Source organism: Quatrionicoccus australiensis (assembly GCF_020510525.1).
Lineage (GTDB): Bacteria > Pseudomonadota > Gammaproteobacteria > Burkholderiales > Rhodocyclaceae > Azonexus > Azonexus australiensis_B.
In genome coordinates, this window is sequence record NZ_CP075188.1 from 1968706 (window position 1) to 2021547 (window position 52842).

Genomic DNA, 52842 nt, shown 5'->3' on the forward strand with positions numbered 1-52842 from the left:
TTTCATGCACGTCATTCTCGGCCTGCTCATCCTCGTCTTCGTCTGGCACAAGACCAGGCAGGGCGGCTATTCGGCGGCCGACTGCCATGGCATGGAAAGCGGTGCCAGCTACTGGCACATGGTCGACCTCGTCTGGATCGTGCTTTTCCCGCTGGTCTACGTGCTGCGATGAACACAAGTTTGCGCACGGATGCGGTATGGCTGGTGCTTTTACTAGGTACGGCCGTGACTTGGTGGCTGGGCGAAAACGGCCTGGCCGGCACGTCGACCGTACAGGCCATTCTCGCCATCGCCGGTGTCAAGGGCGTATTGGTGATTCGCGAATTCATGGCCCTGCGGGGCGTCAGGCCGGCTTGGCAGGGGACGGTCATTGGCTGGCTTTGCCTCGTCTTGCTGGTCAATATGGCTGCTTACTGGAAGGGAATCTGATGGACATGCGCACGCCAGGAACGGAAGCGCCGTACTACGAAGCCGAGGGCGCCGAGGTGGCGCTGTTCGAACATGCCTGGCGCAACAAGCTGCCGGTGCTGATCAAGGGGCCGACCGGCGTCGGCAAGACGCGCTTCGTCGCCCACATGGCGGCCCGGCTCGGCCTGCCGCTGCATACCGTGGCCTGTCACGACGATTTGACCGCAGCCGACCTGGTCGGTCGCCACCTGATCGAGGACGGTCGCACGGTCTGGAACGACGGGCCGCTGACCCGCGCCGTGCGCCATGGCGGCATCTGCTATCTCGACGAGGTGGTCGAGGCGCGCAAGGACACGACGGTGGTCATCCATCCGCTGGCCGATCATCGGCGAACCCTGCCGATCGACCGTACCGGCGAGGTGTTGCAGGCGCCGGACAACTTCATGCTGGTCGTTTCCTACAACCCCGGCTACCAGAACTTCCTCAAGGGCATGAAACCGTCGACGCGGCAGCGCTTCGTTTCGTTGCGTTTCGGTTTCCCGGCGCCGGCCCGCGAGGAGGCCATCCTGATCGGCGAAACCGGTTGCGACGCGCTGCTCGCCAAACGCCTGGTCGCGCTCGGCAACAGCATCCGCACTCTGAAGGATGTCGATCTCGAGGAAGTGGCGAGTACGCGTCTGCTGGTCTACGCCGCCATCCTGATCGGCGACGGCCTCGACCCGGTCGCCGCCTGCCGCGCCGCGCTGGCCGAAAGCCTGTCCGACGACGAGGAAGTCACGGCCGGCCTGATGGAGATCATCCTTGCCAGCTTCGGCCGCTGACCCAGGTGTCGTGTTGCACGCTATTCGGCACATAAAACTGCGCCTTTGTCCCCGTGGCGGCGTTACAAATCCTCGCGATACCACTGCGTATCGCTGTGGTTTGCGCCTTGCCACAAGGCCAAATGCATCAGTTTTATCAAGTGCTGCATAGCATGCAACACGACACCAGTCGCCAGCGCCGGCGTTTCGTCTGGCAGGCCGCCTTTTTCCTGCTCTTCGCGCTGGCGCCGGTTTTCAATGTCTTCCGTTACGACCTCGAAGCCGGGCACGCCTGGCTGCTCGGCATGCCCTGGCGGCTTGGCCTGGACGCCTTCATGGCGGGGCGGATCAGCGGCCTGGAGGCTGGCGGCAATCTTCTGCTGCGGCTGTTCCTGCCGCTGCTGCTCGCCGCCGGCGGCCTGATGCTGATCGCCTGGCGCTGGGGCCGCATCTACTGTGGCTGGCTGTGCCCGCATTTTTCCGCCGTGGAAACCATCAACCAGCTGATGCGGCGCGCCTCGGGCAAGTTGAGTATCTGGGACAGGCAGGCGCTGCCGCCGCGTCTGGCCGACGGCTCGCCGCGCCCGTCGCACCCGGTCTGGTGGATACCGACGGTCCTTTTCGCGATCGGTTTCGCGGCCCTGTGGGCAGTCGTGCTGCTCACCTATCTGCTGCCGCCGGCCGAGGTTTACGGCCGCCTGTGGGCGCTCGATCCGACACGCAACCAGGGCATTTTCCTGCTCGTCGCGACCAGCGTGCTGACCCTGGAGTTTCTCTTCGCCCGCCATCTGTTCTGCCGCTTCGGCTGTGCCGTCGGGCTGTTCCAGAGCCTGGCCTGGATGAGCAACCGCGGCGCGATGGTGGTCGGCTTCGACAAGCCGCGCGCCGCCGATTGCGCCGCCTGCTACGACAACGGCGGACCGGGTTACGCCGCCTGCGAGGGCGTCTGCCCGATGCGCCTGCGGCCGCGTACGGCCAAGCACAAGATGTTCGCCTGCACGCAATGCGCCCAGTGCGTGAGTGCCTGCGGCACGGTGCAGGAGCAGCGCGGCAAGGAAAGCCTGCTGCGCTGGGTTGACCAGGACGCTGCACGGCGCAACGAAGCACAGGTCAGCCTGACCGGAAATCGAGACTGAAATGGAAGAATGGGTTGGCGGCCTCTGGCACAAGTTCATCAGCGGTGCGGCGGCGAAGGATTATCCCGGCGCAGCGGTCCACCTCCCGGAAATGGAGAAAACGCTGGGCATGGTCTTTCGCGCCTTCGGTGGCGATGCCGGCCTGCGCGTGCAGGGCGCCACCGCTGAGCGGCATGGTGCGCGGCGCTCATTGCTGCAAAGGGTGGCTGGTAGCGGCGAGAAAATGCAGGCGGCCGGGCTCGATGGCGTCAGCCTGCGCCTGCCGGCGCACATCGCCGTTTTTCCGGAAAGCGGCCTGAATCGCGATCTCTATGTCTGGCTGGCGGCACTCGCCGCGCATGATGTGCCGAGTGACGAAGCCTGGATCATCCGCAACCAGCGGGCGACGGTGGTGACGCTGGCGCGCTGTCCGGGCCTGCTGCCACGTTATCGCAAGCTGGTCGCGGCGCTCCTCGCCCGGCGCCCGGACCCGCAGTCCCTGCCGGCTGACGAGGCAGCGCAGGAAACGGCGGTGTGCCAGGCCTTGCAGGTGCCCGGTTCAGTCTCTTGCTGGCCGGGGCTGAGCCGGCGCGGTGCCCGGGAGATTGCACCGGTGCCCCTGTGGCTTTATCCGCTGGCCGGCGCCGTCGGCGCGCCGCGTCGCCTGCAGCATCAGGAATCCGCCGCAGATGTCGAGGCCGAGGACGCCGAGGGGCGGCAAAAGGCGCGACAGACGGAAATGCCGGCCGAGAAGGACGGCATCCTGCTGCTGTTTCGCGCTGAAAGCATTTTTTCCTGGGCCGAGTACGTCAAGGTCAATCGCTCGCAGGATGACGAAGCCGACGGCAAGGCCGCCAAGGCGGCCGAAAGCATGGATCAGCTCGACGTCGCCCAGGATGGCGAGCGCGTCGCCTCACGCGTGCGTTTCGACCTCGACCTGCCGGCCGCGGCCGAGGATGATCTGCCGCTCGGAGCGGGCATTCCGCTGCCCGAGTGGGATTTTCGCAAGCAGCTCCTGCAGCCCGATTATTGCCGGCTGCAGGCCATGGAATCGCGCCATGTCGAGCCGATCCCGCTGCCTGAGCGCCTGCGTCCGCATGCCCGGCGCCTGCGTAACCAGTTTGCCGCGCTGGCGCCGACCCGGCGCTGGCTGAAAGCGCAGCCGGAAGGCATCGAGCCGGATATCGACGCCTGGGTACGTTTGCAGGCAGATCGTCAGGCCGGCCATCCGGACGCAGCAGCCGGTCTTTACCTGGCCCAGGTGCAGCAGGAGCGCGATCTGGCGTGCCTGGTTCTGGCCGATTTGTCCTTGTCGACCGATGCCTGGGCTTCCAACGAACAAAAGGTGATCGACGTGATCCGCGACAGCCTGATGCTGTTTGCCGAGGCGCTTGGCGCGACCGGCGACCGCTTTGCGCTGTGCGGCTTTTCCTCGCTCAAGCGCGGCCACGTCCGCTTCCACGAACTGAAAGCTTTCGAGCGGCCATGGGACGACCTGGCGCGTGGGCGCGTGCAGGCGATCAAGCCCGGCTATTACACCCGGCTCGGTGCCGCCATCCGCCACAGTTGTACCTTGCTCGGCCGGCAAGCCAACCGGCAGCGCCTGCTGCTCATCCTGTCCGATGGCAAGCCGCATGATCTCGATCTCTACGAGGGCCGTTACGGCATCGAAGACACCCGGGCGAGCATCACTGCGGCGCGGGAGCAGGGCATCCGCCCGTTTTGCGTGACCATCGACAAGGAGGCAGCAAGCTACCTGCCGCATGTCTTTGGTGCGCATGGCTTCACCTTGCTGCGCCGGCCGGAGGAGCTGGCCACCCGTTTGCCGCTGCTTTACGCGCAACTGACGCGGGATTGACGCGGGATTGATGCGGGTTTGACGCGGGTTTGACGCCGAGCCCGCTGCCGCTAAGCGGTTGACCTACATTTTCGGGTGTTTTTGCCTGTACCCGGAAATTCTTGACTTCCATCAATGAGCCGCAATGGTCTTCTCCCGTACCTTCCGTCCAGCTGTCGGCAGCCGCCGGCAGGGACTTTAGCTCAAGGGGGAAACAATGAGTGCGTCATTCTCAACCTCGGCAGCCCGGAATATGTTTTACGGTGGAAGTACGTTTTTCTTCCTGATATTCCTGGCGCTGACCTACAACACGGAGCAGCAGCTGCCGAAGCGGGACCAGCGCGCCCAGCTCGACAATCCGGCCGTCGTCGCCGGCAAGCGCTTGTGGGAACACAACAACTGCATCGGCTGCCATACGCTGCTCGGCGAAGGAGCCTACTTTGCGCCGGAACTGGGCAACGTGTACAAGCGGCGCGGCCCGGATTTCATCAAGGCCTGGATCAAGGCGCAGCCGACCGGTACGCCGGGTCGCCGGCAGATGCCCGACTTTCACTTCAGCGACAAGGAGCTCGACGATATCGTCGCCTTCCTGAAGTACGCCTCCGAGATCAACACCGCCAATTGGCCGCCCAACATCGAAGGCTAAGGAGTCAAGCATGCAATACAAATCTCAGATAGTGGCCAAACACTATTTCGTCGGTGCCCTGGTGCTCTTCGTCGCGCAGATCCTGTTCGGCCTGGTCATGGGCCTGCAGTACGTGGTTGGCGACTTCCTGTTCCCGGCCATTCCGTTCAACGTCGCCCGCATGGTGCATACCAACACGCTGATCGTCTGGCTGCTGATGGGTTTCATGGGCTCGGCCTATTACCTGGTGCCGGAAGAGTCGGAGCGCGAGCTGTACAGCCCGAAACTGGCGATCGCGATGTTCTGGATCTTCCTCGTCGCCGCCGGCCTGACCGTGATCGGCTACCTCTCGGTGCCGTATGCGACACTGGCCCGCGTTACCGGCAACGACCTGCTGCCCACCATGGGCCGTGAGTTCCTCGAACAGCCGGGGATTACCAAGATCGGCATCGTCGTCGTCGCGCTCGCCTTCCTGTTCAATCTGTCGATGACCTTCCTCAAGGGGCGCAAGACAGCGATCACCTCGGTGATGCTGATCGGCCTGTGGGGGCTGGCGATCTTCTTCCTGTTCTCCTTCGTCAATCCCGACAACCTGGTGCGTGACAAGTTCTACTGGTGGTGGGTCGTGCATCTCTGGGTCGAAGGCGTCTGGGAACTGATCCTCGGCTCCATCCTCGCCTTCGTGCTGATCAAGATCACCGGTGTCGACCGCGAAGTGATCGAGAAGTGGCTGTACGTGATCATCACGCTGACGCTGATTACCGGCATTCTCGGTACCGGCCACCATTATTTCTGGATCGGAGCACCGGAGTACTGGCAGTGGTTCGGCTCGGTGTTCTCGGCGCTCGAACCGATTCCCTTCTTCGCGATGACCCTGTTCGCCTTCAACATGGTGAATCGCCGTCGCCGCGAGCATCCGAATCGCGCAGCCACGCTGTGGGCGCTCGGTACCGGCGTGATGGCCTTCCTCGGTGCTGGTGTCTGGGGCTTCCTGCATACGCTGGCGCCGGTCAATTACTACACGCACGGCACGCAGATCACCGCGGCGCATGGTCACATGGCGTTCTACGGTGCCTACGTGATGGTCGTGCTGACCATGATTTCCTACACCATGCCACTGATGCGCGGTCGCGCTGCCAACAGCAATGCGGCCCAGGTCATGGAAATGTGGGGCTTCTGGCTGATGACCATCGCCATGGTCTTCATCACGCTGTTCCTGACCGCTGCCGGCATCCTGCAGGTCTGGCTGCAACGGGTCAGCGAAACGCCGCTCGGCTTCATGGCGACGCAGGACCAGGTGGCGCTGTTCTACTGGCTGCGCGAAGGCGCGGGCCTGATCTTCCTGATTGGCCTGCTGGTCTATCTGGCGAGCTTCTTCAAGGGAGAAAAGGCCGCCGGCTGATTGATTGCTGCTGTGACTTTGGGGCCCTCTTCATGCGAGGGCCCATTTTTTCTGGTGTAAGGAGCCATGCCGTACGCCAAATGCACGTCCTTTCTGCTGCTTCTCCTGGCTTGCCTGCTGCCGGCCATCGCCATTGCCGTCCAGCCGCTGCAACCCTGGCTCGACTCGGCTTCGCCGGGTAGTCGCATCCGTTTGCCGCCCGGTATCTACAGCGGTCCGGCGGTGATCAGCAAGGCGCTGACGCTGGAAGGTGACGGGCAGGTGATCATTGATGCCGGCGGCAGCGGCACAGTGCTGACGGTCAAGGCCAACGACGTCAGCTTGCGCGGGCTGCATCTGCGCGCGAGCGGCGATTCGCACGACGCCATCGATAGCGGCCTGCATGTCGAAGGGCAGCGCATCCTGATCGAGAACAACCGCATCGATGACACGCTGTTCGGGATCGTCCTGCACAGCACCGGCGACAGCATCGTGCGCAACAACCGCATCCGTTCGAAGGCCTTTGCCGCGGCCGATCGGGGCGACGGCCTGCGCTTGTGGAACAGCAGCGGCAACCTGATCGTCGGCAACGACATCGCGGAGATCCGCGACATCACGGTCAGCAATTCACCGCGCAACCGCTTCGTCGGCAATCGCGTCTACGACAGCCGGCGCGCCTTCAATCTGCTCTTCGCCAATCGCAGCCTGATTGAGGGCAACACCCTGGAACGCAACTCGACGGGCATCATCGCCCTCAATTCCGACGGCGTGATCATCCGCAACAACCGCGTCATGCATGCCATGGACGCCTCCGGCGCCGGCATCGCGGTCAAGGAAACCTCGGCCGCGCTGATCATCGGCAACGACATCGTGCATTGCGCCTACGGCATCATGGCCGATTCGCCGATGCACCCGATCAACCGTATCGTCCTCATCGACAACCGGGTCGCCCACAACGTGACCGGCATCTATTTCTATGGCGAGAAGGGCGGTCACATCGCGCTTCGCAATCGCTTCGAAAGCAATATCTGGCAGGTCGCGATGGCGAGTACCGGCGATCCGCTGAACGACACTTGGTCGGGCAACTACTGGGACGATTACCAGGGCTTCGACCGCAATGGCGACGGGGTCGGCGATACGCCGCACGAGATCTACACCTACGCCGACCGCATCTGGCTGGAGACGCCACCGGCCAAGTTCTTCCGCAATTCGCCGCTGCTCGAATTGCTCGATTTTCTCGAGCGCCTGGCGCCGTTTTCGCAACCCGATCTGGTGCTGCGCGATCCGGCGCCGCTGATCAACCGGCCGCGCTGAAAACTTGAGGCGCTGCAGGGCGCCTTTTTCCTGGTGAAAAATATTTCACCGGCCATGTAAGAAAAGCGTTCTCCGTTCGACTAATCCCCTGAGCGACGATCAAGCCGCTCGCTGGATCCCAACCCTTACGGAGAAAAATCATGAAAAAGCAAAACCTCGTTTCCCTGGCCGTCGGTTCCGTCATTGCCGCCGCTTCCTTTGCCGGCCACGCCGCCGACAATCCTTTCGCCGCCAAGCAGTTGAGTGCCGGCTACCAGTTGGCCCAGGCCGACAAGAAGGCTGACGGCAAATGCGGCGAAGCCAAGTGTGGCGCCGACAAGAAAGCCGCCGAGAAAAAGGCGGATAAAAAGGCTGACGGCAGCTGCGGTGCCGGCAAGGGCGACAAAAAGGCCGACGGCAGCTGCGGCGGCAACAAGAAGTAAGAAGCGGCAAGGAATTTGCGGCGGCGCGGGGTTTTCCCCGTTGCCCGCTGCCCAAGGAGAAATGCGATGAGCTTTGCCACTTCTGCCGGCCGCATGCCGCACGGTGCCGGTCTCGGCCTGCGCCGCGAACTGCTGGGCGAGCTTGCCGACGGCGTCCCCGACGCGATCGGCTTTTTCGAGATTGCCCCGGAAAACTGGGCCGGCATGGGCGGGCGCTCGGCGCGCCAGTTGCGCCAGCTGACCGAGCGGCATGCCTTCGTCTGCCACGGCCTGTCGTTGTCGCTGGGCGGACCGGACCCGCTCGATACGGCGCTCCTGCAACGCATCAAGGCTTTCATGGCGGAACACGACATCGGCCTCTATACCGAGCATCTGTCCTGGTGCGCCGCCGGCAGTCATCTCTACGAACTGCTGCCGCTACCGCTGACGGAAAAAGCCGTCAAATGGACGGTCGACCGTATCGCCCGGACGCAGGACCTGCTCGGGCGCCGGATCGGCATCGAGAACGCCTCGTACTACATCGCGCTGCCGGGCGCCGAGATGCGCGAGACGGATTTCATCGCGGCCGTCCTTAATCAGGCCGACTGCCTGCTGCATCTCGACGTGAACAACATCTACGTGAACAGCCGCAATTTCGGCTTCGATCCTGAAGCCTTCCTGCGTGCCTTGCCGCTCGAACGCACCTGCTACATCCATGTCGCCGGGCATTATGTCGAGCCGGACGGGCTGCTCATCGACACGCATGGCGCGGAGGTCATTGATCCGGTGTGGGCGCTGCTCGCCGAGGCTTACGCGCAGATTGGCCATATCCCGCCGACCTGTCTCGAGCGTGATTTCAATTTGCCATCCCTGGACCGGTTGACCGCTGAAATCGGGCAGATTTCACGTTTGCAGGCGGCGGCTGGGCAAATCCGGCGGGCGGCATGATGAACGGCGATTTCCAGACCTTTCAGTACGAGCTGGCCGCGCATCTGCGCGCGCCGCGCCAGACGTCGCGGCCGCCTGGCGTGCCGGCGCGGCGCGCCGGTGTCTATCGCGAACTGGTGTTCAACAACCTGTGCAGTTTTCTCGATCCCTGTTTCCCGCTCTGCCGCGAACTGCTCGGCGAAAAACGCTGGCGGCGCTTGTGCCGCAGCTTCCAGCGTGACTGGCCTTTGCATACGCCGTGGTTTCGCGAGATTCCCGGCGAGTTCGTGCGCTATCTGGCCGAGGCGACCATCCGCCAGCCGCTGCCGGCCTGGCTGGCGGAGCTGGCGCATTACGAGTGGGCCGAGCTGGCGGTCGACGTCATGGAAACAGGCAAAACCGGGAGCAAAACCACGGCCAATCCGGCGGGCGATCTGATGGACGCGGTCATCGTCCTCAATCCGGCACTGATGAATCTCGCCTATCGCTGGCCGGTGCAGCATATCGGCCCGGATTACCGGCCGCGCCGGATGCAGGCGACACACCTGGTCGTCTATCGGGACGCCGACGATACGGTCCGTTTCAGCGAAATCAGTCCGCTCACGGCGCGCCTGCTTGAACTGCTCGCCGCCGACACCGCCTCCGGTCGCCAGGTGCTGAGCCGCCTGGCCGCCGAAATCAGTCATCCGCAACCCGCGCAACTGCTTGCCTACGGCCGCGAACTGCTGGCCGAGCTGTGTGCGCAAGGCATCCTGCTCGGGAGTCGTGCATGAAAAACCGCATTTTTCGTATGTTGAGCGCTGTCGATGTGCTCGGTCTCTATCTCGGCCTGCTCAGCCTGCGCCTGCTGCTCGGCTGGGATTTTTTCGAGTCCGGGCTGGAGAAATTCCGTGGCGAAAACTGGTTCGCCGACATCGTCGACCGCTTTCCCTTTCCGTTCAATGTCGTGCCGCCGGAGATCAGCTGGCAGATGGCGACCTGGTTCGAATTGCTGGGCGGCGTTGCGCTGGTGCTGGGGCTGGCGACGCGCTTCTTTTCCGTGTCGCTGATCGTGTTGACCGTGGTCGCCATCGCCGCCGTGCATTGGCCGGAAAGCTGGTCCGGCCTGGCCGAACTGATGCAGGGTTACGGCTTCACCGACCACGGTCAGGGCAATTTCAAGCTGCCCGTGCTGTTCATTGGTATGCTGTGGCCGCTCGTGCTGCTCGGGCCGGGAAAGCTGTCGGTCGACGCTGTTTTTCGCCGTCTTTTCGAGCGCACCTCATCAACAGCCGCCTGCAGGACGCCGCCTTGCCCGACACCGCACTGATCGACGACGATTTTGTCACCGCCATCCGGCGCGACCTGTTGAAGTTCGCGCAACTGCAGTTGCGCGATGCGGCATTGGCCGAAGATGCGGTGCAGGAGGCGCTCGCTGCAGCCTGCTCGGGGTCACGCCAGTTTGCCGGGCGGGCGGCGCTGAAGACCTGGGTGTTTTCCATCCTGCGCCACAAGATCGTCGATCTGATCCGGCAGCAAAGCCGCACCACCAACATCTCGGCACTCGGCGACGACGAGGCCGGGCTGGATGAAGCCTTCGACACCTTGTTCAAGCAGAACGCCCACTGGCGGCCGGAGGCGCGCCCGGGCGACTGGGGCAACCCGGAGGAAGCGCTGCGCGAAAGCCGCTTCTGGGAGGTTTTCGAAATCTGCCTGAATCACCTGCCGGAAAACACGGCGCGCGTCTTCATGATGCGCGAGTTTCTTGAATTCGAGACCGCCGAGGTCTGCAGCGAGCTGGCGATCAGCGTCAGCAACTGCAACGTGATCCTGCATCGCGCCCGCAACGGCCTGCGCCGCTGCCTGGAGACGAGCTGGTTCGCACCGGGAGAAAAGCCATGCTGAGCTGCAAGGAAGCCACCCACCTGATGTCCGAAGGACTGGATCGCAAACTGGGCACTGGCGAGCAATTGCAGTTGCGCCTGCATCTGGCGATGTGCAGCGGCTGTCGCAACTTCCGCGAACAGATGGATTTCCTGCGCGCTGCCTGCCGCAACTTCCCCGGTCGGGACAAGGCGGACGAAAGCCAGCCGCCCAAATGAAAAACGGGGCCGTAGCCCCGTTGACCGTTCAGCCCGCCGTTCAGCGGCGCAGCAACAGCGCCTTGCGTTGCAGCTCCAGCTCTTCCGGATCGGAGAAGGGCAGGTTGGCGGCTTCGGCAAAGTCGGACTTGCGGCGGCCGCTGTAGGCCCAGAAAACGATCACGAGGAAGCAGACCAGGCCTGCAACGGTGATCAGGGAACGCATTTCGTTGATATCCATGGTGATGGCCTTTATCGCAAAGATCATGCGTGGTGTTCGGCCGGTGCCAGAACCGGGACGGGGGCGACCTTGCCGTTGGCAATGGTCTTGAACATGTTATACGCCATCAGCAGCATGCCGGACAGGAAGAAGATCCCGCCCAGCCAGCGGATCGCCCAGAACGGGTAGGAACCCTTGACGCCCTCGACGAAGCTGTAGGCCAGCGTGCCATCCATATTGACGGCGCGCCACATCAGACCTTGCATGACGCCGGCGATCCACATCGAGGCGATGTAGAGCACGGTGCCGATGGTCGCCATCCAGAAATGCACGGTGACCAGTTGCTGGTTGTACATTTCCTTGCGCCCGAACAGTTTCGGGATCAGGAAGTAGATCGAGCCGATCGACACCATGGCGACCCAGCCAAGGGCGCCGGAGTGCACGTGGCCGACCGTCCAGTCGGTGTAGTGCGACAGCGCATTGACCGACTTGATGGCCATCATCGGGCCTTCGAAGGTGGACATGCCGTAGAAGGACAGCGAGGTGACCAGGAACTTGAGGATGGGGTCGGTACGCAGTTTGTCCCAGGCACCGGACAGGGTCATGATGCCGTTGATCATGCCGCCCCAGGACGGCGCCAGAAGGATCAGCGAGAAGACCATGCCGACCGATTGCGTCCAGTCGGGCAGGGCGGTGTAGTGCAGATGGTGCGGGCCGGCCCACATGTAGGTAAAGATCAGCGCCCAGAAGTGCACGATGGACAGGCGGTAGGAATACACCGGACGCCCGGCCTGCTTCGGCACGAAGTAATACATCATGCCGAGGAAGCCGGCGGTCAGGAAGAAGCCGACCGCGTTATGGCCGTACCACCACTGGATCATCGCATCCTGCGCGCCGGAATAGACCGAGTAGGACTTGGTCAGCGCAACCGGCACGGCCGCGCTATTGACGATGTGGAGCAGGGCGACGGCGATGATGAAGGCGCCGTAGAACCAGTTGGCGACGTAGATGTGCGATACCGTGCGGCGGGCAATCGTGCCGAAGAAAACGGCGGCGTAGGCAATCCAGACGACGGCGATCAGCAGGTCGATCGGCCATTCCAGTTCGGCGTATTCCTTGCCCTGCGTCATGCCGAGCGGCAAGGTGATGGCGGCCAGCACGATGACCAGCTGCCAGCCCCAGAAGGTCAGCGGAATCAGCGCGCCGCCCCACAGGCGGGCGTGGCAGGTGCGCTGCACGACGTAATAGGAGGTCGCGAACAGTGCGCAGCCGCCGAAGGCGAAGATCACGGCATTGGTATGCAGCGGGCGCAGGCGGCCGAAGTGGAAGTACGGTCCGACGTTGAGTTCCGGCCAGACCAGCTGCGCCGCGATGACAACGCCGACCAGCATGCCGACGATGCCCCAGATGACCGTCATCACGGCAAATTGCCGGACGACCTTGTCGTTGTAAGTGTGTTCCATTGCTGACATTGAACGAGCCCTGTTGTTGAATGAAAGCGATCGTCGCTATGGTGCGGCGTATCGGGCCTTTTTTGTGGCCGGCTGTTGGTCAGGGACAGGGGGAAATAGTTCCGTTTTGTTACAAATAAATTTCGCCGGGAAGCCGCATAGGACAAGGGAATGCGGCGATCGGGCAAAGCCGGGGGCAGGGGAGTTTCAACTGGCGACTTCCCCCATGCTGTGAATCACTTGATGCCTGTGGATTAAATTTTTGTCCGGGACAGGCGCAGGCGAGCCGGGAATTTATAATGTTTCTCCCTGTTGACCGTCCGGAAGCGGCTGGAGGCTTCCGCCACTGTCCATTCATTTGTCAGAAACTGTCCTCCTTGCTCCTTCGTCCCGCCAACCTCCTGAATGCCATGCGCAACTGCTGCCTGGTCCTTGCCGTGCTGATGCTGCCGGTCGTCCACGCTGCCGACAGCGCGCCGCTTGCCATCGGGCTGACGGCGGACGAGCAGGCCTATGTCGAGCGGGTTGGCAGCATCCGGATGTGCGTCGATCCCGACTGGACTCCCTTCGAGCACATCAACCCGCAAGGCCGGCATGAAGGCATCGCGGCCGATCTGGTGCAACTGGTGGCGAGCCGGGTCGGCCTGGATATCGAGCTCTACCCGGTCAAGACCTGGGAAGAAAGTCTGGCGGCGTCGCAGGGCAAGCATTGCCAGATCATGAGCTTTCTCAACCAGACGCCGGCGCGCGACCAATGGCTGATCTTTACGCAGCCGATATTCAGCGACGCCAACATCATCGTGACACGCGAAGAGCACCCCTTCATTGGCGATCTGGCCGGCATCAAGGGCGAAAGCGTTGCCCTGCCGCGCGGCACGATGGTCGAAGAGCGGGTGCGGCGTGACTATCCCGGCTTGCGCGTCATCCTGACCAACAGTGAAGACGAGTCGGTTTCCCTGGTCTCGGCGCACCAGGCCGACATGACCATACGCTCGCTGATGGTTGCCGCCTATTCGATCAAGAAGGAAGGCCTGTTCAACCTGAAAATTGCCGGCCAGATTCCGGAATACACCAATCGTCTGCGGGTCGGCGTGCTCAAGGACGAGCCCGTTCTGCGCAACATTCTCGACAAGGCGGTCGGCAGCATTTCACCGCAGGAGCGCGAGGAGATTTCGAATCGGCATGTGGCCATCCATGTCCAGCCCAAGCCGGACTACCTGACGATATGGAAAATCGTGGCGGGTGCCACCTTGCTGCTGCTCATCGCGATTTACTGGAATCGCAAGCTGAGCACCCTGAACCGCGAGCTGGTCCGTCTTTCGGTAACCGATCGCCTGACCGGCCTGTTCAATCGCAGCAAGCTCGATGAAACCTTCGACATTGAAATCCAGCGTGCCTTGCGTTTCGGCCATACCTTCAGCGTCATCATGCTGGATATCGACTACTTCAAGCTGGTCAACGACCAGTTCGGGCATCAGGTCGGCGATCAGGTACTGGTTGAGGTGGCCCGGCTGCTTGCGGCGCGCCGCCGCGAAACCGACATTCTCGGCCGCTGGGGCGGCGAGGAATTCATGCTGATCTGTCCGCACACCGATGCGGACGGTGCCGCCATCCTGGCCGAAACCCTGCGCCAGGCTTTCGTGGCCGGCTCGTTCGTACAGGGCCTGCAGTTGACCGCAAGCTTCGGCGTGTCGGCCTTCCAGTCCGGGGACAAGGCCACCGATATCGTTGCCCGGGCCGATGCGGCGCTCTATCGCGCCAAGCACCTCGGGCGCAATCGCGTCGAAGTGCAATAAGCCGCAGCATGCGCAAGTGCAGCGGTTTGTCCTCGCGGATGCGGCTGGTGCTGGCGGTTTCGGCCACTTGCGGCGCCTTGCCGGTGCAGGCCGGTGAAGACCTGCTCTCGGCCCTGGCCGAGAGCACTGTCTCCGGCTATTTCAAGGCCATGTACATCGCCGATGACAAGAAAGGCGGCCGCCTGGACCAGAGCACGGCCGGCTTCGGCGGCAAGCTTGGCGGCGAGACCGGGACTTTCTACGGTTTCAGCCTGAAAGCCGCGTGGTACACCACCGGCGATCTCGGTACGCGGCGCGACGATGCGCGGCGCACCGATGCCTACATGTTCGATGTCGACAAGAAGCCGTATTCGCTGATCGGTGAAGCGCAAATCCGCTTCGCAGCTGGCCGGACCCGGCTGCTTGCCGGGCGGCAGGAATTTTTCTCGCCGCTGATCAACACCTACGACTACCGGATCATTCCCAACCTGTTCGAGGCCGTGACGCTGACCAATCGCGACCTGCCCGACACCACGCTGACCCTGGCCTATGTCAGCCGGATGTCCGGTCTGGACGGCGTGGTCAGCTTTGCCGAGTTCCGCAGCATGTCGCAGCAGGCCTACACCTCGCTGCGCGTCGCAGCCAACGGCGCGATCGACGGCCCGCATGGCACGACGCTCGATCCGTCCAGCGTGGTCGGCAACAAGGGCGTCTGGGTCACCGGCCTGGTCTATGACAAGGCATTCCGCGTCCAGGCCTGGAATTATTACGGCGTCGATACCCTGAACTCGCTGTATCTCGACGGCCGGGTGAAACGGGATTTCGGCAATGATATTTCGCTCGTCGCCGAGGCGCAGACCTACCATGTCGCGGAAGTCGGTCAGTTCAAGGACTATCTGGCCCGCCAGGGGCTCAACGCGAGCTACTCGCTGTACGGCCTCAAGGGCACCCTGGCGCATCAGGCGAGCGGCCTGAGCCTGGCACTGGCCGGCAACCGGTTCACCGGCCAGCGCAACACGGTCAGCGCCTATGGCAACTGGGGCGGCTACCCGGAGTTTGTTTTGATGCCCTATGTCAACGCCGAAAACAACGGTGTTTCGGCCATTGCCGGCAGCCGGACGGCCAAGCTCACCGTGCTGTGGGATCTACGCTCGATTGGCCTGGCCGAGCAGAGCCTGCTGTTCGGGCATGCCCGCATTGATATCGACGACGCCATCCAGCCGGCCAGCGATATCGTCGTCAACAGCCTGATCTACCGTGCCCGCCTGAGTCCGAAAGTCTCGGCCCGCCTCGCTGCGGAGGCGAGAAGCTCGGCCAACAGCCGCTACGACAACAAGTTCGTCGCGCTGGCGCTGCGCTACGATTTTTGATGCGGCGGACCTTCGTCACGGTGCCGGCCGCCTGCGGCATAATCCGCGGCTTTCCCTGCCGCTTTTACTTCTCCCGCCTTGTCGATGACCCACCCGGAACAGCCTGAAGCATCCCGCCTCTCCATCCTGGCGCTGACCGCGCCGGTGGCGATGGGCTACGTACCGCTCGGCTCGGTATTCGGCTTTCTCTTCGTCCAGGCCGGCGCCGAGTGGTGGCTGGCCGTGCTTGCCAGCCTCTGCGTCTATGCCGGCGCGGCGCAATTCATGATGATCCCGATGCTCGCTGCCGGCCTGCCGGTCGGCGCCATTGCGCTGGCAACGCTGATCGTCAATCTGCGCCATATTTTCTACGGCCTGTCGCTGCTCGAAAGAATGCCGAACCAGCGTCTGCTGCGCTGGTATCTGGTTTTTGCGCTGACCGACGAGACCTATTCGCTACTGACCTCACTGCCCAAAACCGTCGGCCACCGCCAGATGGCGGGGATTGCGCTACTCAATCAGGGCTGGTGGTTGCTCGGTACGCTGCTCGGCGCCCTGATCGGCGCCAGCGCCAAGCTGCCGCTGGCCGGCCTCGACTTTGCCCTGGCTGCGCTGTTTGCCGTGCTGACGGTGGAGCAGTGGCGGGCGCGCCGGGATGCCTTCCCGATCTGGGTGGCGTTGTTTGCCTACGGCATTGCCCAGTGGCTGGCGCCGCAACAGGCGCTGCTGATCGCCATCGTGCTGAGCATCCTGGTTGGCCTGTGGCGCAAGCCGGCGAGCGCGGAATTGTCCGGCGAGGCAAAGCAATGAGCGACAGTCCCTACATCATCACGGTGCTGCTGGCGATGGCGCTGGTCACCTTTGCCTTGCGCGCCTTGCCTTTCCTGGCGGCGCAATGGCTGGGCAGGCACCCCTGGGTTGCCCAACTCGGGCGCTTCCTGCCGCTCGCCATCATGACCCTGTTGCTGCTGCATGCCATGCATGGCGCCAGCAGCGAACACGCCGCCGGCCCCTGGCCGGAACTGGTGGCAGTCGCGGTGGTTGTGCTGCTGCAATTGAAGAGTCGCAATCCCTTGTTGAGCATCGTCGCAGGCACCGGGTTATATGTCCTTCTCAGGAATTTTGGCCTGGTTTGAGGCGTCGACCGGTGTGTGGTCAGTCTTTACAGTAGGCATGGCGAAAACTCCTGTAACGGCGGGGGCAACTTCTCCTTGTCGAGCAAACCGACAACGCTGCCGATAACCAGCAGGGTCGGCGGTTTCACGGCGAATTTTCTTGCCGTTTCCGGCAGAAGGTTGAGCCGGCTCGGGTAGATGCGCTGTTGCGGCCAGGTCGCCTTGTAGATCAACGCGGCCGGTGTGTCGCCGGGCAGGCCGGCGGCCTGCAACTGCTCGCTGATGATTTCCAGGCCCTTGACGCCCATGTAGATGACGACCGTCTGCTTGGGCTGGGCGAGGGCGGCCCAGTTCAGGTCTATCGTGTGATCCTTGAGATGGCCGGTAACGAAGACGCAGCTTTGCGCGTGCTCGCGGTGCGTCAGCGGAAAGCCGAAGGCGGCCGCGGCGCCGAGCGCTGCCGTGATGCCGGGGACGATGTCGACCGGGATGCCGTTTTCAAGGAGCAATTCCATTTCCTCGCCGCCACGTCCGAAGACGAAGGGATCGCCGCCCTTTAGGCGAACGACGCGGCGCCCGGCGAGAGCCAGTTCGAGCAGCAGTTGCGAAATCTCTTCCTGCGGCAGGGTGTGGTTGCCGGCTGCCTTGCCGACGTAGATGCGCTCGGCGGTCGACGGCGCAAAAGCAAGGATTTCCGGCGCTACGAGGTTGTCGTAGACGATCACCTCGGCCTGCTGCAGGCGATGCAGCGCCTTCAGCGTCAGCAGCTCCGGATCGCCGGGGCCGGCGCCGACCAGTGCCACGCAGCCCGGAGGAAAGGGCGAGGGCGTCAGCATGCGCCGGGCTCCGCCTGATGGAAGACGAGATCGGCGACGACTTCGCCGTTTTTCAGGTGCTGCTCGACGATGCGTTCCAGGTTGTTCTCGGTGACGTTGTAATACCAGGTGCCGTCCGGCTGCACGCACATCACCGGGCCACCCTTGCAGGCGGCGAAGCAGCCGACCTTGGTGCGCTTGACGCGCAGCTCGCCCTGGTCCAGCCCGGCCGCTTTCAAGGTTTCGCCGAGGCGGCCGAAAAGTGCCTCGGATTCGCCGTTGACCGTACAGCGCGGGCCGGTGCACACCAGCAGGTGGCGCTTGTAGGCGCCAATCTTGGGCTTGACGACTTCGCTCATGCTTCGACCTCGTTGGCTTCGCCTTCTTCCGGTATTTCCGTCGCCAGCACGGCGGCGATGTAGTCCGCGGGCAGGCGGTAATCGACGGCCAGTTCGGCGGCCGTCCGGCCGCTTGCCTGGATTTCCGCCATCCAGCCGTTGAGGCCGGTGGACAGCGAGCGGCCGGCCTGTTCGCCGGCGTGCGTGTTGCGCTCGCCGTCGGCCACCACGTACTTGTTGGCATAGCCGCGCGGCGTCACCATCAGGCCGTGCCGCATGAAGGTGTTGGAATTGCCGATCAGCACCGTGGTCAGCATGCCGATGTCGGCCTCGGCCATTTTTTCCAGGGTGGTGAATTCGATGCGCTGCTTCGGCCGGTAGGCCGACTTGACGATCGCCACCGGCGTCTGCGGATCGCGATGGCGCAGGAAGAGGCGCTGCGCCTCGACGATCTGCTGTGTACGCCGGCCGCTCTTCGGGTTGTAGAGCGCGACGACGAAATCGGCATAGGCCACGGCATCGAGCCTGCGCGCGATGGTCGGCCACGGCGTCAGCAGGTCGGACAGCGAAATGGCGCAGAAATCGTGGGTCAGCGGTGCGCCGACCAGCGCCGCGCAGGTGTTGAGCGCCGAGGCGCCGGGCACGATCTCGACCTCGATGTCCGAATCCGGCGTCCAGCCGGCCTGGAACAGCACCTCGAAAGTCGGTCCGGCCATGCCGTACACGCCGGCATCGCCCGACGACACGAGCGCTACCTTCTTGCCCTGGCGGGCGCGGTCGAGCGCCTCAATGGCGCGGTCGAGTTCTTCGGTCATCGACTTCTTGATGACTTCCTTGCCTTCGACCAGGTCAGCGACCAGGCGGATGTAGGTGACGTAGCCGATCACCGTGTCGGCCTCGGCAATCGCGGCGCGGGCGCGCGCCGTCAGGTGGTCGTTGCTGCCCGGGCCGAGGCCGACGAGCATGATCTTGCCGGTTTTTGCGGTGGGTTCTGGTGCGTTCATGCGGGGATCCTTGCAATGGAGACGGTGGCATTGCGGCCGTCCAGGCCGCGCAGCTTGTGTTTTTCGATGAGTAGATGGCTTTTGTTGGCGCCGGCCGCGAGCAGCGCTGCCGCTTCCGAGACGGAAGGCGTGCCGGTGTACTTGCGGACGGTTTCCGACGGATTCGGCACGTCGACCGCTGCCAGTTCGGCTGCCGTATGGAAGCGGCACGGCCAGCCATGGCTGGCGATGACTTCGAGCAGGCCGGGCTCGTCGGCCTTCAGGTCGATGCTCGCCGCCGCCCAGACGTCCACCAGCGAAGCGCCGCAAGCGGCGAGCGCCTGGGCGATGCAGCGTTCGATGGTGATGGCGGGTGTGTTGCGGTCGCAACCGAGGCCGAGGGCGATTTTCAAAAGAGAAACTCCCGAACCCCAAAAAACTGACTCAGCAGAGAACGGAGGACAGCCTCTTCCCCCTTCGAGAGCGCCGAGCAGCGCGAGCCGGGCGGGAATTGGCTGGTCTCTTGTTTGACTGCTGCTTTCCGCCGTGGCGCGGCGTCTTCCTTTCTTTGCTTCGCCAAAGAAAGGAAGCAAAGAAAGGCGACCCCCGCGTTCGCGCCGGACCTGCGGTCCGGTCCCCTGTGCTGCTCGACCGGGCGGGCAGCTCGCAAAACTCGCCTGCGGCTCAAACATTGCTCGCTGACTTCCCCCGCCCGGCCTGTGCTGCTCGGCGCTCTCGAGGGGGATGAAAGACGGGCGTTTGCCTTGGTTTCGACTAAAGACATTTGTTTTCTATTTCAGTTTTCTTTGCTTGGCCGATACGTCACCTGCCGCCCCGCCAGCCGCGCCGCGTACTCCGCCGGCATCGCCCTCTCGCTGATCCACAGCACTGCCGCGTAGCGGTCGACGTCGATTTCCTCGAGTTTTTCAAACAGCGTGACGTTTGCCGGCAAGGGCCCGGTTCGGCCGTTGGCGTGGTTGAACCACCAGTTGGGCGAGCCGGCTTCCTGGACCAGGGCGACCGCTTCGTCATTGACCATCGCGGCGCTGACCCTCACCAGTTCTTCGTGCGTCGCCTCGAAGGTCCAGCCCAGTTCGCGGCCGAGGAGGTCCACGCCTATGGTCTGGCGGGCGTCCGAGGCGGTGGTCAGTACCGCCTGGGCGCCGAGCGCGGTGGCGAGGTGGCCGGCCAGCGCGTTGGCGCCGCCGAGGTGGCCGGAGAGGACGGGAATCGAGAAGCGGCTGGCTTCGTCGATGACAACGATAGCCGGGTCGCTTTCCTTGTTTTTCAGGTGCGGCGCGATCAGGCGCACGACGGCGCCGAGCGAGACGATGGCGACGATGCCGTCGAAGGCGGCGAACAGCGCCGGAATCTGGTCGCCGACCTTGCCCTCATAGCAATGGGTGGCGCCCGGCGCGGCGGCCGCGGCTTCGGCGCGGAATTTCTCCGGCGCGAACAGTTGCGCGCCGGGCAGTGCGGCAACGACTTTCGCAGCCAGCGCGATGCCATGTTTGGTGATGGAGACGACGGCGTATTTCATCGGTGGACGGTCCGTTTTCACGGTTTTTCAGGCGTCGACCGTCTCGGCTTGCTCGAGAACGATCTCCTTGCGCTTCCTGCAGCCCCGGCGCAGCTCGCCGCGCACGCGCTTGGGGTTCTGGACGAGCAGCAGCGACAGGTAATTGACCTTCTCGCCGCGCAGGCTGGCGATGTCGCGGACGATGCGCTCCGCGGGTGAGCCGACTTTCTCGATGAAGACCGAGCTGGCGAGCAGGTCGCGGCGTTCGAGCAGGTCGAGGATCTCGTCGAGCAGTGGTTTGACCTTGAGCAGGGCTAGCGTGTCGAACTCGTCGAGCAGGTGGTCGATGACGCCGACGCCGTAGGCGGCCGGGATGATGGCGAAGGTTTCGTCTTCTTCGGCCAGCGTCACGCCGGTGCTGGCCGCGGCGGCGGCAAACGAGGAGACGCCGGGAATGGTCTCGACCTCGACTTCCGGCGCCAGTTCGCGCACGACGCGGGCGAGGTGGCCGAAAGTGGCGAAGGTCGAGGCGTCGCCTTCGACCAGGAAGACGAGGTCGCGCCCTTCGGCGAGCAGTTCGACGGTCTGCGTCGCGGCGCGCGCCCAGGCCTTGGCCAGGATGTCGGCGTCGCGCGTCATCGGGAAGACCAGTTCGACCGCGTCGGCCGGCACGGCGATGCCGCCGCGCTCGACGATGGCCAGCGCGTAGGATGATTCCTCGGCCTTCTTGACCGGGTACAGCCAGCGCGCGCCGGATTGCAGCGCTGCCCAGGCGCGGCGGGTGATCAGTTCGGGGTCGCCGGGGCCGAGCGAAGCGCCGATGAGTCGGCCGTAGCGTTGGGGTTCAGTCATGCGTTTTCCTTGTTCTGTGCCCAGGCGGTGACGATCCACACCGGGTTCTGCGCCGCCATGCGGTGCATGTCGAGAATCGGCTGGCTGCGGCTGGCTTGCAGTTGCACCACGTCCCAGCCGGCGCCCGCGGCCTTGAGCGCGCTCGTCGCCGTCGCCAGGTTTTCCAGCGTGACGAAATTCATCACCAGCCGGCCAACGGGTTTCAGGCGGGCGAGGATCAGCTGGATCAGCTCGTCCAGCTCGCCGCCGGAGCCACCGATGAAGACCGCGTCCGGGTCTGGCCAGGTGTCGAGCAGCGTCGGCGCCTTGCCTTCGCACAGCGTGTAGTTGCCGACGCGGAAGCGCTCGGCGTTGGCGCGCGCGTTGGCGGCGTCGGCGGTATTTTTTTCGATCGCCCAGACATGGCCCTGCGGCGCCAGCCCGGCGGCTTCGAGGCCGACCGAACCGGAACCGGCGCCGATGTCCCAGACCACGGCATCGGGCTTCAGGCGCAATTTGGCCAGCGACAGGGCGCGCGCTTCCTGCTTGGTGATCAGGCCCTTCTCGGGCGAACGCTGGAGGTAGGCGAGATCGTCGCGCCCGAAGGCCGGCGCGCTTTCCGGCGGGCGTTCGACGAGCACGACATTGGGGCCGGAAAAGGCCATTTTTGCGGCGTCGACCGCTGGCAGGCCGCGATGGATTGCCTCGTCGGGCAGCAGCAGCCGGCAGGCCACCGACAGGCGCGCCTCCGGAAAGCCGGCGATCAACAGCGCCCGCGCCAGCCGTGCCGGATCGTTCTGCGGGCTGGTGAACAGCGCGACGCGCGGATGCAGTGCGATGGCGCGCATCAGCGGGTAAAGGCCGTGCGTCGGCGGCGCACCGACCAGCCATTCGCCCGCATCGGCGCTGTGGCAGGAGGCGATTTTGATGTCCGCCCAGGGCGTCTGGAAGCGCGCAAAGGCGAGTTGCAAGGTCGAGACGGCGGGAATGACGGTCAGCGCCTCCGCCCCGAGCTTGCTTCCCAGCCAGCCGGCGATGCCGTGGCAGAGCGGATCGCCGGTGGCGAGCACGACGACGCGGCGGCCGGCGGACGTGGCTGCGGTAATCCAGCCCGGTACGGCGGTAAGTTGGCCGTCCATGTCCTGCACTTCGCTGCCAGCGGCGAGATGAGGACGCACCAGATCCAGCGTGCGGCCGGCGCCGATCACCAGGTCGGCTGCGCGCAGATGCTGGCGGGCGGCGTCACCCAGCCCGGCCCAGCCGTCGTCGAGGATGCCGAGCAGGATGCAGTTCGTAGTGTTTGTCATGCTTCTTCTTCCTCGACGCGGCAGATGAAATTGCCGTCGAAATCGCAGACCAGCACGGTCAGGCGGTAGGGGCCGGGGTGCATGGCCTTGAGGCTGCGGATCGCCTTGATCGCCAGCCGACGGTGGAATTCGACGGCGAGGCCGAGGCCGGCCAGGCGTTCGGCGGCAAAGCGGGCGGTTTCGGCGGCGCGGATTTCCTCGACGAGGTCGGGTGGGGCGCCGACTTCCTGCGCCGATTCGGCGAGGATGTCGCGGTCGACCTCGGCTTTCCAGGCATGCGTCACGGCCAGGCCCTGACACATTTTGGTCAGCTTGCCGACCATCGCGCCGACATAGACATGCGGCAATTTGCGCTTGATGGCGCTGGCGAAGGCCGCCTTGACGAAGTCGCCCATCTGTACGAAGCAGGACTCGTCGAGTTCCGGCAACTGGGCCATGGCGAATTTTTCGGTACGGCCGCCGGTGGTGAACACGGCACTGGTCTGGCCCTGTTTGGCCGCCACATCGACCGCCTGCACGACGCTGGCACGGAAGGCGGCGGTCGAGTAGGGGCGCACGATGCCGGTGGTGCCGAGGATGGAAATGCCGCCGAGGATGCCGAGGCGGGCATTCAGCGTCTTTTTCGCCATTTCTTCGCCGCCGGGCACCGAAATCCGGACTTCCAGACCGTCGTGATCGAGCAGCTCGCCGGCCACGGCGCGCACGTTGTCGCGGATGTTGCGTTGCGGCACCGGGTTGATCGCCGGGCCGCCGACTTCGAGGCCCAGCCCGTCCTTGGTCACGATGCCGACGCCGGGGCCGCCGGCGAGCAGGATTTCGCCGGCGCGGTGCGGCAGCAGGCGGACGTCGGCGGTCAGATGCGCGCCGTTGGTCGCATCCGGATCGTCGCCGGCATCCTTGATGACCACGGCGTGCGCCGTGCCGGACGATTCCTCGACGCAGCCGTCGGTCACCGCAAAGGCGACGTCGCTGCCGTTGGGCAGGTGGCAAACAATCGTCTCCGGCACTTCGCTGAGCACCAGGCCGAGCGTGGCGGCGCGCGCTGCGGCGGCCGCGCAGGCGCCGGTCGTGAAGCCGCTGCGGTTGCCGCGCTGGCGCTTGCCGTCGCCCTTGCGGACCTTGTCCGGTTTCGCGTTGTCAGTCATCTAGTTCGGGCTGCCGTGTTGCTCGGCCTCTGCCAGCGAGAGCATGGCGTGGATCGCCGCGACGACCAGGGTCGAGCCGCCCTTGCGGCCCTTGATCGCGACCCAGGGCACTTCATCGACCGTCATCAGCAGGTCTTTCGACTCGGCCGCCGAGACGAAGCCGACCGGCATGCCGACAACCAGCGCCGGGCGCACGCCTTCCTCGCGGATCAGGCGGACCAGTTCGATCAGTGCGGTCGGCGCATTGCCGATGCCGACGATGGCGCCGTCGAGCTTGCCCAGGCGCTGCGCCTTGCGCATGGCCTGCACGGCGCGCGTCGTGTCGGCGGCCTGGGCGGCGGCGATCACGTCGGGGTCGGAAATGTAGTGGTGGGTGCTCAGACCGAAATGCTGTAAACGCGGCTTCGACAGGCCGACGCAGATCATCTCCACGTCGGCGACGATGGGCGTGCCGCCGCGCAGTACGGCCTGGAAACCGGCGCGCATCGCGTCCGGGTGAAAGGCAGTCAGGCCGTTGAATTCGAAATCGGCGTTGGCGTGGATCATGCGGCGCACCAGCGGCCATTGTTCGGCGCTGTAATTGTGCGGGCCGGCCTCGGCGTCGATGACGGCGAAGGAGTCGTGCTCGATGGCACGCCCGGCAGCGGTCAACTGCTCGGTAACGGTGTTTTTGCTCATGTCTTTTTCTCAGGCGTGCACGCAGGCATGGCCATGCTCGTGCGCGTGCTCATGCGGGTGATCGTGGCCATGCGCGCAGCCGTGTCCGCCGCCGAGCGCGGTGTGACTGTGGTCGTGCAGGTGTTCTTCCTCGGCCAGTTCGCGGTATTTGCAGCCGTCGCATTCAAGCATCGGGCCGGCGGCATGCTCGCCACTGACCTTGGTGTCGAGCAGTTCGAAAATGCCCGGATCGAAGCCGAAGTGCGTACCGAGCGCGAAGCTGATCTGCGGGTACTGCAGCTGCAGGCGTTGCAGCTGCAACTGGATGCGTTCGATCAGCACGCCGGTGAACAGATAGACCGGCACGATGGCGATCTGCATCATGCCGAGCCGGACCTGGCGCTGCACGACGCTTTCCAGGCGCGGCCAGGTGACGCCGGTGAAGGCGAGATCGACCAGCTCATGCTCGTTTTCCTCGAACAGCCAGCGCGCCATCTTGGCCAGTTCGCCATTGGCGCCGGCGTCGGACGAGCCGCGGCCGAGCAGGATGACGCCGGTGGTCATCGGATCGGGCATCGCCAGCTGCTTCATCAGGCGCTCGAGCTGGTTCTGCAGCACGGCAAAGATCTCGCGCCCCATGCCGAGATGGCGGGTGACGCTGAAACTGACGCCCGGGTGGCGTTGGCGGGCATTGTCCAGCGCGGCCGGCAGCTCCATCTTGACGTGGCCGGCGGCGTTCAGGATGAAGGGAATGACCAGCACCTTTTCGGCGTTGCGGGCCGCCCGGTCGAGACCTTCGTCGAGCAGCACGTCAGCGTGTTCGATGAAGCAGGTTTCGATGCGCCACTCAGGATGGCGTTCCCGCCACTGCGCGGCGAAGTTGATGGTTTCGGTATTGCCCTCGCGGCCGCGCGAGCCGTGGCCGACGAGCAGGATGGTGGTGGCATTAGTCATGCGGGATCTCCGTAGCCTTGCGGAAGCGGTGGGTGAAAGTCGGGTCGTAAAGTTTCGAGCGGATCAGCTCCGGCCAGTCGGCGGCGCCCAGCGTCGGGCTGGCGACGATCATCGCCTGGCTGGCGATCTTGGCGTCCTGGCAGCGGCGCTTGATGTCGGCCAGGGTGCCGCGCACGATCTTTTCCTCGCCCGGCCAGCTCGCCTTCTGGACGACCAGAATCGGCGCATCCTCGGCCCAGCCGGCGGCGCGCAACGCGTCCTGCACCTTGTGCAGCAGCGTGATCGACAGGTAGATGCACAGCGTCGTCTGGTGCGCGGCCAGGGCTGCGAGTTCTTCGCCGGGCGGCATCGGCGTGCGGCCGGCGACGCGGGTGAGGATCACCGTCTGCGTCACCTCCGGCAGGGTCAGCGTCTCGCCGGCCGCCGCCATAGCCGCCATCGCCGACGAGACGCCGGGCACCACGGCCCATTCGATGCCGGCGGCGGTCAGCGGCCGGGTCATCTCGATCAGCGCGCCATAGAGGCCGGGGTCGCCGGTTTGCAGGCGGACCACGGTTGCATGGCGAGCGGCGCGTTCGATCAGCCAGGCGCTCATTTCTTCCAGAGTCATGTCCTTGGAGTCGCGGATTTCGCAACCGGGCGGGCTGAACAGCGTCGCCGCCTGGTCGACCAGCGAACCGGCGAAGAGCACGGCACCGGCGGCTTCGAGCAGCTTGCGGCCCTTGACGGTGAGCAGGTCGGGATCGCCCGGGCCGGCGCCGACAAACCAGATCTTGCCCGGCATTTATCGGCTTCCCAGGCGGTCGACCGCCAGAATCAGGCAAATTTGCATGTGTTTTCCTCTTGTTTGAGCAGGCTGGCGAGTTCGCCCAGGCTGCGCGGTACCGGTGATGCCGCGAGGCGACCAAGGCGGCACAGCGACAGGTGCAGGTCCACGACGGCGGGCAGCGGCTGGCCGGCGGCGTGCAGGGCGTTTGCTTGCTGCGGCAGTTCGCCGGCGGCGAAGGATGCAATGCAACGCCCGGCGGCCAGCAGGTGGATCTGTTCGGCCCAGCGATAGGCGAAATCGACGTCGTGCGTGGATAGCAGGATGGTGATGCCGCGCGCCGACAGCTCGTTGAGCACGGCGAGCAGTTCGTTCTGCATGCCGGCATCGAGCCCGGCCATCGGTTCGTCGAGCAGCAGGACTTCGGGCTGCATGGCGAGTACGCCGGCGATGCAGACGCGCTTCTTCTGGCCGAAACTCAGGTGATGCACCGGCTTGTCGGCGAGTTCGGCGAGGCCGACGGCGGCCAGCGCTTCCGCCACGCGCCTTCGCACCGTGGCTTCATCGAGGCCGAGGTTGAGCGGCCCGAACGAGACATCCTCGACAACGCTGGCCGAGAACAGCTGCCGGTCGGGATTCTGGAAGACGAGGCCGACCCGGCGGCGCAGCGCGTTGAGTCCATCGCGCCCCGCGGCGAGCGGCTGGCCGGCGAAGTCGATGCGCCCGGCGCTGGCTTGGAGCAGGCCGTTGAGATGCAGCAGCAGCGTGGTCTTGCCCGAACCGTTGGCGCCGAGCAGGGCATTGCGGCTGCCCGGCGCGATGCGCAGCGAACAGCCGGCCAGGCCGGCACTGCCGTCCGGGTAGCGGTAGTCGACGGCGTGCAGTTCGATCAACGGGCTCATCGGGCGCCGGCTCCAATCGCCAGCAGCAGGCCGCCGGCCAGCCCGGCCAGCACCGTGTCGCGGCAGGCATGCTGGAATTGCGGCGTCAGGAAACGCAGCGCGCCGCTGCCGCAACGCGCTTCGGCGGCGAGATGCAGGGCGCGGGCGCGTTGCCAGACCTGGACGCTCAAACCGGCAGCGAGCAGGCCGAGCGAATTCAGGCTGCGCCGCGGCGTGCTGTAGCCGAGGCGGGCCGCCTGGGCGGTGCGCGTTTCTTCGATGGCAGTCGAAAAGACGAAAAGCATGCGGTAACAGAGCACCATCAGGTCGAGCAGCACATCGGGGACGAGCAGGCGACGGAGCAGGGCGATCAGGTCGGGCAGCGGCGTGGTCAGGACGAGGCCGAGCAGGGCAGCGAGCGCGGCCAGCGAGCGGCCGCCGACGGCGGTGATGTTGGCTGCGGCATCCGGTGCAATCTGCCAGGACAGATGTCCGGTCGCATCGACACTTAGCGAGAAGAGCAGCGACAGGCTGGATAGCGCGAGAAAGCCGAAGGCCGGCGTCGCGACGCGCAGGTAGAGCGCAAGCGGCACCGCGGCGCCGAGCACGCTCGCCAGCATGAGCAGGCCGGCGATCATTGCGGCAGCAGTCGGCGAGCCGGCAAGCAGCGCGGCAAGCAGGCCGGCCAGCGCGAACAGGCCCTTGGCGGCAGGGCTTACAGTGCGCCAGCGATTGCCGTAGGCGGCGCGTTCAATCAGCATGCGCTGTGTTTTTCCCGGATAGGTTGCTTGCCGGCGGCGCGGCCTCTTGCCCGGCCGCTTTCTCGTTCATTTCCCGGCGCAGGCGTTCGCGCGTCACCGAAGCGCCCAGCCAATAGCCGATGAAGCCGGCGCCAAGTGCTGCCTGCAAGGCGAAGAGCAGCGAGGCGATTTCGCCGCTCGCCGGTTCGAGCAGCGGCGAAAACCACGGCCGGTAACCCGGCGCAATCTCGCTGATCGCTTCTTGCGCCTTGTTGTCGGCGCCGCCGAAAGCTTCGCCGGGGACGCCGTCCGGACCGATTGCCGGCGGCGCGGCGAGCCACAGCGGCAGCACGGTCAACAGCACGACGGCAGCCAGAATCAGCAAGTTGCGCAGTTTCATGCCTTGACCTCGCGTTGACCGAACAGCGGTAGTTTTTGCAGCTCTTCGGCATTGAATCGGCGCAGCGCATTGACCACGAGCACGGTGAGCAGGCCCTCGCTGATCGCCAGCGGGATCTGGGTGATCGCGAAAATGGCGCCGAACTTGGCAAACGAGCCGGCAAAGCCGCCGGCCGGATCGGGAAAGGCCCAGGCGAGCTGGATCGCTGTCGTTACGTAGGTCGCCAGGTCGCCGAGCGCGGCGGCGGTAAAGACGCAGGCGGAAAGCGGCAGGGCGAGGGCGCGGCCGGCGCGGAACAGGCCGGCGGCGACGAAAGGCCCGACGATGGCCATCGAGAACAGATTGGCGCCGAGCGTGGTCAGCCCGCCGTGTGCCAGCAGCAGGGCCTGAAAGAGCAGAACAACGAGGCCGACCGGCACCATCGCCGCCGGCCCGAACAACAGCGCGCCGAGGCCGACGCCGGTCGGGTGCGAGCAACTGCCGGTCACCGACGGCAGTTTCAGCGCCGACAGCGTGAAGGAAAAGGCGGCGGCGACGCCGAGCAGCATGCGCTGTTCCGGCTGCGCCTGCAGTTGCCGGCGCAGCGAACGCACGCCGAGTGCCACGAAGGGCAGGGCAGCCAGACTCCAGCCGAGGGCGTGCGCCGGCGGCAGGAAACCTTCCATGATGTGCATGACTTCATCCCCGAAGCTAAATTAAAACGCCGGGGTATGACAGGTGAGATCGGAGGACAGGCCGGATTGGGACCATGGGTGCACGGGCACGCAGGACGCAGCAACGGCGAATCTTCAGACCCTTCCCAGAACCCCGGAGAATGGTGCGACACAAGCATCGGGCCGGTCTTCTGACTCGCCTTCATCCTTCTCCACCAACCTTCCCATGCAATGCACAGTGGCGTGGGGTGGAGTCGTCTGGCTTACAGCAGCGGGGGCTGTGCCGGAATGGAGGAACGTTGCTGGGCAACGTCTTCTTCACCGGCTTCCCGTTTCATCCCGGCCTGCGCTTGCAAACCGGGATACCCGAATGGCGCGGATTATAGTCACGAAAACCGGATGCCGGACAACTTTTTGTTTTTGCCGCCATCCGGACCGGCGTCAGGCGATAAGGATATTTTCCGGCTTGCCTCTTACAATCGAGCATTCGATTTTTCTTATGGAGTTAGCCATGCGTCGCCTGCTGATCAGCCTGATCTGCCTTCTCAACACCGCACTGGTACAGGCCGACGACTGGGTCAGCCGGCAGCAGGTGACGGGCAGTTTTGCCGACGTCAAGGAGACCGTGGTGATGGCCATCGAGAACCGTGGCCTGGTCATCAACTACACCTCGCACATCGCCGACATGCTGGCGCGTACCGGTGCCGATATCGGTGCCGGCCGCAAGATATTCGACGAGGCCGAGATCATCGAATTCTGCTCGGCCGGCCTGTCGCGGAAGATGATGGAACTCGATCCGCACAACATCGTGATGTGTCCGTTCGCGCTTTCCATCTACACGCTGCCGGGCGAAGCCGGCAAGGTCTGGCTGAGCTACCGCCGGCCACAGGGCAAGGCGGCGCCGCTGGTCAATGAACTGCTCACAGGGGTTGTCGCCGAGGCGGTGCGCTAGTCTCGTTTTACCCCCGCAGCGCCGGCGTATGTGTGCCGGCACACGGAGCCGCTGCTGATCGCCGGAGAGAATGGCGCATGCCGTTTTGACCGGCGCTCTCAGCAGGCAGGCCAATGAAATTCAGGGATTACTACCAGGCCATGGGCCTTGAACGTACGGCGAGCGCCGAGGCGATCAAGAAGGCTTATCGCAAGCTTGCCCACCAGTATCACCTCGATGTGTCGAAGGACCCGGCGGGTGAGGAAAAATTCAAGGCACTGGCCGAGGTCTACGCGACGCTGAAAGACCCGGAAAAGCGGCAGGCTTATGACAACCTGGGTAGCCGCCCGAGCGGCGAGCAATTCACGCCGCCGGACTGGCAGCAGCGTAACAAGACCGATGCCGCCGGCTTTGACGATGTCGATCTGGCCGACATCTTTGCCGCCTTCAGCCGTTCCGGGCGGCAGCGCCAGCCGGCACCGGTTGCCGGTCAGGATTACGAAGTGGCGGCGCATGTTTCGCTCGAACAGCTCTTTCGCGGCGGTGAAATCGAGGTGCGCGCCGAATTGCCGGAGTACGACAAGAATGGCCTGGCCCACCGTGTCGACCGGACGTTTCGCATCAGCATTCCGCTCGGCGCTGCCGACGGCCAGCGCCTGCGTCTGGCCGGCAAGGGCCTGCGTCTGGCCGGTAAGGGCGGCAGCGGCTTCAATGGCGGTCGGGCCGGCGATCTTTACGTGGCGCTGGCGGTACAGGCGCATCCGCTCTACCGGGTCAGCGGCCGCGATCTTTACCTCGACCTGCCGCTGACGCCATGGGAGGCCGTGCTCGGGGCGACCGTCCAGGTTCCGACGCGGGCGGGGTGGTTGAACTCAAGATCAAGGCCGGCACGCAGGCCGGGCAAAAGCTGCGCCTCGCCGGGCGCGGCCTGCGTGCGGCGGATGGCAGCGCCGGTGCGCTTGGCCCGCGCGAGCAGGTGTTGTTCGAACAGCTGGCGGCGAATTCCGATTTCAATCCAAGACGGCATTTCCTGACGGGAGCAGCGGCATGAGCAGGCAATTGAGCGAAGCGGTCTGGCTGAACGATACGGCGGTCTGCGATATCGAACATCTGGCCGAAGTCTCCGGATTGTCGATCGGCGAGGTGAACGACCTGGTCGACATCGGTGTCATCGTGCCCAGCGGTCGACCGGCCGGAACGTTGGTTTTTCAGCTTTGCCAGGTGTTGACCGTCAAGCGCGCCAGGCGCCTGCGCGACGATTTTCAGCTCGATCATCACGGCGTGGCGCTCGCCCTGACGCTGATCCGGCGCATCGGCGAGTTGCAGGCCGAACTCGATGTCCTGCGTCATCCCGGCGTGCGCTGATCTGCATTTGACCTGGCGATATGTACGCCAGCCAACAGACCCCGCGCGCCAGAGGCATCACTCTGCAGCATGCGGTTCTTCCGGCCGCCGACAACTGAAAAAGGAATTGCCATGAACTATTCACTGGCAAGCATTCTGCTGATCGCCGCCCTTGCTCTGGGCGCCTGTGCCGGTCCGGCCGGTCCGCAGGGCGAACGCGGCAACACGGGGAATACCGGTAACCGGCAATACGGGCGCAACCGCGTGGAAGTCGCGGTGATGGAAGTGGAAGGCATCCTGCCCGCCGCCTCTTGAAGGCAAAAGCGGGTGATCCGGCGGCCTATGCGGTCTGGCGCATCCAGCGATAGAACAGTCGTTTCGCCAGTTCGACGACCAGCAGATAGGCGACGACCATGCCGCCGAGGATCGCATAGAAGCGGGTGGGTGGCGGCACGAAGCCGAAATGTCCGCCCAGCCAGGTAAACGGCAGGATTGCCGCAATCGCGACGATAGCCAGCGAGCTGGCAAAAAGTACCGGATGCGGCCGGCTGTGCAGCAGGCTGCCGCGCGTCCGGATGACGAAAATGACCAGCACCTGGGTGCATAGCGACTCGACGAACCAGCCGGTCTGGAACAGTTTCTCGTCGGCCTGCAGCACATGCAGCAGGATGTAGAAGGTCAGGAAATCGAACAGCGAACTGATCGGCCCGATCACCAGCATGAAATTGCGCACGAACTGCATGTCCATGATGCGCGGCGTACGGGTGTCGACGGCATCGACCTTGTCGAGCGGAATCGGGATTTCGGAGAGGTCGTAGAGGATGTTGTTGAGCAGGATCTGTGTCGGCAACATCGGCAGGAAAGGCAGGAAGAGGGCGGCGCCGGCCATGCTGAACATGTTGCCGAAATTGGAACTGGTGCCCATCAGAATGTATTTCATGATGTTGCCGAAGGTGCGCCGGCCTTCCTGGACGCCGGCCTGGATGACATGCAGGTCGTGCCGGAGCAGGATCATGTCGGCCGCCTCCTTGGCGACATCGACGGCCGTATCGACCGACAGCCCGACATCGGCCGCATGCAGCGAGGGTGCATCGTTGATGCCGTCGCCAAGATAGCCGACGACGTGGCCGCGTGCCCGCAGCGCGTGGATGACCCGCTCCTTCTGGCCGGGATTGACGCGGCAGAACAGGTTGGCCTCCTCGACGCGGGCCTGAAGCGCGTAATCGTCCATGGCGGCGATATCGCTGCCGAGCAGGATGCCGCTCACCGGAATTTTCAGTTCGCCGCAGACGTGGCGGGTAACCAGCTCGCTGTCGCCGGTCACCACCTTGATCGCCACGCCCTGGCGGTGCAGGGCAGCGAGCGCCGAACCGGCACTTTCCTTGGGTGGGTCGAGAAAGGCGGCAAAGCCGGCCAGCACCAGCTCGCTCTCGTCGCTGATCACGGCATGCGGGTGATCCGGCGCGACTTCGCGCCAGGCGATGCCGAGGGCGCGAAAGCCCTCGCTTTCTAGCGCCTGATATTGGGTACTGATTTTTGCCCGTGCGGCGGCGTCGACCGCCTGGGGCTGTTCGGCGCCGGAACTTTCGTAATGTGTGCACAGACCGACGATTTCATCGGGCGCGCCCTTGACCACCAGCCAGCGCGTCCGGCCGTTGTCGATCAGCACCGAGACGCGGCGGCGTTCGAAATCGAAGGGGACTTCGTCGATTTTTTTCCAGGCGGCGGTGTCGATCTGGCCGTGCGCCAGAATCGCTTCGTCGAGCGGGCTTTTCAGGCCGGTTTCAAAAAAGCTGTTGTAGAAGGCCAGCTCAAGCACCCGTTCGCTGGGCCGGCCCTCGGCATCGACATGTTTTTCCAGGCGGATCTTCGCCTCGGTCAGCGTGCCGGTCTTGTCGGTGCACAACACATCCATCGAACCGAGATCCTGGATCGCCGACAGGCGTTTGACGATCATGTGGCGTTTGGCCATGCGCATGGCGCCGCGTGACAGTGTCACCGAAACGACCATCGGCAGCAGTTCCGGCGTCAGGCCGACGGCCAGCGCCACGGCAAACAGAAAGGACTCGAGCCAGGGCTTGTGGAAGAAGGCATTGACCAGCAGTACGAACATCACCATCAGGATGGTGAGGCGCATGATCAGCATGCCGAAGCGCTTGGTGCCGATCTCGAAGGAGGTTGGCTCGGCCTGGCGGGAAACGCTGTCGGCAATTTCGCCGATGGCGGTGGCTGTGCCGGTCCTGACGACCAGGATGCGGGCGCTGCCGCTGATCACCGACGTACCCATGAAAACCGCGTTGCTTGCTTCCTGGATATCGTTACCCGTCTTGGCCGGCCGGCCCGGGCGCTTTTCGACCGGGTAGGTTTCACCGGTCAACAGCGATTGTTTGACGAAAAGGTCGCGTGCTTCCAGAACCAGACTGTCGGCCGGAATCAGGTCGCCGGCCGAGAGCAGCGCGACATCGCCGGGCACCAGTTCGCTGACCGGGATATCGCGGCTGACGCCATCGCGCACTACCGTGGCGCGCACCGATACCGACTGGCGCAGCTTGTCGGCAGCGGCATTCGCCCGGTATTCCTGGACGAAGTCGAGCGTCACGCTGAGCAGGATGATCGTGCTGATGATGACGAAATTGGTCGCCTCGCCGGTCAGTGCCGAGACCGCGCTGGCCACCAGCAGGATCAGGACCAGCGGATTCTTGAAGCGGCTGATGTATTGCCGCAACAGCGACTTCTGCTGCCGCTCGCGGAAAACGTTCGGGCCGTGCTGCACCAGCAGGGCCTGGGCCTCGCTGCTCGACAAGCCGGAAGCGGCGAGCGTTGCTGCGTCGGGTGCCAGCCACCAGGGCGGGCTATTGGCGTCGGTCGGCATTGGCGGCCTTTGCATTGGCGAGTTCTCAGAATTTCCGGGCAAAGCGTATTCCCAGCATTTCGGCCCCGGGATTATGCTGCTGCAGGCCACCATTCGAGAAGTGGGTCAGGTTCAGGCTCAATTCGAAGTTGCCGAAATCATGCCCGACACCAAGGCGGTTTTCGAATTGCCAATGGCCGCCCATATCGTGTCCCGGCGCCCACAGCGCATTGGAAGTATACGCCAGGCCGACGCCCTGGTGGCACGACGGTCAAGACGCTGTTCTATCCGGCCGTGCTCTTTCCGGTCAGGGAGGGCATGAAGCTCTACCGCGAGGAACAGTTCGGGCCGATCATCCCGGTCGCCACCTTCGAGGACATCGAAACGCCGCTCGACTATGTGATCACCTCCGACCACGGCCAGCAGGTCAGCATCTTCGGTAGTGATCCCGAACAGATTGCCTCGCTGGTCGATACGCTGGTCAACCAGGTGTGCCGGGTCAATATCAACTGCCAGTGCCAGCGCGGGCCGGACGTCTTTCCCTTCGTCGGGCGCAAGGATTCGGCCGAGGGCACGCTGTCCGTGCATGACGCCCTGCGCGCCTTCTCGATCCGCACCATGGTTGCCGCCAAGCAGACCGAGGCCTCGAAAAAGTTGCTTGATGCCATCGTGCTCGGCAACAAATCCAGCTTCATCAACACCCACTTCATTCTGTGAAGCGCCGGCGATGTGTTAGCCAGCGCACATTGTCGACGGGCAAGACGGCGTAGTCTGCGGTGAACCCCGGTCATGGACACGGCTCTGTTGCAGGGCCGCTCCGGATCGTCACCGCGAAGGAAACATCATGCTCTATACCATTGCCGTCGTTCTGCTCATTCTCTGGCTGCTCGGCCTGGTCACCTCGTACACCGTCGGCGGCTTCATCCACGTCCTGCTGGTGATTGCGATTGTCGTCATCCTGCTGCGCATCATCAGCGGTCGACGCGCGCTTTGAGGCATTTTTCCTGCGGCAGGATCAGCCTCGGCTGAAAGATCACGGCTGGCTGTTGTCAGCCGTTTTGTTGGTCAGGGCGACCAGGTCGCCGTCCTTCAGTCCTTTCAGGTTGCGCGCCACGATAGACGTCTGATCGTCGAGGCCGCTCAGGATCTCGACCCAGTCATCGCGCGTGCGCCCGGTCGTGACCTCGAGCATTTCTATCTTTCCCTCGGCGTTGACCGCCAGGACCTGGCTGCTCTTGCCCTGGCGCAGCAGCGCTGCCGCCGGAATGACCAGCGCCTTGCTCTTGCCGAGATTGAAACTGCCGCTGACGTTGAGACCGGACTTCATGTCGGTGCCCTGCGGCAGGTCGACATAGACGAAGCCGTTGCGCGTCGCGATGTCTATGGTCGGCGAAATGCGCCGCACGCGCCCCTTGATGTCATTGCCGAGCGGGCTGTGGATGACGACTTCCTGGCCGGCGGCGAGCTTGAGCAGCACGTCGCCGCGCACTTCCGCACGCCATTCGAGGCGGCCCTGGCGGATCAGCCGGAACAGTTCGCTGCCGCCCTGGACGATGCTGCCTTCGAGCGCGGTGGCCGAGGAAATCAGCCCGTCGTCAGGGGCATTGACGGTGGCCAGCTCCATCTTGATCTGCTGCCGCTTGACCTGGGCGCGTGCCGCGTTGAGGCGGGCTTCGGCGGTGTGCTTCTGCGTTTCGTAGAGGGTCAGTTCCTGGCGGCTGACACCGCCCGACGGCGCCAGGCGGTTGGCCCGTTCCAGCGTTGCGGTGGCCTGGGCGAGCACGGCTTCGGCTTCGACGCGCTGGGCGTTGGCGACATCGAGATCGGTTTCGACGCTGGCCGTGTCGAAGCGGGCCAGCACCTGACCCTTCTTGACCAGATCGCCCTCGTTGACCAGCACGCTGGCCAGACGCAAACCACTGACTTCGGTGCCGATCCGGCTTTCGTGCCAAGGCATGACATTGCCGCTCGCCTCCAGGCGCTCCGGCCAGTTCTCGGTCTTCGCACGCAGTACGGCGACCTGGCGCAGTGGCGCGGCCGGTTCGGCTTTGGCAGGAGGGGCCAGCGGCTTGGTGACGATGGGAATCTGGGCGCTGCCGGGCGGCGGAGTGAAGGGCGTGGCGCCGATCACCAGCGTGATCGGCAAGGCGAGGGCAGCGAGCAGCGCGGCGGCCTTGATGCGATTGCGGGGCGTGTTGGCGGGGAACATGGGCAACTCAATTCACGGGTGTGGTCCGGGCGCCGGCGGTCTCGAGCGGCCGGGCCGGGGTGGGATCGTACAGGGCAGCGCCGCCGGTGGCGCGATTGAGCGCGACCCAGGCCTGCAGGCGTTCCTGCTGCACGCTGAGCAGGGTTTGCTGGGCGCCCAGCATGGCGCGGCGGGCATCTTCGAGTTCAAGCAGATTGCTGGCGCCTTCGCGGTAGCGGATCTCGACCGAATCGAAAAAGCGTTGGTACTGGTTGGCCGAGGTGCGGGCGTTTTCGGCCCGCTCATGGGCAGCGGCGTAACGGGTCAGGCCGTCTTCGACTTCCTGGATGGCGGCGCGCGTTTTTGCCCGGTAGTCGGCGAGGGCCTCGTCATATTTCGATTTGGCCTGCTCGACGGCCGCCTGGCGCCGGCCGCCATCGAAGATCGGCAGGCTGAACGACGGTCCGAAGGACCAGCTGCCGAGCGAGACGCCGCTGCCGGCCGAGTAGCCGAGGGCGCCGTTGAGGGTCAGGCGCGGATAGCGGTCGGCTTCGGCAACGCCGATTGCGGCCGATTCGGCGGCCAGCCGACGCTCGGCGGCGCGGATGTCGGGGCGCTGGGTGAGCGCCTGGCTGGGGATGGCGATGTCGAAATGGCGAGGCACGGGCAGGCGGTCGAGGCCGGTCGGCTTGTCGGCGAGCGCCGTCATCAGCTCGGGCCGGGGAATGCCGGTCAGGCGGGTGAGCAGGTTTTCCTGGCGTTCGCAAAAGGCATGCGTCGCCGCGAGCTGGGTCTTCGCCTCGGCCACCGAGGCGCGGCTGCGGATGGCCAGGTAGGGCGCGGTGAAGCCTTCGCGGACGCTGGCTGCGGTGAGCTTTTCGGTGGCCAGGCGCGAGGCGACGTCTTCCGCGCTGAGCGCTTCATATGACTGGCAGGCGCGGTAGCTCAGGTAGGCGTCGGTGACGTCGGCCGCGAGACTGACCCGGACGTCGGCCAGCGTCGCCTGCTGCGACTCGGTGCGGGCTTTGGCCGCTTCCTTGCCGCGCTGGACGGCGCCGAACAGGTCGATTTCCCAGGCGGCACCGAGCGACAGCCAGCTCTGGTTAAAAATGCCGCCGGTGTTGTCGCTCTGGCTGGTGTCGTTGCCGGCGCCGCCCTGCGCCGAGGGCAGGGCCGAGGCATTGCTTTGGGCATAGAGGGCGCGCGACTGGCTGACCCGTGCCAGCGCGGCTTCCAGGGTCGGGCTGGTAGCGAAGGCGGCGCCGACCAGACGGTCGAGCACCGGGTCGGCGAGCTCGCTCCACCAGTTGCCGGGCGCGGCCTGCTTGTTGTCCGGCGTGACGTTTTCGCCGGTGGCATTGGTTTTCGAGGTCCATTGCTCGGGCACCTCGGTGCTGCTCAGGGTCGGCGCCACGTAATTCGGGCCTAGCAGGGTGCAGCCGGAGAGCAGGGCGAGGACACCGGCGCCCAGGCCGCTCCGGAGGCGACGGGCGCAGCACGGCGTCCGGACGGTCGACGCCGGAATTTGAGCAAAAAGCGGGAAGAGGTCGATGGCCATGGCTTGCTGTTCTGTGACGGCCCATGAAGTGTTCATTACGCGCTTAACGCGCCAGAGCGGGAAGCGCCGACCATGGTGCCGGATTTTTGTTGCCGCAAGGTTGCCGCCTGACGCGGCATATTTCAACAGGAGTTTTGCAACAGCGTGTATCCGTGCCGACGCTTACTCGCCGTTACATGCCGTCACCCGCCTGGCGTGGCCTTCTCGGCTATATTGGCGCCGACCGGAAAGACGGAATGCAAAGTGCATCCGGTCGCGCAATGCGGCAGGGAATGACTCGCCTTGCCACCGGTTTTTCTTCGAATTGACGCGCTTGTGGAGCCCGCGATGGAACATCGACTCAAACGTGCCCTGACCACGCCCTTCATCATCCTGGCCGCCTTCGTGCTGTGGTTCTGGGAATGGCTGTGGGATCCGCTGGAACGCCTGATGGCGCGCCTCGGGCGCCTGCCGCTGCTGCGCCGGATCGAGGCGCGGCTGATGCGGGCGTCGCCCTATCTGGCGCTCGCCTGCTTTCTGATTCCCGGCGCCGTGTTGCTGCCATTCAAGCTGGTCGGCCTGTATTTTCTCGGGCATGGCGCGCCGTTCTTCGGCATTGCCACCTTTTTCGCCGCCAAGGTGCTGGGCACGGCGCTGGTGGCGCGGATTTTTGCGCTGACCCGCGCGCAGCTGCTGCAAATCGGCTGGTTTGCGCGCAGCCATGCCTGGTTGCTGCGTTTCCGCGCGCGGGTGTTTGCGGCGCTGCGCGAGCATCCGGCCTGGCGGCAAGCCTGTGCTGCCGTCGCTGCACTGCGCGCCCGCCTGCGCCAGATGCGGCGCGGCGTTTTCTATCATCTGCGCTGCCGCTGGTGGGCGATCTATCGCCTGTCGCGCCGGCGTGGCCGGCTGACCTGCTGCTGACGTTTAGGCGTTCGATTGCGCGGCCGGCATCGTTGCCGGGATGCTGCGTTTGCCGGGTATTCCGGCTCCGGCCCGAGCGTTGAAAAATGGTGTTTTCCAGCGGTCGACCGCTAAAAAACCGCCATTTTCAATCAGTCAGCCTGCGCCACCGGGAAAAGCCGGTCGTAGCCGAGATTGAAGCCGTAGGCATAGACCACGTAAGCCGCGGCCAGGCCGATGTCGGCGATCAGGGCCTGCAGCCAGTCCATGCCGGTCCACATCATGACCATGGGCAGGCTGATCAGCAACAGGCCGCCTTCGAAACCCAGCGCATGCACGATGCGCCAGGCCGTCGGGCGCTGGTCGGCGCTGCGCCCGGAAAGCCGGGCATCCGCCCAGTCGAAGCCGATGTTGTAGAGCGTGTTCCAGACCCCGGCGATGATCGCCATGGCGACCATCAGGCCCAGCGAATCGTGCAGCGGCACGCCGGAAAGCCAGATGAAGGGCGGCGTGATCAGCAGCAGCCCGCCCACTTCGAACAGGAAGACCTGGCGCAGGCGGTCGAACGTCGTACGCAATTTCGGTGGGGATGACATGGCAGCAGAAACCATAGGGCAGATGAGCGGGGAGGCGATTCTACCAAGCGCCTCCGCCTGCACCTTTGCTTATCTGCCTGTTTTGCGGCGGCAGTCGGGGGTTGGCAACAGAAATTGCCCTTCCCGGACGGTCGACCGCTAAAAAAGGCCGATTTTCAGGCGGCCTTCCAGGCGCCGGCCCCGGCCAGCGTGGCGCGGGCCTTGGCAACTTCTTCGGTATCGCCATGGATCATCAGAACGTATTTGTCGACCTTGAGGGCCGTTTCGTACTTGATGATTTCGTCCGCAGGCACGCCCACCTGGCTCAGCGCCGCGCCCAGTGCCGACAAGCCGCCAACCACGACGGCGCCTTCCAGGCCGCTGACCAGGGCAGCGACAAAGGGGCCGGCCATCGCCACCAGGCCGAGACCGGGCAGGAAGAAAACGGCCGGCGCAAAAAGCAGGCCCCAGATGCCACCCCAAAAGGCGCCGGTGCCGCCCCAGGACTTGATGCGGTCACCCGCCGTGTAGAAGCCAACCGGATGTTCCTCACTGTGATATCCCTTGCCGACCAGCGACAGTTTCTGCACGTCGAAACCGGACTTGCCCAGCAGGCGGATGGCGTCCTCCGCCTCGACGTGGGTGTTGAAGACATAAAACGGCAGATTTGCCTTTTCCATGATTGTTCCTGATCGGTGCTGCTGCATTGGCTTTCGGGCCGGAGCGGACGGCCGGACCGTCCGTCCGGCGTGCAATCAGTGGAGGATGGTGATGTTGTTCACGACGTTGCGCACGCCCGCTGCGCTCCACGCCGAATTCGCAGCCAGATCGCGCTCCGACCAGCTGAAGACGGTTCCGTTGAGCGTGACACGATCTCCGTCCACTTCGACCGTGATGTTTTCCGCATTGGCCAGCGAGCGGCGCATCAAGGCCGACTCGATGCTCGCCTTGACGTTGTCCTGCGAGGCCTTGGGCTTGATGGTGATCTGGTTGCTCAGGCCGGTGACGCCCATCAGATGGCGGACGCCCTTGACCGCGGCGCGCCGCTGGTATTCCCAGTCGACTTCGCCGGACAAGGTGACCCAGCCGCCCTCGACCATCACCTTGATGCATTCGCTGGGCGCATAGGTCGTCCATGCCAGAACGTTTTCGGCCGCTTCGGCGATATCGCCATCGTTGCGCTGGCTGATGCCGGGCAGGACGACCTCGATCTCGACCGCCAGCGCCTTGACGCCGGCGACCCGTTGCGTGGCGCGCTCGGCATCCCATTTTTCGCTGAAACTGGCGACATGGCCGCTCAGGGTGACAACCCCGTCCTTGACCTCGACACCGATCCGGGCCGCGGTAACTGAAGGCTCCCAGGCGAGTTCTGCGCTGACATCCTGCTTGATCTGGGTATCCGTTTTCATGGTCGATTGCTCATTGCGTTGCGGGATGACCAGTCTCCGGCGAACGGTGGCAGACATCCGTTCGGCACCGCACAAAGCAATCAGGTGGGCGTTTGCCGCCGCGCCAGGGTATGCCGCTTCAACCAGAAAATGACTTCATCGACATCATCCATGTCGCCACAGGCCGCCGTGCAGGCCGCGGCATCCTCGGCCTCGGGCAGGGCGCGCTCGGCGGTCTGCAGGAAGACGGCGAGTTCATCCGGGTCGTGCAACTGGCGGACGGCAATCCGGAAGACCGGGCGGCAGCAGTAAAAAATGTCGTAATACAGGTCGATCAGCCCGGCGCAAGGCACGACGGGCAGCAACTCGGCCAGCGTCCGGATGAACTCTTCCTCCGGCCGGTAGGCGAGCAGATTGTCCAGCTCGGCGCGGACGGCGGGGCTTTGCGCCGCCAGCCAGGCTTCGGCTGCCATCATGCGGCGCTCCCGCTGCCATAACGCCGCGCCGCATCGACCGCCAGCCCGGCGCCGATGCTGCCGAACAGGTCGCCCTCGACAACGCGCGCCTGCGGCAGCAGCGCGGCGATGCGCCGGCGCAATTGCGGAATGCCGCTCGAACCGCCGGTGAAGAACACCGTGTCGATGCGGTTCGCCGCCAGCCCGGCGGCAGGCAGCAGGCTGCCGACGGCGGCCTCGACCTTGTCGACGAGAATGGCGGTGGTCAGGTCGAACTCGCTGCGCGTCAGCAACTGTTGTTCGCCCGGCGCAAAACGTTCGAGCGAAAGCAGGGCGGTGTCGCCATCGGAGAGCGCGATCTTGGCCTGTTCGACCTGGTGCGCCAGCCAGTGCCCGGCGCGCTCGCGGATCAGCGCCAGCAGGCGCTGGATGCCTTCCGGTTCCAGGGCGTCGAGCAGCAGACGCTGCTGTTCGGCCCAGACCGGGCGGGCGTAGGCAAAGTTGATGCTGTGCCAGGTTGCGAGATTGAAATAGATGCTGGCCGGAATCGCCCGCCCGTTCTTCAGCTTGCCGCGGTGGCCGAGCAGCGGCATGACCGAGGCGAGGCTGAGTTGCCGGTCGAAATCGGTACCGCCGATATGCACGCCGCCATTGGCCAGCACATCGCTGCCGCGCTCGCTGGCTTTGGCGCGCTGCGGCGACAGGCGGACGATGGAAAAGTCGGAGGTGCCGCCGCCGATGTCGGCGACCAGCACCACTTCTTCGCGGCTCAGCGTCGTTTCGTAATGGAAGGCGGCGGCAATCGGCTCGAACTGGAAACTGATGTCCTTGAAGCCGACGGCGCGCGCGATCTCGCCCAGGGTTTCTTCGGCAACGCGGTCAGCCGCCGCATCGTCATCGACGAAAAACACCGGCCGGCCCAGCACGACCTGCTCGAAAGCGCGCTGGCCCTGAATTTCGGCGCGTTCCTTGAGTGAACCGATGAAGCGCGTCAGCAGATCGCGGAAGGCAATCACCGTGCCCTGCACGTCGGTGCGCCCGTCGATCAGGCTGCTGCCGAGCAGGCTTTTCAGCGAACGCATCAGCCGCCCTTCGTGCCCGTCGAGATACTCGCCCAGCCCGGCGCGGCCGAAACTGACCGTGTTTTCCTCGGCATTGAAGAAGACCACCGAAGGCAGCGTCGCCTTGCCATCTTCCAGCGCCAGCAAGGTCGGCGACCCCGGCCGCAACCAGCCCACGGTGGAGTTGGATGTACCGAAATCGATACCGCAGGCGCGGGCAGGGGAGGTGAGAGGCATGGGACGGCTTGGGCAAAGGGGCGGCGATGCTACGCGCGCCGGGGCGGGCTGTCCAGCGGGAAATGGGGTTGGTCGGGGTGTGGAGCGATGCTATGCGGGTGGGTGCCTCTCTTCCCTACCCAATCGGGATCGGTGATCGCTGGCAGGGGCTGGCGCTTGCCTGTCAGCTGCCTTTCAGCATCCACGCCCGAGGATTGTGCTCAAAGCCGAGCTTTGGGTAGTACTAGGTAGCTTTTGCGATCATTGTTTTGTAGCCAGCAAAACAGAGGAGTAGGCCAATGCTCGACCAAAAGCTGAAAGCAAAAAATCTTGCCGCTGCTTCACTGAACCATTGCGATGCAATGAGAATAAGTCCGCATATTGCACGGCATCTACCACTTCCATTTGGTAGCGGTTCTGTACCTAAGAGGTAGCTCGCCCCGTAGAAGACGCCAAACAACCCCAGTAACAGCATGGCAACCCCGATGGGTTTGATACTAGGCTTGTGATTAAGAGCCAAGCGCGCAGTGGTTTCCTCCTTGAGCGCCAGTGTTAGGGCAAAGAGAAACGCTAATAGCCCTAGAAAAACAATTACCCCAATGTCTGGGGTTGGGCTGGAAATAAGGGCTGCAAGCGTAACTCCTCCTACAGTGAGAATTAGGAGTTGTAACAGGATGCGGACAGTCTTCATGGTGGCGACCTTATGAGAAGAACAGGGGGCAGACCAGGGTTTATGGGGGGCTGGTGCGGAAAACAGTGGTCTGTCTCCTATTGTTGCGATTCCCCCTTCGGCTCGCTGGTGAAAAACTTGTAGGTGAGACAGCCCGGAACGCCCAGCAATACAACCAACGAATAACGACCAAATGGTCCTTGCAAGCCGAACAAATAAAACAAAAGGCCGGCAATTAGCCATGCGCCAATAGCGAGACCAAGCCATTCGTTTCGAGAGAAAGGGGATGTGTTTGTCTTTGTCATTATTGGTGCCGCCTGGTAGCAGATGAAAAAACTGTCACCCAACCTGATCACCTGTTCAATAAGCAGGCCATCAAGGCAGTCAGAAGCCCTTGGACTGCAATCGTTTCACGCATCAGGTTGCATTTTCTTTGAGGTTTTTCGGCAACAAACCGGACAGTATTGATTTTCCTCTGGGATTGCAAATGGCATGCGGATTCATGCCAAACGGAGGTGAGGCAACGGAATATTGCGCCAGCCAGCGGTCGACCGCTAAAAATGGCTGTTTTTGCCTGTTCCCAGCCCACGCCCCCCGTTTTGCTCAGACTTTCCCCGCCTTGCCTAGTCTGTTTCTTTGCCGCCAAAGCGCCGACAATCCGCCTTTCTTCCCAGTTAACGGCCGTAGCCAACATGACCATCGAAATCTCCACCGACGCCAGCAAGGCGGCAATCGCTTCCATCCAGCGCTATTTCAAGGAAAACATGGATGAGCCGATTGGCGGGCTGGAGGCGGGGGCCTTGCTTTCCTTCTTTCTCAAGGAAGTCGGGCCGGCGATTTACAACAAGGGCGTGGCCGATGCGCAAACCCGTTTGCAGGCTTGGGTTGGCGAGCTGGATGTCGAGGTGTACGAGGAGGAGTTCTCCTACTGGACAACGCAGGGGCGCAAGGGCGCGCGCTCCTGATCTGCCGGTCTGTGTGCCTCCGGCATTGCCATTTCCCCGAAAAGGCTTGAACATGCCGCCCCTCGAAAGCCTGAGTCAGGCTTGTTGATCGCCTTGCGGGCAAGGTGATGTTGCGGCTCCGGCACGCCTGGCGCGGGGTCGGTAGCCATTTTCAGGAAGGATCACCCAACCATGCTTTGGGAAAATTTCAAGCGCGATTATCTGGTGCGCTTCTGGGCGCCGGTTCCGGCGGTCATCGCGGCCGGTGTGTTGTCGGCCTACTATTTCGGGATCACCGGCACGTTCTGGGCGGTGACCGGCGAATTCACCCGCTGGGGCGGGCATCTGCTGCAGTTTCTCGGTTACCACCCGGAGACCTGGGGCTATTTCAAGGTGCTGCATCTGGAGGGCACGCCGCTCGACCGGATCGACGGGCTGATGATCATCGGCATGTTTGCCGGCTGCCTGTCGGCGGCGCTGTGGGCCAACAACGTCAAGCTGCGCGTGCCGCAACATCGCATCCGCATCGTGCAGGCGGTGGCCGGCGGCATCATTGCCGGTTTTGGCGCACGGCTGGCGATGGGCTGCAACCTGGCGGCCTTTTTCACCGGAATTCCGCAGTTTTCGCTGCATGCCTGGTTCTTTGCGCTGACAACGGCGGCCGGTTCGTGGTTTGGCGCACGCTTCACGATGCTTCCCGTGTTCCGCACGCCGGTCAAGTTGCAGAAGGTATCGGCGGCAAAAACGATCGTGCAGGACGTCGACCGTGCGACGCGCCGTTTCCGCCTCGGCATGCTGGTCTTTGCCGCTTTCTTCCTGTGGGCGGTAGCCAAGACGCTGGATGCGCCCAAGCTCGGCCTGGCTGCCTTGTTCGGTCTTGCCTTCGGCCTGATCATCGAGCGTGCGCAGGTGTGCTTCACCTCGGCCTTCCGCGACCTGTGGCTGACCGGCCGCACGCAGATGGCCAAGGCGATCATCATCGGCATGGCGGTCAGCACCATCGGCGTGTTCAGCTATGTCCAGCTCGGCGTGTCGCCGAAGATCATGTGGGCCGGCCCGAATTCGGTGATCGGCGGGCTGCTCTTCGGCTTCGGCATCGTGCTCGCCGGCGGCTGCGAAACCGGCTGGATGTACCGCGCGGTCGAAGGTCAGGTGCATTACTGGTGGGTCGGTCTCGGCAACATCATCGGCGCCACCGTGCTTGCCGCGTGGTGGGACGATATCGCGCCGGCGCTGGCGACCAACTACGAGAAGGTCAATCTGCTCGCCGTGTTCGGCCCACAGGGCGGCCTGATCGCCACCTACCTGATGCTCTTGCTGTCCTTGCTCGCCGTGCTGTGGTGGGAAAAACGTTTCTTTGCCGGCAAGGCCGGCCAACCTCAACTGGCCAGGGAGGCCGCATGAGCAAGCCGGTCTATGTACCCAACTATCGCCTCGACATGATGGGCGAACCCTGTCCGTATCCGGCCGTGGCCACGCTGGAGGCAATGCCGCAACTGCAGCCGGGCGAAATCCTCGAAGTGATTTCGGATTGCCCGCAGTCGATCAACAACATCCCGCTCGATGCGCGCAATCACGGCTACGAAGTCCTCGACGTCATCCAGGACGGGCCGACCATCCGCTACCTGATTCGCCGCTGAAAAAAGCCCCTGGCCCGCAGCGCCGGGCCGGGGCAGGCCGGCGTTCGCTCTAGCCGGCTACGGCTTCGGCGTAGGCCTGATCCAGCTCGTCGCGGCGGGCGGCGCTCATGTTCAGGTCGACCAGGCGGCCGTCCTGCAGGCCGTAGATCCAGCCATGCAGCATCAGTTCCTGGCCTGATTTCCATGCCTCACTGACCGGCGTCGTCCGGGCCAGGTTACGCACCTGTTCGATCACGTTCAGTTCGCACAGCCTTGCCCATCTGGCGTCGTAGTCGGCCATGCCGTCGAGCAGCCCGGCATGCCGTTCGCGCACATCCTCGATGTGGCGCAGCCAGTTGTCGATCATGCCGTTGGCCTGGCCGTCGAGCGCCGCGCGCACGCCGCCGCAGCCGTAGTGGCCGCAGACGATGACATGCTGCACCTTGAGGACCTGGATGGCGTAATGCACGACCGAGAGGCAGTTGAGGTCGGTGTGCACGATCACATTGGCGATGTTGCGATGGACGAATACCTCGCCCGGATTCAGGCCGGTGATCTGGTTGGCCGGCACGCGGCTGTCGGAGCAGCCGATCCAGAGGTATTTCGGGGCCTGCTGCTTGACCAGGCGCTGGAAGTAATCGGGGTCTTCCTGCAGTTGTTGCAGCGACCACACCCGGTTCTTTTCGAAAAGTTCAGATAAGTACTTCATCGCTCGTCCTGTTTGAAAGTTGTCTTGGGCTGCGGGGCGGGCTTACTCGCGGCGGGCGCTGATGCCGATCGCCGCGCGCGCCGCCATCGCGATGCGGTAAGGCTGCTCCAGTGTTTCGCCGAGTACCGTGAAATGGCCCATCTTGCGCCCCGGTCTGGCCTCGTGCTTGCCGTACAGGTGGAGTTTCAGGTCCGGATAGGCGAGCAGCTTTTCCCATTCGGGTTCGCTTGCCTGTTCCGGGTTGCCGGCAAACCACAGGTCGCCGAGCAGATTGACCATGACCGCTGCCGAATGCGCCGAGACATCGCCCAGCGGCAAACCGCACAGGGCACGCACCTGCTGCTCGAACTGGTTGGTCAGGCAGGCATCCAGCGTGTAGTGGCCGGAGTTGTGGGGCCGGGGCGCGAGTTCATTGACGCAGAGCCGGCCATCGACGACGAAGAACTCGACGCTCAGCGTGCCGACGTAGTCCAGGCTGGCGGCAATCTTTTCGGCCAGGGCGCTTGCCTCGGCGGCCAGTGCGTCGCTGGCGCGCTCGGCGGTCACGATGGAGTGGTCGAGTATGCCCTGCTGGTGATGGTTTTCGGCGACCGGGAAGCACTTTGTCTGGCCGGCTGCGCTGCGCGTCAGGACCAGTGACAGTTCGTGTTCGAGCTGCATCTGCTTTTCCAGCACGCAAGGCTCGTGGTTGAACTGGCGAAAGGCGGCGCGGCAGGCAGCCTTGTCCTTGACGCGGATCTGGCCCTTGCCGTCATAGCCGAAGCGGGCGACCTTGAGAATGCCGGGGAACAGGCTGTCGGGAACATCCTGCAAATCGCCTTCGCTGCGGATGTCGGCGTAGGGCGCGTGCGGCAAGCCGTGCTTCTTGAGAAAGCCTTTTTCCGCCGAGCGTTCCTGGCAGATGGCGAGGGCTTCGGCGCTGGGCTGGACCGGGATGAAGCGGGCGAGATAGGCCAGGGTTTCGGCCGGGACGCTTTCGAATTCGGTGGTGATCGCCGAACAGCTGACCGCCATGTGGGTCAGGGCTTCACTGTCGGCGTAGGCAGCGACCAGGTGATGATCGGCAATGCGCCCGGCCGGACTGTTCTCGTCCGGATCAAGGACCATCACCTTGTAACCCAGTTGCTGGGCGGCGATGACAAAGTAGCGGCCGAGCTGGCCGCCGCCGAGCATGCCCAGTGTCGCGGGCGGCAGGATCATTGCGGCCTCGCCAGTTGCATGGCCAGCACTTTCTCTTCCTGGCGCTGCCGGAAGTCGTCCAGTTTGCCGGCGAGTTCGCGGCCCAGGCTGTCGTTGCCGGTGCTCAGCATGGCGACGGCGAGGAGGGCGGCATTGGCGGCACCGGCTTCGCCGATGGCGAAAGTGGCGACCGGCACGCCGCGCGGCATCTGCACGATGGAGAGCAGCGAATCCATGCCCTTGAGGTGCTTCGAGGGGATCGGCACGCCCATGATGGGCACGGTCGTTTTGGCGGCCAGCATGCCGGGCAGATGCGCGGCGCCGCCGGCACCGGCGATGATCGCCCGGAGGCCGCGTTCGCGTGCGGTCGTGGCGTATTCGAAGAGCAGATCAGGCGTGCGGTGGGCTGAAACCACTTTGGCCTCGTAAGGAACGCCAAGTTCTTCCAGCAGGTTGGCGGCGGCCTGCATCACCGGCCAGTCGGAATCCGATCCCATGACGACTCCGATCAAGGGGTGATTCTTGCTCGATTTGCTCATTGTTTCTCCGGGTTGGGCTACAGGCGGCGGAGAATAGTGATAAACAATACAACGATCCAGTCGAATATAATTTATCCAAACATCCAGATTTTCGATGTATCAAAGCCCCTGCGGACGCCATGACGACACTCAATTTCAAACACTTGCGCTATTTCTGGATGGTTGCCAAAACCGGCAGCATTGCCCGTGCCGGCGAACAACTGCACCTGACGCCGCAGTCGATCAGCGGTCAGCTCGGGGAGTTCGAGGACAGCCTCGGCACCAAGCTTTTCCGGCGCGCCGGACGCGGGTTGGAACTGACCGAAGCGGGGCGGCGCATCCTCGGCCATGCCGAAGAGATTTTCGCCATCGGCGACGAGTTGCTCGATGCGGTACACGAGCAAAAAACGACGAAAACGCTGCCCTTCAACATCGGGATCGCCGATTCGGTGTCGAAGTCGGTCGCCTGTCGCCTGCTCGAGCCGGCGCTGCATGTCGAGGAACCAGTGCGGCTGATCTGTCGGGAAGGGCGTTTGTCGTCCTTGCTGGCCGATCTGGCGGTGCATCGTCTGGACATGCTGATTGCCGATCGCGCCATGCCGACCAAGCTGAATGTGCGTGGCTACAGCCATCTGCTCGGTGAATGCGGCCTGACCGTGTTTGCCGCGCCGGCGCTGGCCGCCCGCTTGACTGGCGAGTTTCCGGCCTTGCTCAACAACGCACCTTTCCTGCTGCCCGGCGAGGATGTCGCGGTGCGGCCGCGGCTGCTGCAATGGCTGGACAAGCACAATCTGCGGCCGCTCATCGTCGGCGAGTTTGACGACAGCGCGCTGATCAAGGCCTTTGGCCAGGCCGGCGCCGGCCTGTTTGTCGCACCGACGGCGATTGCCGAACAGGTGTGCCGGCAATACAACGTGGTCGAGGTCGGGCGCATCGATGCAGTGGTCGAGCAGCTCTATGCGATCACCACCGAACGCCGGCTGACGCATCCGGCCATCGTCGCGGTCAGCGAAGCGGCCAAGCGGCAGGTGTTCGGCAAGCCGGCCTGATCTGCGGCTGAAAAAGGTCCCTGAACCGGCGTCGACCGCCTGGGCCCAAGCCGCAACCCGCTGATGGAACGACCAAGCAGAGACTAAGCCGGCAAACGATGGCGACTTAGTCTCTGCTTGTCCCCTTGTCTGGGGAGGGAGCCTGATCAGGCCTTGTTGCCCGGCGTCCACTTCCAGTTGCGGATTTCCGGCAGGTCTTCGCCGTATTGCGCGATGTACTGCTTGTGCTCGATCAGCTTGTCGCGGATCGCCTGCTTGGCGTAGGCGGCACGCGGGCCTAGCTGGGGCACGCGGTCGATGACGTCGGCGACCAGGTGGAAGCGGTCGAGGTCGTTCATGACCACCATGTCGAACGGCGTCGAGGTCGTGCCTTCTTCCTTGTAGCCGCGCACGTGCAGGTTCTTGTGGTTGGTGCGCGGGTAGGTCAGGCGGTGGATCAGCCACGGGTAGCCGTGGTAGGCGAAGATGATCGGCTTGTCGCGCGTGAACAGCACGTCGAAATCCTTGTCGGACAGGCCGTGCGGGTGTTCGCCGGGCGGCGGCAGGGTCATCAGGTCGACGACGTTGATGACGCGGATTTTCAGCTCGGGGAAGTGGGTGTTGAGCAGTTCGACGGCGGCCAGGGTTTCCAGGGTCGGCACGTCGCCGGCGCAGGCCATCACGACGTCCGGCTCGTCGCCCTTGTCGTTGCTCGCCCATTCCCAGATGCCGATGCCGGCCGTGCAGTGCTTGATCGCCGCGTCCATGTCCAGCCATTGCGGCGCCGGCTGCTTGCCGGCGACGATCACATTGACGTAGTTGCGGCTGCGCAGGCAGTGGTCGGTGACGCTGAGCAGGGTATTGGCGTCGGGCGGCAGATAGACGCGGATGACTTCCGATTTCTTGTTGATGACGTGGTCGATGAAGCCCGGATCCTGGTGGCTGAAACCGTTGTGGTCCTGGCGCCAGACGTGCGACGAGAGCAGGTAGTTGAGCGAGGCGATCGGCGCCCGCCAGGGAATGCCGTTGCACACCTTGAGCCACTTGGCGTGCTGGTTGAACATCGAGTCGATGATGTGGATGAAGGCTTCGTAGCACGAGAAGAAGCCGTGCCGGCCGGTCAGCAGGTAGCCTTCGAGCCAGCCTTCGCACTGGTGCTCGCTCAACATTTCCATGACCCGGCCGTCCGGTGCGACGTGGTCGTCGCTGGCGAGAATTTCCGCCGTCGAGCAGCGCTTGGTGACTTCGAACAGTGCGCCCCAGCGGTTGGAGGCGGTTTCGTCGGGGCTGAAGACGCGGAAGTTGGCCGGGTTGTGCTGCATTACGTGGCGCAGGAAAACGCCCTGGGCGCGTGTCGATTCGGCATCCACCGCACCCGGTGCGGAAACGGCGACGGCGAACTCGCGAAAATCCGGCAAACGCAGGTCACGCAGCAGCAGGCCGCCGTTGGTATGCGGATTGGCACTCATCCGGCGCTGGCCCTTGGGCGCCAGTTCGGCGATTTCCGATAGCAGGCGGCCGCCGGCGTCGAACAGTTCTTCCGGCCGGTAGCTCAGCATCCAGCTTTCGAGCAGCGCGACGTGGCCGGGCTGGCTCATGTCGTTCATCGGCACCTGGTGCGAGCGGAAAGTGCCTTCGGCCGGCTTGCCGTCGACCATCTTCGGACCGGTCCACCCTTTCGGCGAGCGCAAAATGATCATCGGCCAGGCCGGGCGCACCGTGAAGCCATTCAGGCGGGCCTCGCTCTGGTAGCGCTTGATCTCGGCAATGGCGCGTGCCAGCGTGGCGGCCATTTTCTGGTGCATCTCGTCCGGGTCGTCGCCCTCGACGAAGTAGGGCGTGTAGCCGTAGCCGCGGAACAGCGCCTCTAGTTCGGCATGCGGAATGCGCGCGAGCACGGTCGGGCCGGCGATCTTGTAGCCGTTGAGGTGCAGGATGGGCAGCACGGCGCCATCATGCACCGGGTTGAGGAACTTGTTCGAATGCCAGCTGGTGGCCATCGGCCCGGTTTCCGCCTCGCCGTCGCCGACGACGCAGGCGACGATCAGGTCCGGGTTGTCGAAGGCGGCACCATAGGCATGCGACAGCGCGTAGCCGAGTTCGCCGCCTTCATGGATCGAGCCCGGCGTTTCCGGCGAGACGTGGCTGGGAATGCCGCCCGGAAAGGAAAATTGCTTGAACAGGCGCTGCATGCCGTCGGCGTCCTGCGCGATGTCGGGGTAGACCTCGCTGTAGGTGCCTTCGAGCCAGGTGTTGGCAACGATGCCGGGGCCGCCGTGACCGGGGCCGGTGATGTAGATGACGTCGAGGTCCTGTTCCTTGATCAGCCGGTTCAGATGCACGTAAATGAAATTGAGGCCGGGCGTCGTGCCCCAGTGGCCGAGCAGGCGCGGCTTGACGTGTTCGAGGCGGAGCGGCTCGCGCAGCAGCGGGTTGGCGTAGAGATAGATCTGGCCGACCGAGAGGTAATTGGCGGCACGCCACCAGGCGTGCATCTTGTGCAGCAAATCGGGGCTGAGCGGGGCGTCGACCGTTGCGGAATCGGAATGGGTCATGGGGCGGGTACTCCAGGGGTGAGCGGTCGGCATTTTTCGCTGATGGCGGCGAGCAGGTCGGTCCAGGATTTGACGAAGGAGAGCGCCCCGTCGCGTTGCAGACGGGTTGCCAGTGCGGCGATATCGATGCCGGCCAGGGCGAAATCGGCGAGGACGCCTTCGGCATCGCCACCGTCCTCGGGCATGACGCCGTTCAGTTCGCCGTGGTCAGCGAAGGCGAGCAGCGTCTTTTCCGGCAGGGTGTTGATCGTGCCCGGTGCGGCCAGGGCTTCGACGTAGAGCGTGTCGCGCATCTGCGGATCCTTGGTGCCGGTACTGGCCCAGAGCAGGCGCTGCGGCAGGGCGCCGGCGGCGGCAAATTTCTTCCAGGCGGAATAGCCCTGGCGCTGGCAGGCCGCCTTGTAAATGCGGCGGGCAATCGCGATGCCGAGCTGGTTGCCCAGGTTCGCCGGCACCTGGCCGGCGACGGCGACATCCCAGCGGCTGATGAAGATCGAGGCGACCGAAACGACCCTGGGGTCGAGGCCGGCCTCGATGCGGCGCTGGATGCCGCGCCAGTAGGCGTCGGCGGCGGCGATGTACTGCTCGCGGGAGAAGAGCAGGGTGACATTGACCGGCACACCGGCAAAGATCGCTTCCTCGATCGCCTTGACCCCGGCCGGTGTGCCGGGAATCTTGATCAGCAGGTTGGGGCAGGCAGCCTGCGCGTGCAGGCGTTTCGCTTCCGCCAACGTGGCGGCAGCATCGTCGGCGAGCAGCGGCGAGACTTCGAGCGAAACCCAGCCGTCGAGACCGCCGCTGGCAGCGTGCAGCGGCTGGAAGATGGCGGCGGCGCGGGTCAGGTCTTCGATTGCCAGCTCGAAAAACAGCGCCTCGCCGGTCTTGCCTGCCGCCGACTTTTGCCGGATCGCCGCATCGTAGGCGGTGCCGCGCCCGATCGCCTGTTCGAAAATGCTCGGGTTGGAGGTCAGGCCCGTGACCGACAACTCGTCGCAATAGCGCTGCAGCGTACCGCTGTCGAGCAGATCGCGTGAAATGTTGTCGAGCCAGAGGCTCTGGCCGAGGGCGTGCAATTGCTGGCTGGCGTTCATTGGTCGTTCTTCCTGTTGTGGGGCGGCGGCAATCGGCCGGGAATGATGATTTCTACCGCATGTTCGCGGCTGTCATCAAGCAGCTTGAGCAAAAGACCTTCCTGCACGACGCCGTTCACGCTGAGACTGGCCGGAATGCTGCCGTCGGTGGGCAGCTACCCGGTCTCGGCAGAGAGTTTTGTTGCCATGATGAAATTCAATTAATACATTAAATCATGAAATTGAATTTCAATTCTAATGTGAAACATCATGAAAAATGCGCGCAAAACGCACGCGACGATGGTTTGATCTTTACCCGGTTTTTTGTACTAGACGA

Annotated in this window: 63 protein-coding genes and 1 riboswitch (1 of these 64 only partly in view); of the genes, 29 read left to right on the forward strand and 34 right to left on the reverse strand. The window is 64.2% G+C overall.

What is annotated here, in order from left to right; all coding sequences use genetic code 11:
- From KI612_RS09420 to KI612_RS09485, 14 genes are all read left to right on the forward strand, one after another.
- Positions 1-172, forward strand: the end of a protein-coding gene (locus KI612_RS09420) for a cytochrome c oxidase subunit 3 family protein (protein ID WP_226443854.1). It extends 428 nt beyond the left edge of the window; only the last 172 of its 600 coding nucleotides appear in the window; its start codon lies off the left edge, out of view; the stop codon is at positions 170-172.
- The gene (locus KI612_RS09425) at positions 169-429 is read left to right on the forward strand and encodes a cytochrome C oxidase subunit IV family protein (protein ID WP_226443856.1); all 261 of its coding nucleotides are present in this window, start codon (positions 169-171) and stop codon (positions 427-429) included. Before KI612_RS09420 ends, KI612_RS09425 begins: the two co-directional genes overlap by 4 nt.
- On the forward strand, positions 429-1229 hold the full coding sequence (locus KI612_RS09430) for a CbbQ/NirQ/NorQ/GpvN family protein (protein WP_226443858.1): 801 nt from the start codon (positions 429-431) through the stop codon (positions 1227-1229). The genes KI612_RS09425 and KI612_RS09430 overlap by 1 nt, the downstream gene beginning before the upstream one ends.
- Before the next feature lie 152 nt (positions 1230-1381).
- Complete coding sequence (locus KI612_RS09435; RefSeq protein WP_226443860.1) at positions 1382-2344, forward strand: 4Fe-4S binding protein; 963 nt, start codon at positions 1382-1384, stop codon at positions 2342-2344.
- A 1-nt stretch (position 2345) separates the two neighbouring features.
- The gene (locus KI612_RS09440) at positions 2346-4181 is read left to right on the forward strand and encodes a nitric oxide reductase activation protein NorD (RefSeq protein WP_226443862.1); all 1836 of its coding nucleotides are present in this window, start codon (positions 2346-2348) and stop codon (positions 4179-4181) included.
- 196 nt (positions 4182-4377) lie between these two features.
- Positions 4378-4806, forward strand: a complete 429-nt coding sequence (locus KI612_RS09445) for a c-type cytochrome (protein ID WP_226443864.1) — start codon at positions 4378-4380, stop codon at positions 4804-4806.
- Positions 4807-4816: 10 nt separating this feature from the next.
- Positions 4817-6187, forward strand: a complete 1371-nt coding sequence (locus KI612_RS09450; RefSeq protein ID WP_226443866.1) for a cbb3-type cytochrome c oxidase subunit I — start codon at positions 4817-4819, stop codon at positions 6185-6187.
- Positions 6188-6253: 66 nt separating this feature from the next.
- On the forward strand, positions 6254-7480 hold the full coding sequence (gene nosD / locus KI612_RS09455) for a nitrous oxide reductase family maturation protein NosD (protein WP_226443875.1): 1227 nt from the start codon (positions 6254-6256) through the stop codon (positions 7478-7480).
- A gap of 140 nt (positions 7481-7620) precedes the next feature.
- Positions 7621-7902, forward strand: a complete 282-nt coding sequence (locus tag KI612_RS09460) for an HvfA family oxazolone/thioamide-modified RiPP metallophore (RefSeq protein ID WP_226443877.1) — start codon at positions 7621-7623, stop codon at positions 7900-7902.
- A gap of 66 nt (positions 7903-7968) precedes the next feature.
- The gene (locus KI612_RS09465; RefSeq protein WP_226443879.1) at positions 7969-8829 is read left to right on the forward strand and encodes an HvfB family MNIO-type RiPP peptide maturase; all 861 of its coding nucleotides are present in this window, start codon (positions 7969-7971) and stop codon (positions 8827-8829) included.
- Complete coding sequence (locus KI612_RS09470) at positions 8826-9581, forward strand: HvfC family RiPP maturation protein (RefSeq protein ID WP_226443881.1); 756 nt, start codon at positions 8826-8828, stop codon at positions 9579-9581. Before KI612_RS09465 ends, KI612_RS09470 begins: the two co-directional genes overlap by 4 nt.
- The gene (locus tag KI612_RS09475) at positions 9578-10117 is read left to right on the forward strand and encodes an HvfX family Cu-binding RiPP maturation protein (protein ID WP_226443883.1); all 540 of its coding nucleotides are present in this window, start codon (positions 9578-9580) and stop codon (positions 10115-10117) included. The genes KI612_RS09470 and KI612_RS09475 overlap by 4 nt, the downstream gene beginning before the upstream one ends.
- Entirely contained in the window at positions 10099-10692 is a 594-nt protein-coding gene (locus KI612_RS09480; protein ID WP_226443885.1) for a sigma-70 family RNA polymerase sigma factor, read from the forward strand. The genes KI612_RS09475 and KI612_RS09480 overlap by 19 nt, the downstream gene beginning before the upstream one ends.
- Entirely contained in the window at positions 10686-10889 is a 204-nt protein-coding gene (locus KI612_RS09485) for a zf-HC2 domain-containing protein (RefSeq protein WP_226443887.1), read from the forward strand. The genes KI612_RS09480 and KI612_RS09485 overlap by 7 nt, the downstream gene beginning before the upstream one ends.
- 40 nt (positions 10890-10929) lie before the next feature.
- Here KI612_RS09485 and KI612_RS09490 read toward each other — a convergent pair whose 3' ends face one another.
- Positions 10930-11136, reverse strand: a complete 207-nt coding sequence (locus KI612_RS09490) for a cbb3-type cytochrome oxidase subunit 3 (RefSeq protein WP_404817896.1) — start codon at positions 11134-11136, stop codon at positions 10930-10932.
- A complete protein-coding gene (gene ccoN / locus KI612_RS09495) occupies positions 11133-12560 on the reverse strand; it encodes a cytochrome-c oxidase, cbb3-type subunit I (protein WP_226443889.1) in 1428 nt (475 codons plus the stop codon). Before ccoN ends, KI612_RS09490 begins: the two co-directional genes overlap by 4 nt.
- A gap of 356 nt (positions 12561-12916) precedes the next feature.
- Between ccoN and KI612_RS09500 the strand changes: the two genes are divergently transcribed.
- From KI612_RS09500 to KI612_RS09515, 4 genes are all read left to right on the forward strand, one after another.
- Complete coding sequence (locus KI612_RS09500) at positions 12917-14335, forward strand: diguanylate cyclase (protein ID WP_226443891.1); 1419 nt, start codon at positions 12917-12919, stop codon at positions 14333-14335.
- A gap of 8 nt (positions 14336-14343) precedes the next feature.
- Complete coding sequence (locus tag KI612_RS09505; protein WP_226443893.1) at positions 14344-15684, forward strand: OprD family outer membrane porin; 1341 nt, start codon at positions 14344-14346, stop codon at positions 15682-15684.
- An 84-nt stretch (positions 15685-15768) separates the two neighbouring features.
- Positions 15769-16473, forward strand: coding sequence for an AzlC family ABC transporter permease (locus KI612_RS09510; RefSeq protein ID WP_226443895.1), 705 nt, complete (start codon positions 15769-15771; stop codon positions 16471-16473).
- Positions 16470-16799 (forward strand): branched-chain amino acid transporter permease, encoded by a 330-nt coding sequence (locus KI612_RS09515; protein ID WP_226443897.1) that lies wholly within the window; start codon positions 16470-16472, stop codon positions 16797-16799. Before KI612_RS09510 ends, KI612_RS09515 begins: the two co-directional genes overlap by 4 nt.
- 26 nt (positions 16800-16825) lie before the next feature.
- Here the strand turns inward: KI612_RS09515 and cobA are convergent, their stop codons facing one another.
- The 15 genes from cobA to KI612_RS09590 form a co-directional block, all read right to left on the reverse strand.
- Positions 16826-17614: a uroporphyrinogen-III C-methyltransferase gene (gene cobA / locus KI612_RS09520; protein WP_226443899.1), complete on the reverse strand. Its 789-nt coding sequence runs from the start codon at positions 17612-17614 to the stop codon at positions 16826-16828.
- The gene (locus tag KI612_RS09525) at positions 17608-17952 is read right to left on the reverse strand and encodes a (2Fe-2S) ferredoxin domain-containing protein (protein ID WP_226443901.1); all 345 of its coding nucleotides are present in this window, start codon (positions 17950-17952) and stop codon (positions 17608-17610) included. The genes cobA and KI612_RS09525 overlap by 7 nt, the downstream gene beginning before the upstream one ends.
- Positions 17949-18935, reverse strand: coding sequence for a precorrin-3B C(17)-methyltransferase (gene cobJ, locus KI612_RS09530; RefSeq protein ID WP_226443912.1), 987 nt, complete (start codon positions 18933-18935; stop codon positions 17949-17951). The genes KI612_RS09525 and cobJ overlap by 4 nt, the downstream gene beginning before the upstream one ends.
- Positions 18932-19327 (reverse strand): cobalamin biosynthesis protein, encoded by a 396-nt coding sequence (locus KI612_RS09535; protein WP_226443914.1) that lies wholly within the window; start codon positions 19325-19327, stop codon positions 18932-18934. The genes cobJ and KI612_RS09535 overlap by 4 nt, the downstream gene beginning before the upstream one ends.
- A gap of 383 nt (positions 19328-19710) precedes the next feature.
- A complete protein-coding gene (locus tag KI612_RS09540) occupies positions 19711-20475 on the reverse strand; it encodes a cobalamin biosynthesis central domain-containing protein (RefSeq protein WP_404818085.1) in 765 nt (254 codons plus the stop codon).
- Between the two features lie 6 nt (positions 20476-20481).
- Positions 20482-21285, reverse strand: a complete 804-nt coding sequence (gene cobI, locus KI612_RS09545; RefSeq protein WP_226443916.1) for a precorrin-2 C(20)-methyltransferase — start codon at positions 21283-21285, stop codon at positions 20482-20484.
- On the reverse strand, positions 21282-22571 hold the full coding sequence (gene cbiE / locus KI612_RS09550) for a precorrin-6y C5,15-methyltransferase (decarboxylating) subunit CbiE (RefSeq protein WP_226443918.1): 1290 nt from the start codon (positions 22569-22571) through the stop codon (positions 21282-21284). The genes cobI and cbiE overlap by 4 nt, the downstream gene beginning before the upstream one ends.
- Positions 22568-23716: a cobalt-precorrin-5B (C(1))-methyltransferase gene (locus tag KI612_RS09555; protein WP_226443920.1), complete on the reverse strand. Its 1149-nt coding sequence runs from the start codon at positions 23714-23716 to the stop codon at positions 22568-22570. Before KI612_RS09555 ends, cbiE begins: the two co-directional genes overlap by 4 nt.
- Positions 23717-24394, reverse strand: coding sequence for a precorrin-8X methylmutase (locus tag KI612_RS09560; RefSeq protein ID WP_226443922.1), 678 nt, complete (start codon positions 24392-24394; stop codon positions 23717-23719).
- Between the two features lie 9 nt (positions 24395-24403).
- On the reverse strand, positions 24404-25327 hold the full coding sequence (locus KI612_RS09565; protein WP_226443924.1) for a sirohydrochlorin chelatase: 924 nt from the start codon (positions 25325-25327) through the stop codon (positions 24404-24406).
- Positions 25320-26111, reverse strand: coding sequence for a precorrin-4 C(11)-methyltransferase (cobM, locus tag KI612_RS09570; protein ID WP_226443926.1), 792 nt, complete (start codon positions 26109-26111; stop codon positions 25320-25322). The genes KI612_RS09565 and cobM overlap by 8 nt, the downstream gene beginning before the upstream one ends.
- 32 nt (positions 26112-26143) lie before the next feature.
- Entirely contained in the window at positions 26144-26995 is an 852-nt protein-coding gene (locus KI612_RS09575; RefSeq protein ID WP_226443928.1) for an energy-coupling factor ABC transporter ATP-binding protein, read from the reverse strand.
- The gene (gene cbiQ, locus KI612_RS09580) at positions 26992-27735 is read right to left on the reverse strand and encodes a cobalt ECF transporter T component CbiQ (protein WP_226443930.1); all 744 of its coding nucleotides are present in this window, start codon (positions 27733-27735) and stop codon (positions 26992-26994) included. Before cbiQ ends, KI612_RS09575 begins: the two co-directional genes overlap by 4 nt.
- Positions 27725-28114 carry an energy-coupling factor ABC transporter substrate-binding protein gene (locus KI612_RS09585; protein ID WP_226443932.1) on the reverse strand — a complete coding sequence of 130 codons (390 nt, stop codon included), beginning with the start codon at positions 28112-28114 and terminating at the stop codon, positions 27725-27727. The genes cbiQ and KI612_RS09585 overlap by 11 nt, the downstream gene beginning before the upstream one ends.
- A complete protein-coding gene (locus KI612_RS09590) occupies positions 28111-28788 on the reverse strand; it encodes an energy-coupling factor ABC transporter permease (RefSeq protein ID WP_226443934.1) in 678 nt (225 codons plus the stop codon). Before KI612_RS09590 ends, KI612_RS09585 begins: the two co-directional genes overlap by 4 nt.
- Positions 28789-28931: 143 nt before the next feature.
- A riboswitch (cobalamin riboswitch) is annotated at positions 28932-29152 on the reverse strand.
- A 126-nt stretch (positions 29153-29278) separates the two neighbouring features.
- On the opposite strand from KI612_RS09590, the gene KI612_RS09595 reads away from it, so the two are divergent.
- From KI612_RS09595 to KI612_RS09610, 4 genes are all read left to right on the forward strand, one after another.
- The gene (locus KI612_RS09595) at positions 29279-29719 is read left to right on the forward strand and encodes a DUF302 domain-containing protein (protein ID WP_226443936.1); all 441 of its coding nucleotides are present in this window, start codon (positions 29279-29281) and stop codon (positions 29717-29719) included.
- 113 nt (positions 29720-29832) lie between these two features.
- Entirely contained in the window at positions 29833-30732 is a 900-nt protein-coding gene (locus tag KI612_RS09600; RefSeq protein ID WP_226443938.1) for a DnaJ C-terminal domain-containing protein, read from the forward strand.
- 13 nt (positions 30733-30745) lie between these two features.
- Positions 30746-31063 (forward strand): chaperone modulator CbpM, encoded by a 318-nt coding sequence (locus tag KI612_RS09605; RefSeq protein ID WP_226443940.1) that lies wholly within the window; start codon positions 30746-30748, stop codon positions 31061-31063.
- A 111-nt stretch (positions 31064-31174) separates the two neighbouring features.
- Positions 31175-31357, forward strand: a complete 183-nt coding sequence (locus KI612_RS09610; RefSeq protein ID WP_226443942.1) for a hypothetical protein — start codon at positions 31175-31177, stop codon at positions 31355-31357.
- A 25-nt stretch (positions 31358-31382) separates the two neighbouring features.
- On the opposite strand, the gene mgtA is transcribed toward KI612_RS09610, so the two are convergent.
- Together mgtA and KI612_RS19945 are read right to left on the reverse strand one after the other, a co-directional pair.
- Positions 31383-33914 (reverse strand): magnesium-translocating P-type ATPase, encoded by a 2532-nt coding sequence (gene mgtA / locus KI612_RS09615; protein ID WP_226443944.1) that lies wholly within the window; start codon positions 33912-33914, stop codon positions 31383-31385.
- 25 nt (positions 33915-33939) lie between these two features.
- Positions 33940-34098, reverse strand: a complete 159-nt coding sequence (locus tag KI612_RS19945; protein ID WP_404818086.1) for an acyloxyacyl hydrolase — start codon at positions 34096-34098, stop codon at positions 33940-33942.
- A 113-nt stretch (positions 34099-34211) separates the two neighbouring features.
- Here KI612_RS19945 and KI612_RS19950 point away from each other — a divergent pair, with 113 nt between their 5' ends.
- Entirely contained in the window at positions 34212-34610 is a 399-nt protein-coding gene (locus KI612_RS19950) for an aldehyde dehydrogenase family protein (RefSeq protein WP_404818087.1), read from the forward strand.
- A gap of 127 nt (positions 34611-34737) precedes the next feature.
- Positions 34738-34887 carry a lmo0937 family membrane protein gene (locus KI612_RS09630; protein ID WP_226443946.1) on the forward strand — a complete coding sequence of 50 codons (150 nt, stop codon included), beginning with the start codon at positions 34738-34740 and terminating at the stop codon, positions 34885-34887.
- A gap of 39 nt (positions 34888-34926) precedes the next feature.
- On the opposite strand, the gene KI612_RS09635 is transcribed toward KI612_RS09630, so the two are convergent.
- Entirely contained in the window at positions 34927-36102 is a 1176-nt protein-coding gene (locus KI612_RS09635) for an efflux RND transporter periplasmic adaptor subunit (RefSeq protein WP_226443947.1), read from the reverse strand.
- A gap of 7 nt (positions 36103-36109) precedes the next feature.
- Positions 36110-37675, reverse strand: a complete 1566-nt coding sequence (locus KI612_RS09640) for an efflux transporter outer membrane subunit (RefSeq protein WP_226443949.1) — start codon at positions 37673-37675, stop codon at positions 36110-36112.
- Between the two features lie 291 nt (positions 37676-37966).
- Between KI612_RS09640 and KI612_RS09645 the strand changes: the two genes are divergently transcribed.
- Positions 37967-38539 (forward strand): hypothetical protein, encoded by a 573-nt coding sequence (locus tag KI612_RS09645; protein ID WP_226443951.1) that lies wholly within the window; start codon positions 37967-37969, stop codon positions 38537-38539.
- A gap of 131 nt (positions 38540-38670) precedes the next feature.
- Here the strand turns inward: KI612_RS09645 and KI612_RS09650 are convergent, their stop codons facing one another.
- The 7 genes from KI612_RS09650 to KI612_RS09680 all read right to left on the reverse strand — a co-directional run bounded on the left by KI612_RS09650 (position 38671) and on the right by KI612_RS09680 (position 43577).
- Entirely contained in the window at positions 38671-39114 is a 444-nt protein-coding gene (locus KI612_RS09650; RefSeq protein ID WP_226443953.1) for a PACE efflux transporter, read from the reverse strand.
- Between the two features lie 155 nt (positions 39115-39269).
- Complete coding sequence (locus KI612_RS09655) at positions 39270-39773, reverse strand: DUF1269 domain-containing protein (protein ID WP_226443955.1); 504 nt, start codon at positions 39771-39773, stop codon at positions 39270-39272.
- A 75-nt stretch (positions 39774-39848) separates the two neighbouring features.
- Entirely contained in the window at positions 39849-40502 is a 654-nt protein-coding gene (locus KI612_RS09660; protein WP_226443957.1) for a BON domain-containing protein, read from the reverse strand.
- 80 nt (positions 40503-40582) lie between these two features.
- Positions 40583-40957, reverse strand: coding sequence for a hypothetical protein (locus KI612_RS09665; protein ID WP_226443959.1), 375 nt, complete (start codon positions 40955-40957; stop codon positions 40583-40585).
- Positions 40954-42234, reverse strand: coding sequence for an Hsp70 family protein (locus KI612_RS09670; protein WP_226443961.1), 1281 nt, complete (start codon positions 42232-42234; stop codon positions 40954-40956). The genes KI612_RS09665 and KI612_RS09670 overlap by 4 nt, the downstream gene beginning before the upstream one ends.
- A gap of 223 nt (positions 42235-42457) precedes the next feature.
- Positions 42458-42904, reverse strand: coding sequence for a hypothetical protein (locus KI612_RS09675; protein WP_226443963.1), 447 nt, complete (start codon positions 42902-42904; stop codon positions 42458-42460).
- Between the two features lie 331 nt (positions 42905-43235).
- Entirely contained in the window at positions 43236-43577 is a 342-nt protein-coding gene (locus KI612_RS09680; protein WP_226443965.1) for a hypothetical protein, read from the reverse strand.
- Between KI612_RS09680 and KI612_RS09685 the strand changes: the two genes are divergently transcribed.
- The 3 genes from KI612_RS09685 (at position 43576) to yedF (ending at position 45467) form a co-directional block, all read left to right on the forward strand.
- A complete protein-coding gene (locus KI612_RS09685; RefSeq protein WP_226443967.1) occupies positions 43576-43848 on the forward strand; it encodes a DUF2164 domain-containing protein in 273 nt (90 codons plus the stop codon). The two genes, KI612_RS09680 and KI612_RS09685, sit on opposite strands and share 2 nt — an antisense overlap.
- Positions 43849-44019: 171 nt before the next feature.
- Positions 44020-45231 carry a selenium metabolism membrane protein YedE/FdhT gene (gene yedE, locus KI612_RS09690; RefSeq protein ID WP_226443969.1) on the forward strand — a complete coding sequence of 404 codons (1212 nt, stop codon included), beginning with the start codon at positions 44020-44022 and terminating at the stop codon, positions 45229-45231.
- Entirely contained in the window at positions 45228-45467 is a 240-nt protein-coding gene (gene yedF, locus KI612_RS09695) for a sulfurtransferase-like selenium metabolism protein YedF (RefSeq protein ID WP_226443971.1), read from the forward strand. The genes yedE and yedF overlap by 4 nt, the downstream gene beginning before the upstream one ends.
- A 49-nt stretch (positions 45468-45516) precedes the next feature.
- Here the strand turns inward: yedF and can are convergent, their stop codons facing one another.
- From can to purE, 3 genes are read right to left on the reverse strand one after another with little or no spacing between them, the layout of a single operon-like run.
- Positions 45517-46155, reverse strand: a complete 639-nt coding sequence (gene can / locus KI612_RS09700; protein WP_226443973.1) for a carbonate dehydratase — start codon at positions 46153-46155, stop codon at positions 45517-45519.
- 42 nt (positions 46156-46197) lie between these two features.
- The gene (locus KI612_RS09705) at positions 46198-47355 is read right to left on the reverse strand and encodes a 5-(carboxyamino)imidazole ribonucleotide synthase (protein ID WP_226443982.1); all 1158 of its coding nucleotides are present in this window, start codon (positions 47353-47355) and stop codon (positions 46198-46200) included.
- Positions 47352-47873, reverse strand: coding sequence for a 5-(carboxyamino)imidazole ribonucleotide mutase (gene purE / locus KI612_RS09710; RefSeq protein ID WP_226443984.1), 522 nt, complete (start codon positions 47871-47873; stop codon positions 47352-47354). The genes KI612_RS09705 and purE overlap by 4 nt, the downstream gene beginning before the upstream one ends.
- 119 nt (positions 47874-47992) lie before the next feature.
- On the opposite strand from purE, the gene nhaR reads away from it, so the two are divergent.
- The gene (gene nhaR, locus KI612_RS09715) at positions 47993-48901 is read left to right on the forward strand and encodes a transcriptional activator NhaR (protein ID WP_226443986.1); all 909 of its coding nucleotides are present in this window, start codon (positions 47993-47995) and stop codon (positions 48899-48901) included.
- 146 nt (positions 48902-49047) lie between these two features.
- Here the strand turns inward: nhaR and KI612_RS09720 are convergent, their stop codons facing one another.
- From KI612_RS09720 to KI612_RS19845, 3 genes are read right to left on the reverse strand one after another with little or no spacing between them, the layout of a single operon-like run.
- Complete coding sequence (locus tag KI612_RS09720; protein WP_226443988.1) at positions 49048-51435, reverse strand: phosphoketolase family protein; 2388 nt, start codon at positions 51433-51435, stop codon at positions 49048-49050.
- Positions 51432-52526 (reverse strand): transaldolase, encoded by a 1095-nt coding sequence (gene tal, locus KI612_RS09725; protein ID WP_226443990.1) that lies wholly within the window; start codon positions 52524-52526, stop codon positions 51432-51434. The genes KI612_RS09720 and tal overlap by 4 nt, the downstream gene beginning before the upstream one ends.
- Positions 52523-52645 (reverse strand): hypothetical protein, encoded by a 123-nt coding sequence (locus KI612_RS19845; protein WP_264180858.1) that lies wholly within the window; start codon positions 52643-52645, stop codon positions 52523-52525. The genes tal and KI612_RS19845 overlap by 4 nt, the downstream gene beginning before the upstream one ends.
- Positions 52646-52842: the final 197 nt, after the last annotated feature.

Excerpts from the sequence above, each read along its gene's own strand:
- KI612_RS09425 (WP_226443856.1), top strand. The coding sequence starts at position 169 with ATGAACACAAGTTTGCGCACGGATGCGGTATGGCTGGTGCTTTTACTA.
- KI612_RS09430 (WP_226443858.1), top strand. The coding sequence starts at position 429 with ATGGACATGCGCACGCCAGGAACGGAAGCGCCGTACTACGAAGCCGAG.
- KI612_RS09435 (WP_226443860.1), top strand. The coding sequence starts at position 1,382 with ATGCAACACGACACCAGTCGCCAGCGCCGGCGTTTCGTCTGGCAGGCC.
- KI612_RS09440 (WP_226443862.1), top strand. The coding sequence starts at position 2,346 with ATGGAAGAATGGGTTGGCGGCCTCTGGCACAAGTTCATCAGCGGTGCG.
- KI612_RS09445 (WP_226443864.1), top strand. The coding sequence starts at position 4,378 with ATGAGTGCGTCATTCTCAACCTCGGCAGCCCGGAATATGTTTTACGGT.
- KI612_RS09450 (WP_226443866.1), top strand. The coding sequence starts at position 4,817 with ATGCAATACAAATCTCAGATAGTGGCCAAACACTATTTCGTCGGTGCC.
- nosD (WP_226443875.1), top strand. The coding sequence starts at position 6,254 with ATGCCGTACGCCAAATGCACGTCCTTTCTGCTGCTTCTCCTGGCTTGC.
- KI612_RS09460 (WP_226443877.1), top strand. The coding sequence starts at position 7,621 with ATGAAAAAGCAAAACCTCGTTTCCCTGGCCGTCGGTTCCGTCATTGCC.
- KI612_RS09465 (WP_226443879.1), top strand. The coding sequence starts at position 7,969 with ATGAGCTTTGCCACTTCTGCCGGCCGCATGCCGCACGGTGCCGGTCTC.
- KI612_RS09470 (WP_226443881.1), top strand. The coding sequence starts at position 8,826 with ATGATGAACGGCGATTTCCAGACCTTTCAGTACGAGCTGGCCGCGCAT.
- KI612_RS09475 (WP_226443883.1), top strand. The coding sequence starts at position 9,578 with ATGAAAAACCGCATTTTTCGTATGTTGAGCGCTGTCGATGTGCTCGGT.
- KI612_RS09485 (WP_226443887.1), top strand. The coding sequence starts at position 10,686 with ATGCTGAGCTGCAAGGAAGCCACCCACCTGATGTCCGAAGGACTGGAT.
- KI612_RS09490 (WP_404817896.1), bottom strand. The coding sequence starts at position 11,136 with ATGATCTTTGCGATAAAGGCCATCACCATGGATATCAACGAAATGCGT.
- ccoN (WP_226443889.1), bottom strand. The coding sequence starts at position 12,560 with ATGTCAGCAATGGAACACACTTACAACGACAAGGTCGTCCGGCAATTT.
- KI612_RS09505 (WP_226443893.1), top strand. The coding sequence starts at position 14,344 with ATGCGCAAGTGCAGCGGTTTGTCCTCGCGGATGCGGCTGGTGCTGGCG.
- KI612_RS09510 (WP_226443895.1), top strand. The coding sequence starts at position 15,769 with ATGACCCACCCGGAACAGCCTGAAGCATCCCGCCTCTCCATCCTGGCG.
- KI612_RS09515 (WP_226443897.1), top strand. The coding sequence starts at position 16,470 with ATGAGCGACAGTCCCTACATCATCACGGTGCTGCTGGCGATGGCGCTG.
- cobA (WP_226443899.1), bottom strand. The coding sequence starts at position 17,614 with ATGCTGACGCCCTCGCCCTTTCCTCCGGGCTGCGTGGCACTGGTCGGC.
- KI612_RS09525 (WP_226443901.1), bottom strand. The coding sequence starts at position 17,952 with ATGAGCGAAGTCGTCAAGCCCAAGATTGGCGCCTACAAGCGCCACCTG.
- cobJ (WP_226443912.1), bottom strand. The coding sequence starts at position 18,935 with ATGAACGCACCAGAACCCACCGCAAAAACCGGCAAGATCATGCTCGTC.
- cobI (WP_226443916.1), bottom strand. The coding sequence starts at position 21,285 with ATGACTGAACCCCAACGCTACGGCCGACTCATCGGCGCTTCGCTCGGC.
- cbiE (WP_226443918.1), bottom strand. The coding sequence starts at position 22,571 with ATGACAAACACTACGAACTGCATCCTGCTCGGCATCCTCGACGACGGC.
- KI612_RS09555 (WP_226443920.1), bottom strand. The coding sequence starts at position 23,716 with ATGACTGACAACGCGAAACCGGACAAGGTCCGCAAGGGCGACGGCAAG.
- KI612_RS09560 (WP_226443922.1), bottom strand. The coding sequence starts at position 24,394 with ATGAGCAAAAACACCGTTACCGAGCAGTTGACCGCTGCCGGGCGTGCC.
- KI612_RS09565 (WP_226443924.1), bottom strand. The coding sequence starts at position 25,327 with ATGACTAATGCCACCACCATCCTGCTCGTCGGCCACGGCTCGCGCGGC.
- cobM (WP_226443926.1), bottom strand. The coding sequence starts at position 26,111 with ATGCCGGGCAAGATCTGGTTTGTCGGCGCCGGCCCGGGCGATCCCGAC.
- KI612_RS09575 (WP_226443928.1), bottom strand. The coding sequence starts at position 26,995 with ATGAGCCCGTTGATCGAACTGCACGCCGTCGACTACCGCTACCCGGAC.
- cbiQ (WP_226443930.1), bottom strand. The coding sequence starts at position 27,735 with ATGCTGATTGAACGCGCCGCCTACGGCAATCGCTGGCGCACTGTAAGC.
- KI612_RS09585 (WP_226443932.1), bottom strand. The coding sequence starts at position 28,114 with ATGAAACTGCGCAACTTGCTGATTCTGGCTGCCGTCGTGCTGTTGACC.
- KI612_RS09590 (WP_226443934.1), bottom strand. The coding sequence starts at position 28,788 with ATGCACATCATGGAAGGTTTCCTGCCGCCGGCGCACGCCCTCGGCTGG.
- KI612_RS09595 (WP_226443936.1), top strand. The coding sequence starts at position 29,279 with ATGCGTCGCCTGCTGATCAGCCTGATCTGCCTTCTCAACACCGCACTG.
- KI612_RS09600 (WP_226443938.1), top strand. The coding sequence starts at position 29,833 with ATGAAATTCAGGGATTACTACCAGGCCATGGGCCTTGAACGTACGGCG.
- KI612_RS09605 (WP_226443940.1), top strand. The coding sequence starts at position 30,746 with ATGAGCAGGCAATTGAGCGAAGCGGTCTGGCTGAACGATACGGCGGTC.
- KI612_RS09610 (WP_226443942.1), top strand. The coding sequence starts at position 31,175 with ATGAACTATTCACTGGCAAGCATTCTGCTGATCGCCGCCCTTGCTCTG.
- mgtA (WP_226443944.1), bottom strand. The coding sequence starts at position 33,914 with ATGCCGACCGACGCCAATAGCCCGCCCTGGTGGCTGGCACCCGACGCA.
- KI612_RS19945 (WP_404818086.1), bottom strand. The coding sequence starts at position 34,098 with ATGGGCGGCCATTGGCAATTCGAAAACCGCCTTGGTGTCGGGCATGAT.
- KI612_RS19950 (WP_404818087.1), top strand. The coding sequence starts at position 34,212 with ATGAAGCTCTACCGCGAGGAACAGTTCGGGCCGATCATCCCGGTCGCC.
- KI612_RS09630 (WP_226443946.1), top strand. The coding sequence starts at position 34,738 with ATGCTCTATACCATTGCCGTCGTTCTGCTCATTCTCTGGCTGCTCGGC.
- KI612_RS09635 (WP_226443947.1), bottom strand. The coding sequence starts at position 36,102 with ATGTTCCCCGCCAACACGCCCCGCAATCGCATCAAGGCCGCCGCGCTG.
- KI612_RS09640 (WP_226443949.1), bottom strand. The coding sequence starts at position 37,675 with ATGAACACTTCATGGGCCGTCACAGAACAGCAAGCCATGGCCATCGAC.
- KI612_RS09645 (WP_226443951.1), top strand. The coding sequence starts at position 37,967 with ATGGAACATCGACTCAAACGTGCCCTGACCACGCCCTTCATCATCCTG.
- KI612_RS09650 (WP_226443953.1), bottom strand. The coding sequence starts at position 39,114 with ATGTCATCCCCACCGAAATTGCGTACGACGTTCGACCGCCTGCGCCAG.
- KI612_RS09655 (WP_226443955.1), bottom strand. The coding sequence starts at position 39,773 with ATGGAAAAGGCAAATCTGCCGTTTTATGTCTTCAACACCCACGTCGAG.
- KI612_RS09660 (WP_226443957.1), bottom strand. The coding sequence starts at position 40,502 with ATGAAAACGGATACCCAGATCAAGCAGGATGTCAGCGCAGAACTCGCC.
- KI612_RS09665 (WP_226443959.1), bottom strand. The coding sequence starts at position 40,957 with ATGATGGCAGCCGAAGCCTGGCTGGCGGCGCAAAGCCCCGCCGTCCGC.
- KI612_RS09670 (WP_226443961.1), bottom strand. The coding sequence starts at position 42,234 with ATGCCTCTCACCTCCCCTGCCCGCGCCTGCGGTATCGATTTCGGTACA.
- KI612_RS09675 (WP_226443963.1), bottom strand. The coding sequence starts at position 42,904 with ATGAAGACTGTCCGCATCCTGTTACAACTCCTAATTCTCACTGTAGGA.
- KI612_RS09685 (WP_226443967.1), top strand. The coding sequence starts at position 43,576 with ATGACCATCGAAATCTCCACCGACGCCAGCAAGGCGGCAATCGCTTCC.
- KI612_RS09680 (WP_226443965.1), bottom strand. The coding sequence starts at position 43,577 with ATGTTGGCTACGGCCGTTAACTGGGAAGAAAGGCGGATTGTCGGCGCT.
- yedE (WP_226443969.1), top strand. The coding sequence starts at position 44,020 with ATGCTTTGGGAAAATTTCAAGCGCGATTATCTGGTGCGCTTCTGGGCG.
- yedF (WP_226443971.1), top strand. The coding sequence starts at position 45,228 with ATGAGCAAGCCGGTCTATGTACCCAACTATCGCCTCGACATGATGGGC.
- can (WP_226443973.1), bottom strand. The coding sequence starts at position 46,155 with ATGAAGTACTTATCTGAACTTTTCGAAAAGAACCGGGTGTGGTCGCTG.
- KI612_RS09705 (WP_226443982.1), bottom strand. The coding sequence starts at position 47,355 with ATGATCCTGCCGCCCGCGACACTGGGCATGCTCGGCGGCGGCCAGCTC.
- purE (WP_226443984.1), bottom strand. The coding sequence starts at position 47,873 with ATGAGCAAATCGAGCAAGAATCACCCCTTGATCGGAGTCGTCATGGGA.
- nhaR (WP_226443986.1), top strand. The coding sequence starts at position 47,993 with ATGACGACACTCAATTTCAAACACTTGCGCTATTTCTGGATGGTTGCC.
- KI612_RS09720 (WP_226443988.1), bottom strand. The coding sequence starts at position 51,435 with ATGACCCATTCCGATTCCGCAACGGTCGACGCCCCGCTCAGCCCCGAT.
- tal (WP_226443990.1), bottom strand. The coding sequence starts at position 52,526 with ATGAACGCCAGCCAGCAATTGCACGCCCTCGGCCAGAGCCTCTGGCTC.